At 71.8% G+C, this 56810-nt stretch carries 54 protein-coding genes and 1 riboswitch (1 of these 55 running past the window's edge); of the genes, 21 read left to right on the top strand and 33 right to left on the bottom strand.

Translation table 11 applies throughout. From position 1 onward, the window contains the following. Positions 1–122 precede the first annotated feature (122 nt). Genes ABZ622_RS06025 through rsmH form a run of 10 tightly spaced genes read right to left on the bottom strand, consistent with a single transcriptional unit; the run spans position 123 to position 12804 of the window. Positions 123–917: an FtsQ-type POTRA domain-containing protein gene (locus tag ABZ622_RS06025; protein WP_360540815.1), complete on the bottom strand. Its 795-nt coding sequence runs from the start codon at positions 915–917 to the stop codon at positions 123–125. Positions 918–967: 50 nt separating this feature from the next. Next, positions 968–2062, bottom strand: a complete 1095-nt coding sequence (murG, locus tag ABZ622_RS06030; RefSeq protein ID WP_124718176.1) for an undecaprenyldiphospho-muramoylpentapeptide beta-N-acetylglucosaminyltransferase — start codon at positions 2060–2062, stop codon at positions 968–970. Positions 2063–2068: 6 nt separating this feature from the next. Continuing rightward, positions 2069–3529: a putative lipid II flippase FtsW gene (gene ftsW / locus ABZ622_RS06035; RefSeq protein WP_360540817.1), complete on the bottom strand. Its 1461-nt coding sequence runs from the start codon at positions 3527–3529 to the stop codon at positions 2069–2071. Between the two features lie 43 nt (positions 3530–3572). Beyond that, positions 3573–5006: a UDP-N-acetylmuramoyl-L-alanine--D-glutamate ligase gene (gene murD, locus ABZ622_RS06040; RefSeq protein ID WP_360540820.1), complete on the bottom strand. Its 1434-nt coding sequence runs from the start codon at positions 5004–5006 to the stop codon at positions 3573–3575. Beyond that, the gene (gene mraY / locus ABZ622_RS06045; RefSeq protein WP_360540822.1) at positions 4988–6058 is read right to left on the bottom strand and encodes a phospho-N-acetylmuramoyl-pentapeptide-transferase; all 1071 of its coding nucleotides are present in this window, start codon (positions 6056–6058) and stop codon (positions 4988–4990) included. The genes murD and mraY overlap by 19 nt, the downstream gene beginning before the upstream one ends. Beyond that, on the bottom strand, positions 6055–7461 hold the full coding sequence (murF, locus tag ABZ622_RS06050) for a UDP-N-acetylmuramoyl-tripeptide--D-alanyl-D-alanine ligase (RefSeq protein WP_360540824.1): 1407 nt from the start codon (positions 7459–7461) through the stop codon (positions 6055–6057). The genes mraY and murF overlap by 4 nt, the downstream gene beginning before the upstream one ends. A 4-nt stretch (positions 7462–7465) precedes the next feature. Continuing rightward, positions 7466–9193 (bottom strand): UDP-N-acetylmuramoyl-L-alanyl-D-glutamate--2,6-diaminopimelate ligase, encoded by a 1728-nt coding sequence (locus ABZ622_RS06055; protein WP_360540826.1) that lies wholly within the window; start codon positions 9191–9193, stop codon positions 7466–7468. Between the two features lie 18 nt (positions 9194–9211). Next, positions 9212–11191 carry a penicillin-binding protein 2 gene (locus ABZ622_RS06060; protein WP_360540828.1) on the bottom strand — a complete coding sequence of 660 codons (1980 nt, stop codon included), beginning with the start codon at positions 11189–11191 and terminating at the stop codon, positions 9212–9214. Between the two features lie 4 nt (positions 11192–11195). Next, positions 11196–11783, bottom strand: a complete 588-nt coding sequence (locus tag ABZ622_RS06065) for a septum formation initiator (protein WP_360540830.1) — start codon at positions 11781–11783, stop codon at positions 11196–11198. A gap of 55 nt (positions 11784–11838) precedes the next feature. After that, positions 11839–12804, bottom strand: a complete 966-nt coding sequence (gene rsmH, locus ABZ622_RS06070) for a 16S rRNA (cytosine(1402)-N(4))-methyltransferase RsmH (RefSeq protein WP_360540832.1) — start codon at positions 12802–12804, stop codon at positions 11839–11841. A 380-nt stretch (positions 12805–13184) separates the two neighbouring features. On the opposite strand from rsmH, the gene ABZ622_RS06075 reads away from it, so the two are divergent. From ABZ622_RS06075 to ABZ622_RS06090, 4 genes are all read left to right on the top strand, one after another. Further along, the gene (locus ABZ622_RS06075) at positions 13185–13748 is read left to right on the top strand and encodes a carbonic anhydrase (RefSeq protein ID WP_360540834.1); all 564 of its coding nucleotides are present in this window, start codon (positions 13185–13187) and stop codon (positions 13746–13748) included. Positions 13749–13992: 244 nt separating this feature from the next. After that, positions 13993–15039 carry a MoxR family ATPase gene (locus ABZ622_RS06080; protein WP_360540836.1) on the top strand — a complete coding sequence of 349 codons (1047 nt, stop codon included), beginning with the start codon at positions 13993–13995 and terminating at the stop codon, positions 15037–15039. Beyond that, entirely contained in the window at positions 15039–16415 is a 1377-nt protein-coding gene (locus ABZ622_RS06085; protein ID WP_360540838.1) for a DUF58 domain-containing protein, read from the top strand. The genes ABZ622_RS06080 and ABZ622_RS06085 overlap by 1 nt, the downstream gene beginning before the upstream one ends. Beyond that, complete coding sequence (locus ABZ622_RS06090; RefSeq protein ID WP_360540840.1) at positions 16412–18922, top strand: DUF3488 and transglutaminase-like domain-containing protein; 2511 nt, start codon at positions 16412–16414, stop codon at positions 18920–18922. The genes ABZ622_RS06085 and ABZ622_RS06090 overlap by 4 nt, the downstream gene beginning before the upstream one ends. Before the next feature lie 370 nt (positions 18923–19292). On the opposite strand, the gene ABZ622_RS06095 is transcribed toward ABZ622_RS06090, so the two are convergent. From ABZ622_RS06095 to ABZ622_RS06105, 3 genes are all read right to left on the bottom strand, one after another. Beyond that, positions 19293–19685: a DUF3040 domain-containing protein gene (locus ABZ622_RS06095; protein ID WP_266916436.1), complete on the bottom strand. Its 393-nt coding sequence runs from the start codon at positions 19683–19685 to the stop codon at positions 19293–19295. A gap of 291 nt (positions 19686–19976) precedes the next feature. Further along, positions 19977–20735 (bottom strand): methyltransferase, encoded by a 759-nt coding sequence (locus ABZ622_RS06100; RefSeq protein ID WP_266916434.1) that lies wholly within the window; start codon positions 20733–20735, stop codon positions 19977–19979. 102 nt (positions 20736–20837) lie between these two features. Further along, complete coding sequence (locus ABZ622_RS06105) at positions 20838–21365, bottom strand: SAV_6107 family HEPN domain-containing protein (RefSeq protein WP_360540843.1); 528 nt, start codon at positions 21363–21365, stop codon at positions 20838–20840. Positions 21366–21532: 167 nt separating this feature from the next. Here ABZ622_RS06105 and ABZ622_RS06110 point away from each other — a divergent pair, with 167 nt between their 5' ends. The 5 genes from ABZ622_RS06110 (at position 21533) to ABZ622_RS06130 (ending at position 27638) form a co-directional block, all read left to right on the top strand. Next, complete coding sequence (locus ABZ622_RS06110) at positions 21533–22351, top strand: ATP-binding cassette domain-containing protein (RefSeq protein ID WP_360540845.1); 819 nt, start codon at positions 21533–21535, stop codon at positions 22349–22351. Further along, positions 22323–24410: a YhgE/Pip domain-containing protein gene (locus tag ABZ622_RS06115; RefSeq protein WP_360540847.1), complete on the top strand. Its 2088-nt coding sequence runs from the start codon at positions 22323–22325 to the stop codon at positions 24408–24410. Before ABZ622_RS06110 ends, ABZ622_RS06115 begins: the two co-directional genes overlap by 29 nt. 29 nt (positions 24411–24439) lie before the next feature. Then, positions 24440–25051 carry a TetR/AcrR family transcriptional regulator gene (locus tag ABZ622_RS06120; RefSeq protein WP_360540849.1) on the top strand — a complete coding sequence of 204 codons (612 nt, stop codon included), beginning with the start codon at positions 24440–24442 and terminating at the stop codon, positions 25049–25051. 421 nt (positions 25052–25472) lie between these two features. Then, positions 25473–26090 carry a DUF4126 domain-containing protein gene (locus ABZ622_RS06125; RefSeq protein ID WP_360540851.1) on the top strand — a complete coding sequence of 206 codons (618 nt, stop codon included), beginning with the start codon at positions 25473–25475 and terminating at the stop codon, positions 26088–26090. A gap of 30 nt (positions 26091–26120) precedes the next feature. After that, positions 26121–27638: an NAD(P)/FAD-dependent oxidoreductase gene (locus ABZ622_RS06130; protein WP_360540853.1), complete on the top strand. Its 1518-nt coding sequence runs from the start codon at positions 26121–26123 to the stop codon at positions 27636–27638. Positions 27639–27787: 149 nt separating this feature from the next. Here the strand turns inward: ABZ622_RS06130 and ABZ622_RS06135 are convergent, their stop codons facing one another. The 7 genes from ABZ622_RS06135 to ABZ622_RS06165 all read right to left on the bottom strand — a co-directional run bounded on the left by ABZ622_RS06135 (position 27788) and on the right by ABZ622_RS06165 (position 34317). Next, complete coding sequence (locus ABZ622_RS06135) at positions 27788–28723, bottom strand: hypothetical protein (protein ID WP_360540855.1); 936 nt, start codon at positions 28721–28723, stop codon at positions 27788–27790. Between the two features lie 49 nt (positions 28724–28772). Beyond that, on the bottom strand, positions 28773–29690 hold the full coding sequence (metF, locus tag ABZ622_RS06140; protein ID WP_360540857.1) for a methylenetetrahydrofolate reductase [NAD(P)H]: 918 nt from the start codon (positions 29688–29690) through the stop codon (positions 28773–28775). Positions 29691–29835: 145 nt separating this feature from the next. After that, a complete protein-coding gene (thiE, locus tag ABZ622_RS06145) occupies positions 29836–30489 on the bottom strand; it encodes a thiamine phosphate synthase (protein WP_360540859.1) in 654 nt (217 codons plus the stop codon). Between the two features lie 102 nt (positions 30490–30591). Beyond that, a complete protein-coding gene (locus ABZ622_RS06150) occupies positions 30592–30957 on the bottom strand; it encodes an Rv2175c family DNA-binding protein (RefSeq protein ID WP_124718155.1) in 366 nt (121 codons plus the stop codon). A 43-nt stretch (positions 30958–31000) separates the two neighbouring features. After that, the gene (locus ABZ622_RS06155; protein WP_360540862.1) at positions 31001–32749 is read right to left on the bottom strand and encodes a peptide-N4-asparagine amidase; all 1749 of its coding nucleotides are present in this window, start codon (positions 32747–32749) and stop codon (positions 31001–31003) included. Between the two features lie 154 nt (positions 32750–32903). After that, positions 32904–34088, bottom strand: a complete 1185-nt coding sequence (locus tag ABZ622_RS06160; protein ID WP_360541032.1) for an FAD-dependent oxidoreductase — start codon at positions 34086–34088, stop codon at positions 32904–32906. 100 nt (positions 34089–34188) lie between these two features. Then, a complete protein-coding gene (locus ABZ622_RS06165) occupies positions 34189–34317 on the bottom strand; it encodes a hypothetical protein (RefSeq protein WP_360540864.1) in 129 nt (42 codons plus the stop codon). A 51-nt stretch (positions 34318–34368) separates the two neighbouring features. Further along, positions 34369–34481: riboswitch (TPP riboswitch) on the top strand. Between ABZ622_RS06165 and thiO the strand changes: the two genes are divergently transcribed. From thiO to ABZ622_RS06195, 6 genes are all read left to right on the top strand, one after another. Beyond that, positions 34479–35663, top strand: coding sequence for a glycine oxidase ThiO (thiO, locus tag ABZ622_RS06170; RefSeq protein ID WP_360540866.1), 1185 nt, complete (start codon positions 34479–34481; stop codon positions 35661–35663). (Overlaps the previous riboswitch by 3 nt.) Beyond that, entirely contained in the window at positions 35660–35896 is a 237-nt protein-coding gene (thiS, locus tag ABZ622_RS06175; RefSeq protein ID WP_360540868.1) for a sulfur carrier protein ThiS, read from the top strand. The genes thiO and thiS overlap by 4 nt, the downstream gene beginning before the upstream one ends. A gap of 2 nt (positions 35897–35898) precedes the next feature. Beyond that, positions 35899–36693 (top strand): thiazole synthase, encoded by a 795-nt coding sequence (locus tag ABZ622_RS06180; RefSeq protein WP_360540870.1) that lies wholly within the window; start codon positions 35899–35901, stop codon positions 36691–36693. Between the two features lie 112 nt (positions 36694–36805). After that, complete coding sequence (pknB, locus tag ABZ622_RS06185) at positions 36806–38710, top strand: Stk1 family PASTA domain-containing Ser/Thr kinase (protein ID WP_360540872.1); 1905 nt, start codon at positions 36806–36808, stop codon at positions 38708–38710. 6 nt (positions 38711–38716) lie between these two features. Beyond that, positions 38717–39571, top strand: a complete 855-nt coding sequence (locus ABZ622_RS06190; protein WP_360540874.1) for a deoxyribonuclease IV — start codon at positions 38717–38719, stop codon at positions 39569–39571. A gap of 80 nt (positions 39572–39651) precedes the next feature. Then, positions 39652–40227, top strand: a complete 576-nt coding sequence (locus tag ABZ622_RS06195; RefSeq protein ID WP_360540876.1) for a DUF4396 domain-containing protein — start codon at positions 39652–39654, stop codon at positions 40225–40227. Positions 40228–40271: 44 nt separating this feature from the next. Here ABZ622_RS06195 and ABZ622_RS06200 read toward each other — a convergent pair whose 3' ends face one another. Then, complete coding sequence (locus ABZ622_RS06200; protein ID WP_266916407.1) at positions 40272–40904, bottom strand: sulfite oxidase-like oxidoreductase; 633 nt, start codon at positions 40902–40904, stop codon at positions 40272–40274. 153 nt (positions 40905–41057) lie between these two features. On the opposite strand from ABZ622_RS06200, the gene bfr reads away from it, so the two are divergent. Further along, positions 41058–41537: a bacterioferritin gene (gene bfr, locus ABZ622_RS06205; protein WP_124718145.1), complete on the top strand. Its 480-nt coding sequence runs from the start codon at positions 41058–41060 to the stop codon at positions 41535–41537. A 75-nt stretch (positions 41538–41612) separates the two neighbouring features. Here bfr and ABZ622_RS06210 read toward each other — a convergent pair whose 3' ends face one another. After that, positions 41613–41915 (bottom strand): (2Fe-2S)-binding protein, encoded by a 303-nt coding sequence (locus ABZ622_RS06210; RefSeq protein ID WP_360540879.1) that lies wholly within the window; start codon positions 41913–41915, stop codon positions 41613–41615. A gap of 171 nt (positions 41916–42086) precedes the next feature. Next, positions 42087–43433, bottom strand: coding sequence for a class II 3-deoxy-7-phosphoheptulonate synthase (locus ABZ622_RS06215; protein WP_266916405.1), 1347 nt, complete (start codon positions 43431–43433; stop codon positions 42087–42089). Between the two features lie 103 nt (positions 43434–43536). On the opposite strand from ABZ622_RS06215, the gene ABZ622_RS06220 reads away from it, so the two are divergent. Beyond that, positions 43537–43593: a trp operon leader peptide gene (locus ABZ622_RS06220; protein ID WP_107408160.1), complete on the top strand. Its 57-nt coding sequence runs from the start codon at positions 43537–43539 to the stop codon at positions 43591–43593. A 92-nt stretch (positions 43594–43685) separates the two neighbouring features. Next, complete coding sequence (locus tag ABZ622_RS06225; protein WP_360540881.1) at positions 43686–45572, top strand: anthranilate synthase family protein; 1887 nt, start codon at positions 43686–43688, stop codon at positions 45570–45572. A gap of 93 nt (positions 45573–45665) precedes the next feature. Here ABZ622_RS06225 and ABZ622_RS06230 read toward each other — a convergent pair whose 3' ends face one another. The 4 genes from ABZ622_RS06230 to ABZ622_RS06245 form a co-directional block, all read right to left on the bottom strand. Next, on the bottom strand, positions 45666–46670 hold the full coding sequence (locus tag ABZ622_RS06230) for a 2-hydroxyacid dehydrogenase (protein ID WP_360540883.1): 1005 nt from the start codon (positions 46668–46670) through the stop codon (positions 45666–45668). Positions 46671–46796: 126 nt separating this feature from the next. Beyond that, positions 46797–47489: a response regulator transcription factor gene (locus tag ABZ622_RS06235; RefSeq protein ID WP_360540885.1), complete on the bottom strand. Its 693-nt coding sequence runs from the start codon at positions 47487–47489 to the stop codon at positions 46797–46799. Further along, positions 47486–48709: a DUF5931 domain-containing protein gene (locus ABZ622_RS06240; protein ID WP_360540887.1), complete on the bottom strand. Its 1224-nt coding sequence runs from the start codon at positions 48707–48709 to the stop codon at positions 47486–47488. Before ABZ622_RS06240 ends, ABZ622_RS06235 begins: the two co-directional genes overlap by 4 nt. 51 nt (positions 48710–48760) lie before the next feature. Beyond that, the gene (locus ABZ622_RS06245; RefSeq protein WP_266916396.1) at positions 48761–49504 is read right to left on the bottom strand and encodes a lysophospholipid acyltransferase family protein; all 744 of its coding nucleotides are present in this window, start codon (positions 49502–49504) and stop codon (positions 48761–48763) included. Between the two features lie 238 nt (positions 49505–49742). Here ABZ622_RS06245 and ABZ622_RS06250 point away from each other — a divergent pair, with 238 nt between their 5' ends. Both ABZ622_RS06250 and ABZ622_RS06255 read left to right on the top strand, forming a co-directional pair. Beyond that, positions 49743–50522 carry an alpha/beta fold hydrolase gene (locus ABZ622_RS06250; RefSeq protein ID WP_360540889.1) on the top strand — a complete coding sequence of 260 codons (780 nt, stop codon included), beginning with the start codon at positions 49743–49745 and terminating at the stop codon, positions 50520–50522. Beyond that, the gene (locus tag ABZ622_RS06255) at positions 50515–51195 is read left to right on the top strand and encodes a hypothetical protein (RefSeq protein ID WP_360540891.1); all 681 of its coding nucleotides are present in this window, start codon (positions 50515–50517) and stop codon (positions 51193–51195) included. The genes ABZ622_RS06250 and ABZ622_RS06255 overlap by 8 nt, the downstream gene beginning before the upstream one ends. Positions 51196–51379: 184 nt before the next feature. Here ABZ622_RS06255 and ABZ622_RS06260 read toward each other — a convergent pair whose 3' ends face one another. The 6 genes from ABZ622_RS06260 to ABZ622_RS06285 form a co-directional block, all read right to left on the bottom strand. Then, complete coding sequence (locus ABZ622_RS06260) at positions 51380–52138, bottom strand: endonuclease/exonuclease/phosphatase family protein (RefSeq protein ID WP_360540893.1); 759 nt, start codon at positions 52136–52138, stop codon at positions 51380–51382. A 78-nt stretch (positions 52139–52216) separates the two neighbouring features. Further along, the gene (locus ABZ622_RS06265; RefSeq protein ID WP_124718135.1) at positions 52217–53158 is read right to left on the bottom strand and encodes an ROK family glucokinase; all 942 of its coding nucleotides are present in this window, start codon (positions 53156–53158) and stop codon (positions 52217–52219) included. 74 nt (positions 53159–53232) lie between these two features. After that, on the bottom strand, positions 53233–53691 hold the full coding sequence (locus ABZ622_RS06270; RefSeq protein ID WP_360540895.1) for a DUF5304 domain-containing protein: 459 nt from the start codon (positions 53689–53691) through the stop codon (positions 53233–53235). 83 nt (positions 53692–53774) lie between these two features. After that, positions 53775–55061, bottom strand: a complete 1287-nt coding sequence (locus ABZ622_RS06275) for an ArsA-related P-loop ATPase (protein WP_360540897.1) — start codon at positions 55059–55061, stop codon at positions 53775–53777. A 5-nt stretch (positions 55062–55066) separates the two neighbouring features. Further along, a complete protein-coding gene (locus ABZ622_RS06280; protein ID WP_360540899.1) occupies positions 55067–55516 on the bottom strand; it encodes an SRPBCC family protein in 450 nt (149 codons plus the stop codon). A 107-nt stretch (positions 55517–55623) separates the two neighbouring features. Further along, positions 55624–56418: a metallophosphoesterase gene (locus ABZ622_RS06285; RefSeq protein ID WP_360540901.1), complete on the bottom strand. Its 795-nt coding sequence runs from the start codon at positions 56416–56418 to the stop codon at positions 55624–55626. A gap of 280 nt (positions 56419–56698) precedes the next feature. Between ABZ622_RS06285 and ABZ622_RS06290 the strand changes: the two genes are divergently transcribed. Further along, positions 56699–56810, top strand: the beginning of a protein-coding gene (locus ABZ622_RS06290) for an AMP-dependent synthetase/ligase (protein WP_360540903.1). Its footprint extends 1685 nt past the window's final position; the window shows 112 of its 1797 coding nt (coding positions 1–112); it begins with the start codon at positions 56699–56701; the stop codon falls past the right edge of the window.

The following is a 56810-nucleotide window of genomic DNA, read 5'->3' on the forward strand; positions in this document are numbered from 1 at the left end:
GGACACTAAGTCGACAAGCGGCGCACGTTCAACGAACACGCCGAACCTCCCGTTTTTCTTTTCACCCTATGTGATCACCCGTAGCGCTGACCAACCAGGGTGCTGGCCAGGCCAAATGTGCGTCAACTGCCCGACACGGAAGGGGCGGTGGGTGCACTCACGTCGAAGTGTCCCGCTTTGGGAGCGGCTTTCATGAGAGCGGTGAGAACTCTCGCCTTCACCGGACCCCCTTCGCCGCTGCCCCAGATCACCGTGCGCCCCCGGGTGAGTTGCAGGGAGATCGAATCGTACGAGGTGACCCGTACGACCTCGGTGTCCTTGGCGACGCCGCCCGGAAGTCCGCCCGCGACCCGGACCGCTTCCCGCACCAGCCGGGCACTGCCGAATCGACGCAGACTCGCGGACTGATCAGGTTTCAGTTCCAGCAGAGGTACGCGACCGGGCGATTTGTCCACCGTTGCGAAACGAACGCCTTTCGCGTCCACTTCAATGAACTTTGCGCCCTTTTTGACCAACAGGACCGGCTGTCGTTCGGTCACCTTAAGTCCGATTCCGTGCGGCCATGACCGTACGACATCCACAGAGTCGATACGAGGCAACTTCTGGCGCAATCGGTCGGCGATGGCGTCGGTGTCGACGGAGATCAGCGGGGCCCCGATCGGAACCGCCGCGGCGGCCTCCACCTCGGCCGGTGTCAGTACGTCGACACCGGTGGTCCTGACCTGTTCGGCACGGAGCCAGGAGGAGCCGTAGAGCGCCCAGACGGCGCCGGCGGCGAGCAGCAGCGCGAGCACGCCGGTCACGATCAGCGTTCTGCGACTGGGCAGTCGGCGCCCTTCGGGGCGCGGACGCGGCGGGCGGGCCGGGGAGTCCTCCTGCTGCGCCCTGCCGCGCTGGGCGGTCGTCGGTCCGGCCACGCTCGCTCCTTATGCCGGGTCCGGGAGCACCGCCCCCGGACCCGTCCGTCTCACGCGCCTCGGCGTGCGGCAATCGCCTCGTACACCATGCCGACGAGCAGGTCGTCGGCGTCCCGGCGGCCGAACTCGGCGGCGGCGCGGGACATCTCGTACAGCCGGTGCGGATCCGCGAGCACCGGGAGGACGTTGCCCTGCACCCACTCGGGGGTGAGCGCCGCGTCGTCCACCAGCAGTCCGCCGCCGGCGTTGACCACCGGCTGGGCGTTGAGCCGCTGTTCGCCGTTGCCGATGGGCAACGGGACGTAGGCGGCGGGGAGCCCGACGGCGGAGAGTTCGGCGACGGTCATCGCTCCGGCGCGGCAGAGCATCATGTCGGCCGCGGCGTACGCGAGATCCATCCGGTCCACGTACGGTACCGGGATGTAGGGCGGCATCCCGGGCATGTTGTCGACGCGCGGCAATTCGTTCTTCGGGCCGACCACATGGAGGATCTGGATTCCGGAGCGCTGGAGCAGCGGCGCGACGCGCTGGACCACCTCGTTGAGGTGGCGGGCGCCCTGCGAGCCGCCGGAGACCAGCAGCGTCGGCAGGTTGGGGTCGAGGCCGAAGGCGGCACGCGCCTCGGGGCGGACCCGGGCCCGGTCCAGGGTGGCGATGGTGCGGCGCAGCGGGATGCCGATGTAGCGGGCGCCGCGCAGCTTGCTGTCGGGGGTGGAGACGGCGACGCCGTGGGCGTACCGCGAACCGATCTTGTTGGCCAGGCCGGGACGGGCGTTGGCCTCGTGGACGACGATCGGCACCCCGGCCCGCTTGGCGGCGAGGTAGCCGGGCAGGGCCACGTAGCCGCCGAAGCCGACGACGCAGTCCGCCTTGGTGCGTTCCAGGATCTGCTCGGCGGCCTTGATGGTGCCGCGCAGCCGTCCCGGGACGGTGATCAGTTCCGGGGTGGGCTTGCGCGGCAGCGGCACGGCCGGGATCAGGGCGAGTTCGTACCCCCGCTCGGGTACGAGCCTGGTCTCGAGTCCGCGCTCCGTGCCGAGGGCAGTGATTCCCACGGTCGGGTCCTGCCTGCGCAGGGCGTCCGCGAGGGCAAGCGCGGGCTCGATGTGGCCGGCGGTCCCCCCACCGGCGAGTACGACATGCACCGAAATTCACCGCTCTCCGGACGGACGCTTCTTGACGCGCCGTCTCATCGTCTTCCATCTCACCCCGGGCCTCCGCATGGCCAGGGCAGCCTTCGCCGCGGGATCCTCTCGCGCGAACGCGATCAGCAGCCCGACGGCGAACATGGTCGGCAGCAGGGCCGATCCTCCGTAGGAGAACAGCGGGAGCGGGACTCCGGCGATCGGCAGCAGGCCGAGCACCGCACCGATGTTGATCACGGCCTGCACCGTGATCCAGGTGGTCACACCTCCCGCGGCGTACCTCACGAAGGGGTCCTCCGTGCGTCCGGCCACGCGGATACCCGCATAGCCTAGAGCCGCGAAGAGGGCGAGTACCGACAGCGTCCCCGCCAACCCCAGTTCCTCCCCGGTGATGGCGAAGATGAAGTCGGTGTGCGGTTCAGGTAGTTGGCCCCATTTTTCCACACTCGCACCGAGCCCGGAACCGAACCATCCGCCGGACGCCAGAGCATAGATGCCGTGCACCGCCTGCCAGCAGGAGTCCCCCGGTCCGGGCTCGCTGGCGCCGATGCAGGCGAGCCTGGACATCCGGTTCGGGCTGGTCTTGATCAGTACGAAGGCGATCAGTGCGGCGAAGCCGAGCACCCCGCCGAAGAGCCGGGTGGGCGCCCCCGCCAGCCAGAGCAGTCCGAACAGGATCGCGGTGAGAATGATCGCAGTTCCCATGTCGCCGCCGAGCATGATCAGCCCGAGGAGCATGAAGGCGACCGGGACCAGCGGGACGAGCAGGTGCTTCCACTGGGTCAGCAGCCGTTTGTCCTGTTTGCGGGCGAGCAGGTCCGCGCCCCACAGGATCAGGGCGAGCTTGCCGAACTCGCTGGGCTGGAGCTGGAAGGGCCCGCCCAGGTAGAGCCAGTTCCGGTTGCCGTTGACCGACATCCCTATCCCCGGCACCTGGACCAGCACCATCAGGAAGACGGTGCCCATGAGCAGCGGATAGGCGAGCGCCCGGTGCAGTTTGGCGGGCATCCGGGCGGCGAGCGCCATCAGTCCGGCGCCGATGACGGCGGCCAGGAACTGTTTACGGAAGAAGTAGGTGCCCGGTTTGTCGAGTTCCAGGGCCTTGATCATTGACGCGGAGTAGACCATCACCAGGCCGAGCACGGTGATCAGCAGCCCGGCGCCCAGGATCAGGTAGTACGCGGTCAGCGGGCGGTCCCAGGCCCGGCGCACCCGCTCGTACGTCCCCCGCATACCCCCGCGGGGCGAGCGGGGCGTACGGGGGCCGCCGGTGGAGCGGCCCTTGGAGCGGGGCACCGAGGGGCGCCGGGAGCCGGTGACCGAGCGGGCCCTGAGGACGGGGCCGAGCGCCGCCGGGGCGCCCGCTGCCGCTCCCGCGAGCAGTGGTGGGGCGAGTGCCCGGCTGATCGCCGCGGTGGCCCGTGAGCGGCCCCCGCGGGGCCCGGCAGAGCTCTCTTCGGCCGGCATCTTCGCTGTCCCCTCCACTGCTCGTGCGCGGAGGCCGGGCCCGTCAGGCGCTCTCGGCGGCGAGTGCGCGGACCGCGTCCGCGAACGCCTCGCCCCGCTTGTTGTAATTGACGAACATGTCCATCGAGGCGCAGGCCGGGGCCATCAGTACGGTGTCTCCCGGCCGGGCGAGCCGTGCCGCCTCGCGGACCGCCTCGGACATCGCCCCAGTGTCGGTCCGGTCGAGGTCGACCACCGGGACCTCGGGGGCGTGTCGCGTGAGGGCTTCCCGGATCAGTTCCCGGTCCCGGCCGATCAGTACGACGCCCCGCAGCCGCCCGGCCGCCCCGGTCACCAGCTCGTCGAAGGCGGCCCCCTTCGCGAGACCGCCGGCGATCCAGACGATCGGGTCGTAGGCCGCCAGCGACGCCTCTGCGGCATGGGTGTTGGTGGCCTTGGAGTCGTCGACGTACGCGACCCCGGCGACGTTCGCGACGCGCTCGATGCGGTGCGGGTCGGGGCGGAAGGCCCGCAGCCCGTCGCGTACGGCCGCGGGCTCGACGCCGAAGGCACGGGCCAGGGCCGCGGCCGCGAGGGCGTTGGCGACGTTGTGCGGGGCGGGCGGGTCGATGTCCTTGACCTCGGCCAGCTCCTGGGCCTGCTTCTGCCGGTTCGCCACGAAGGCGCGGTCGACGAGGATGCCGTCGACGACGCCCAGCTGGGACGGGCCCGGCGTGTTCAGGGTGAAGCCGATGGCCCGGCAGCCCTCCTCGACATCGGCCTCGCGGACCAGGTCCTCGGTCGCCGGGTCGGCCGCGTTGTAGACGCAGGCGACCTGGTTGCCCTCGTAGATCCGGCCCTTGTCCGCGACGTACGCCGCCATGGAGCCGTGCCAGTCGAGGTGGTCGGGGGCCAGGTTGAGGACGGCGGCGGAGTGGGCGCGCAGCGAGGGCGCCCAGTGCAACTGGTAGCTGGACAGCTCGACGGCGAGTACGTCGTACTCCTCGTCGCCGAGGACCGCGTCCAGGAGGGAGACGCCGATGTTGCCGACGGCGGCGGTGCGCAGCCCCGCCGCCTGAAGGATCGAGGCGAGCATCCGTACGGTCGTGGTCTTGCCGTTGGTGCCGGTGACCGCGAGCCAGGGGGCCGCGCCGGGGCCCCGCAGCCGCCAGGCGAGTTCGACGTCGCCCCAGACGGGGACGCCCGCCTCGGCGGCTGCGGTGAAGAGCGGCTTGTCGGGCTGCCAGCCCGGGGTGGTGACGATGAGCTCGGTGGACTCGGGCAGGGTCGCCCCGTCGCCGAGGCGCACGGCGATGCCCTGCGCCTCCAGCTCCGCGGCCTGCGTGCGGGAACGCTCGTCGCTCCCGTCGTTGACCACGGTGACGACGGCCCCGAGGCCGTGCAGCACCTTGGCCGCCGGGATTCCGGAGACTCCGAGTCCCGCGACGGTGACGTGCTTGCCCCGCCAGTCCTGGTTGCTCACTTCTCGGCTGCCCATCCCGCGTAGAAGAGTCCGAGTCCGACGATCACGCACATGCCCTGGATGATCCAGAAGCGGACCACGACAAGGACTTCGGACCACCCCTTGAGTTCGAAGTGGTGCTGGAGCGGTGCCATCCGGAAGACCCGCTTGCCGGTCATCTTGAAGGATCCGACCTGGATGACCACGGACATGGTGATCATCACGAAGAGGCCGCCGAGGATGGCCATCAGGAACTCGGTGCGGGAGCAGATCGCCAGACCGGCGAGGGCGCCGCCGAGGGCGAGCGAACCGGTGTCGCCCATGAAGATCTTGGCGGGCGAGGTGTTCCACCACAGGAAGCCGAAGCAGGCGCCCATCAACGCCGAGGCGACGACCGCGAGGTCGAGTGGGTCGCGTACCTGGAAACAGGCGTTGGGATTGGTCAGGGTGTCCGCGTTGACGCAGGACTCCTGGAACTGCCACAGCCCGATGAAGGTGTACGCGCCGAAGACCATCACCGAGGCACCGGTGGCCAGGCCGTCCAGACCGTCCGTCAGGTTCACGCCGTTGGACATGGCCAGGATCATGAACAGCGCCCAGACGACGAACAGCACCGGGCCGATCGACCAGCCGAAGTCCGCGACGAACGACAGCCGGTCGGAGGCCGGGGTGTTGCCGTGCTTGTCCGCGAACTGGAGCGAGAGTACCGCGAAGGCGATGCCCACGATCAGCTGGCCCGTCATCTTCGCCTTGGCCCGCAGGCCCAGCGAACGCTGCTTGACGATCTTGATGTAGTCGTCGAGGAAGCCCACGAGGCCCATTCCGGCCATCAGGAAGAGCACCAGCACGCCGGAGAATCGCATCTCCTCGCCGGTGATCAGCTTCGCCGCGATGTACGCGATGATCGTCGCCAGGATGAAGGCAATGCCGCCCATGGTGGGCGTGCCCTTCTTGGACCCGTGGGTCCGCGGGCCGTCGTCCCGGATGAACTGCCCGTATCCCTTGCGGGCGAGCAGCTTGATCAGCAGCGGAGTTCCGACCAGGGTCAGAAAGAGCCCGATGGCCCCCGCGAAGAGGATCTGCCTCATCGGCCGGTGACCTCGCCCTCGGACGCGTTCTCCAGCAGTGCCATGGCGACCTGCTCCAGGCCGACCGACCGGGACGCCTTCACCAGCACGACGTCTCCCGGGCGCAGTTCACTGCGCAACAGGTCGACCGCGGCCTGTGCGTCGGACACGTGCACCGACTCCTCACCCCACGAACCCTCGTTGTATGCGCCCAGTTGCAGCCAGGAGGCTTCTCTGCCCCCGACCGCGACGAGCTTGCTGACGTTGAGCCGGACGGCGAGCCGCCCGACCGCGTCGTGCTCGGCGAGCGAGGCGTCGCCGAGCTCGGCCATCTGGCCGAGCACCGCCCACGTACGCCGGCCCTTCCCCATGGCGGCCAGCGCGCGCAGCGCGGCTTTCATGGATTCGGGGTTCGCGTTGTAGGCGTCATTGACGAACGTCACGCCGTCCGGACGCTCGGTGACCTCCATGCGCCAGCGGGAGAGGGTGCCCGCCTCGGAGAGCCCTTCGGCGATCTCGTCTGCGGACAGGCCCAACTCATGGGCGACGGCGGCCGCGGCGAGCGCGTTCGACACGTGGTGCTCACCGTACAGGCGCATGGTCACGTCGCTGCACCCGGTGGGTGTGTGGAGCCGGAAAGCGGGGCGTCCGTCGTCGGTGAGACGGACCTTCTCGCCCCGTACGTCCGCATCCGCGGCTTCGCCGAAGAACAGCACCCGGGCCTTCGTGCGGGAGGACATGGCGCGTACGAGCGGGTCGTCGGCGTTGAGTACGGCGGTGCCGTCCTCGGGCAGCGACTCGACCATCTCGCCCTTGGCGACGGCGATCTGCTCGCGGCCGCCGAACTCGCCGATGTGGGCGGTGCCGACGTTGAGGACGAGGCCGACGCGGGGCGGGACGAGTTCGGTGAGGTAGCGGATGTCGCCGATGTAGCGTGCGCCCATTTCGAGGACGAGGTGGCGGGTGTCCTCGGTGGCGCGCAGTGCGGTGAGCGGCAGGCCGATCTCGTTGTTGAGGTTGCCCGCCGGGTAGACGGTGGGCCCCTTGCGTTCGAGCAGCTGGGCGATGAGGTCCTTGGTGGAAGTCTTGCCGGCCGATCCGGTGAGGGCGACGACGGTGGTGCCGAGGCGGCCCACGACAGCGCGGGCGAGCGCGCCGAGTGCGGCCACGACGTCGTCGACGACGATCGCCGGAACACCGACGGGGCGGGCGGCCAGCACGGCTGCCGCGCCCGCCTCGACGGCGCGCTGCGCGTAGTCGTGGCCGTCGACCCGCTCACCGGCGAAGGCGACGAACAGGCTGCCCTGCGTCACCTCCCGGGAGTCGATGACGACCGGCCCGCTGACGGTTGCTGCCGGATCGGGTATGTCGTGCGACTGCCCGCCGACGATTTCGGCGATCTCGGCGAGGGAAAGGGCGATCACTTGGTCATCCCTGACTGTTGTTCTCGTGGGTGTGGGCGCGGTGGCCGGCGCTCTCGGTGCGCTCGTGCCCCAGGGACCGCTCGATGGCCGCGCGCAGGACCACGCGGTCGTCGAAGGGGCGTACCACGCCGTGGATGTCCTGGCCCTGCTCGTGGCCCTTGCCGGCGATCAGCACGGTGTCACCGGGCTCGGCTCGGGCGACGGCGGCGGCGATGGCGGCGGCCCGGTCGGCGTCGACCAGGACGTCGCCCCGCTCGTGGACGGGCACTTCTGCGGCGCCCGCGAGCATGGCGGCGAGGATTCCGAGGGGGTCCTCGGAACGGGGGTTGTCGGAGGTCAGTACGGCGGTGTCGGCGAGGCGGGCGGCCGCCGCGCCCATCGGGCCGCGTTTGGTGGTGTCGCGGTCGCCGCCGCAGCCGAGGACGATGTGCACCCGGCCCTCGGTGACCGTCCGCAGGGAGCGCAGCACGGATTCGACGGCGTCGGTCTTGTGCGCGTAGTCGACGACCGCGAGGTAGGGCTGTCCGGCGTCGACGCGCTCCAGCCGGCCGGGGACGCCGGGGACGGCCGCGACGCCGTCGGCGGCGGTCTGCGGGTCGATGCCCGCGACGGCGAGCGTGACGATCGCGGCGAGGGTGTTGGCGACGTTGAACGGGCCGGGCAACGGGGCCCTGGCCGCGATCCGCTCGTCCTTGGGGCCGACGACGGTGAAGGTCGAGCCGAGCGGCCCGAGTTCGATGTCCTCGGCGCGCCAGTCGGCGTCCGGGTGGCCCTCGGCGGAGAAGGTGACGACCGGGACGGACGCCTCGGTGATCAGCCTGCGGCCGTACTCGTCGTCGTGGTTGACGACGCCCTGCCGGCTGCGGGCCGGGGTGAAGAGCTGTGCCTTGGCCTGGAAGTAGTCCTCCATCCCGGAGTGGAACTCCATGTGTTCCGGGCTGAGGTTGTTGAAGACCGCGACGTCGAAGACGCAGCCGTCGACCCGGCCGAGCACCAGGGCGTGGCTGGAGACCTCCATGGTCACCGAGTCGACGCCGCGTTCGCGCATGACGGCGAACAGGGCCTGCAGATCGGTGGCTTCGGGGGTGGTGCGCTCGGACTTGATGCGCTCGTCGCCGATCCGCATCTCCACCGTGCCGATGAGCCCGGTGGCGCGCCCGGCGCCGCGGAAGCCGCCCTCGATCAGATAGGCGGTGGTGGTCTTGCCGGACGTTCCGGTGATGCCGATCTGGAGGAGGTCGGCGCCGGGCCGTCCGTAGATCTCCGCGGCGAGCTCGCCCATCCGGCCGCGCGGATCCTCGGTGACCAGCACCGGAAGCCCGGTGGCGGCGGCGCGCTCGGCGCCCGCCGGGTCGGTGAGGATCGCCGTCGCGCCGAGACCGGCCGCCTGGGCGGCGAAGTCGGCGCCGTGGAAGCGGGCGCCCGGCAGGGCCGCGTAGACGTCGCCGGGGCGTACCGCCCGGGAGTCGTGGGTGATGCCGGTGACCTCGCCGGGTCCCGGCGGCTCGACGCCCAGCCGGGCTGCCAGTTCGCCGAGCGCGGTCGGCCCGATCCGGTCCGGGCGGGGCGCTCCCGGGTAGTTCACAGGGGCGGCCTTCTGGGTGGTTTGGGACTGATCAGCGTGGGGCACGGCGGTGAGCGTACCGGGCGCACCCGGCCTCTCGCGAAGTGAGGGGCCGGGGTTCTGGTGGTTCCCGTTCCGGTTCCCGGGATCGGGCGTGATGGTTGTCACTGGATGGTTTCCCCGAGTTCACTCGCCGGGCTTGAAGGACACCGGCAGCCGGGCTGGCCCGCTGCCGGACGGTGGGGTCTGGAGAGTCTTGAGCGCGAACTCCATGACCTGCTTGTAGATCGGTCCGCAGATCTGGCCGCCGAAGTAGCTGCCCGTGGTCGGGTTCTGGATCGCGCAGTAGACGGTGATCTGCGGTTTGTCGGCGGGCGCGAAGCCCGCGAAGGAGGCGGTGTAGCCGTGGTAGCCGCCGCGCACCGGGTCGACCCGGTTGGCCGTACCGGTCTTGCCCGCCACCCGGTAGCCCGGGATCTTGGCCTTCGTGCCGGTGCCCTCCTCGTCGCCGACCACCGATTCCAGCATCGTGGCGAGCGCCTTGGCGGTCTTCGCGCTGACCACCCTGGTCCGCTCGGGCGGTGCGGTGGCCTCGTACCGCCCGTCGGCGCCCTTGGTGCCGCGTACCAGCGTGGGTGCGACGCGGACCCCGTCGTTGGCGATCGTCGAGTAGATGGAGGCGGCCTGCATGGCGTTGAGCGAGAGGCCCTGGCCGAACGGGATCGTGTACTGCTGCGAGGTCGACCAGTCCTCGGGCTCGGCGAGGATGCCGGGGGTCTCGCCCGGGTAGTCGAGACCGGTCGGCGAACCGATCCCGAACTTGCGCAGGTAGGAGTGGAGGACCTTGTTGGCCTCGGCCTGCGTCCTGCCCAGCTCGCCGGTGGCCAGGATGGTGCCGATGTTGCTGGACTTGGCGAGTACGCCGTTGAGCGTCAGGTACCAGGTGGGGTGGTCGATGTCGTCCTTGAAGAGCCGGTCGCCGCGGTGCAGCCGGTTGGGGACGGTGACATGGGTGCCCGGGGTGGCCGCGCCCTCCTCCAGCACGGCGGCCATGGACATGACTTTGCTGGTGGAGCCGGGCTCGTAGACGTCCTGGAGGGCCGCGTTGCCCAGCGACGCCGCGTCGGCCTGCGAGAGGTCGTTGGGGTCGAAGCCGGGAGCGTTGGCCATGGCGAGGACCTCGCCGGTCCTGGTGTTCTGGACGACCACGTAACCGCGGTCGGCCTTGGACTTCTTCACCTGGTCGCTGATGGCCTGCTGGGCGGCCCACTGGATGTCGCGGTCGATGGTCAGCTCGATGTCGGCGCCGGGGACGGCCGGGACCTCCTTGGTACCCGCGGTGGGCACCCGGCGGCCGCCCGCCTGGGCGTACCTGATCTTGCCGTCCTCGCCCGCGAGCTCCTTGTCCAGCTGCGATTCGAGGCCGCCCGCGCCCTTGCCGTCGGCATTGACGTAACCCAGTATCCCGGCGGCGAGGCCCCCGTTGGGGTAGACCCGTTTGGTGGTCGCCTCCTGGAAGACGCCGGCCAGCACATTGGCTCCGGCGCCGCCGCTCGCCCGGTCCTTGCCGGCCTTCTCGGCGAAGACGGACTTGAGGTCCTTGATCTGGTTCCAGACCTGCGGGGTCTGCCGACGGGCCAGGACGACGTAGCGGCCCTTCCCGGACAGCTTCCGGGTCAGCTCGGTGGCGTCGGTGCCGAGGATCGGGGCGAGGAGCGCCGCCGCCTGCCGGGGCGCGTCGGGGGCCTTACTGAACCCGGGCGTGAACATCGAGGGGTCGGCGGTGATGTTGTACGCGTCGACGCTGGTGGCCAGGGCGATCCCGCTGCGGTCGGTGATCTCGCCGCGCTCGGCGGCGATCGTGTAGCTGAGGTAGCGGTTCTCCTTGGCCTTGGCGGAGTATGCGGCGGCGTCGACGGCCTGGACCTGGAGCAGCCGGACGACGAACGCCAGCATGACGAGCGTCAGGGCGAGGCTGACCAGGCGGAGCCGGGGGCGCGGGCTGCCCAGCCGCAGCGGGCTCGCGCTCCGGTTGCGGGGCGGGCGGGGGCGCGGTGCCGGGGTGGAGCGGCGGGCGGCGGGCCGGGGGCGCCCCTGGCCGCCTGCGGCGCTGCGCGGGCGTGCGGGGCCGGGGACCCGGCGGCGCGGTGGTTCCTTGGGCGGCACTGTGTCACCTGCCGGGGCTCGTCGGGGTCTGTTCTGCCGGGGTACGCGTCCCGGCGGCCGGGATCGCGGCGGTGCTGGTCGCGGAGGTGCTGGGCGCGGCGGCGCCCGAAGGCGTGGCCGACGGTGACGGGGCGGGCGGGGCCGGGGCGCCGGCGGCGGTGGACGCGGACACGGGGGGCGCCACCGGCGCACTGCTCTTGGGCTGCGGCGGCGGGACGGGCTCGGCGGTGGTCTCGGCAGGTACGCCGCGGACCGTGCCGTCCGGGTTCAGGAAGGCGGGGCTGCCGCCGGGCACCATGCCCAGCTCGCGGGCGCGCCGCTCCAGGGCGTCCGGCTTGGAGAAGTTGTCGACGTCGCGCTGGAGGGCCTGCTGCTCGTCGGTGAGCTCGGTGGTCCGCTTCTTCAGCTCGCTCAGTCTGAACGACCCCTCGTTGAGGGCCGAGTTGAGCACCAGGAGCGTGATCAGGCCGCCGCCGAGCAGCACCACGACCAGCAGGACGAAGGGCGTACGGGCCGCGTTGCTGGGCCCGGACGGCAGCAGCCGGGCGAGCCGCGCGGCGCGCCCTTTCAGCTGCCCGGCGGGTCTGCTCACCGCGCCGCCCCGCACATCGCCGGTTTCCGGGTCCGGGTACCGGGAGGCCGGGCGCTCATCGTTCCTCCTCGCGGATCCGCAGGGCGCCGCGCAGCCGGGCGGGGGCGGCCCGCCGGTTCTCGGCGACCTCCTCCTCGGTGGGCAGTTCCGCGCCGCGGGTCAGCAGCTTCAGCCGGGGCTGGTAGCGCTCGGGGACGACCGGCAGTCCGGGCGGCGCCGTGGTGGCGGCGCCCGCCGCGAACACCTGCTTGACCAGCCGGTCCTCCAGCGAGTGGTACGAGAGAACGGCGATCCGGCCGCCGACCGCGAGGCTCTGCACGGCCGCCGGAATGGCCCGTTCCAGGACGCTGAGCTCGCCGTTGACCTCGATGCGCAGCGCCTGGAAGGTCCGCTTGGCGGGGTTGCCGCCGGTGCGCTTGGCCGCCTGGGGCAGCGAGTCACGGATCAGCTCGACGAGCCGGGCGCTGTTGCTGAACGGCTCCTTCTCGCGCTCGCGCACGATGGCGGAGACGATCCGCTTGGCCTGCTTCTCCTCGCCGTACGCCCGCAGGATCCGCACCAGCTCGCCCGGCGGATAGGTGTTGAGCACCTCGGCCGCGCCGATGCCGGTCGTCTGGTCCATGCGCATGTCGAGCGGGGCGTCCTGGGCGTACGCGAACCCGCGGCCGGCCTCGTCCAGCTGCATGGAGGAGACGCCGAGGTCGAACAGGACGCCCTGGACCTTGGGGATGCCGAGCCTGGCGAGCACCTCGGGCAGTTCGTCGTAGACGGCGTGCACCAGGGTGGCCCGGTCGCCGTACGGGGCGAGCCGCTCGCCGGAGAGCCGCAGCGCCTCCTTGTCCCGGTCCAGGCCGATCAGCCGTACGGAGGGGAAGGCGGAGAGCAGCGCCTCGCTGTGACCGCCGAGGCCGAGGGTGCAGTCGACGACCACGGGCGCCTGCGGTCCCGGCGCCTCAAGAGCCGGGGCCAACAGGTCCAGGCATCGCTGGAGCATCACCGGGACGTGTCGGGTCTGGCTCATGCGCCCTCTCAGGCTCAGGTCCCGTGTGGCCGCACGTACGGCCTGGTCCCCGCCCGCTCAGAAGGGGAGGCGGGCCGGCGCCGGGGAAGGGGCGTCGGCCGACCGCGAGCGGGAGAGGGCCGGGCCCGTACGTACGCCGCACACACAGGGGAAATCTACGGAATGTGCAGGGTGTCGGTAACTTCCCGTCACTTTAGTCCACCCTGCCATTCGATCGATTCCCGATCAATCAACCCGGCAGCGCGTCGCCGGGCCCCCTGTGCACCCGCCCGGACGAACGGTTGCGAGGCTTGTGGGTTACCTCACAACAAGCCTCGTTGACGTTCTTTGTCCCTTCTCACAGCACGACGGGGGCAGGTGCGGGAGCTAACGTCGTATCCATGTCGACTTCCGCGCACTCCCCCGTCCGGTCTTCCTCGAACGATGCCGACCAGGCCCGTGACGGGGGCACGGTCACCGACCGTCTCGTCGAGGCGAACGTCCGGTACGCCTCCGCATTCGAAGACCCGGGCATGGACGCCAAGCCGGTGCTGCGCGTCGCCGTGGTCGCCTGCATGGACGCCCGGCTCGACCTGCACAAGGCGCTCGGCCTGGCCCTGGGCGACTGCCACACCATCCGCAACGCGGGCGGCGTGGTCACCGACGACGTGATCCGTTCGCTGTCGATCAGCCAGCGGGCCCTCGGCACCCGCAGCGTGATACTGATCCACCACACCAACTGCGGCATGGAGTCGATCACCGAGGAGTTCCGGCAGGAGCTGGAGATGGAGGTCGGCCAGCGGCCGGCCTGGGCGGTGGAGGCCTACAAGGACGCCGACCAGGACGTCCGGCAGTCGATGCAGCGGGTCCGCACCTCGCCGTTCCTGCTGCACACCGACGACGTCCGCGGCTTCGTCTTCGACGTGACCAGCGGCCTGCTGCGGGAGATCCTTCCCGTCTCCTGACCTCCCGGGCACCACCCGCCAGGCACCGAAAACCTCATCGAAACCGGCATTTCGCCCCCAGTTGTCCGCAGGCGAGTGACACGAAGCGGTAACGGCAACGAGAATGCGCGTGTGGCATCCCGACGGACGTGTCCGAAGGGGTGTCCGTGTTTCGGGGTGGGCCGGACCGCTGCGTGCGCGCCGGCCCGTGAATGGGGTACCCCACTGCTCCTGGAGAGCGTGGGGCAGGGCCGAGGAGGGCCGGGTGACGACCTATGACGATCGAGCGAGCCTCACAGATCTGACCACGACCGCGGAGCGGGTGCGCAGGTCGGTGGAGAGTGTGATCGAGGGCAAGCCTGAGGTCGTACGGCTTTCGCTGACCGTACTGCTGGCGGAGGGGCACCTCCTCATCGAGGATGTCCCCGGGGTCGGCAAGACGATGCTGGCCAAGGCGCTGGCACGGTCCATCGACTGTTCGGTGCGGCGCATTCAGTTCACGCCGGACCTGCTGCCTTCGGACATCACCGGTGTGTCCATCTTCGACCAGCAGCGGCGCGACTTCGAGTTCAAACCGGGCGCGATCTTCGCCCAGATCGTGATCGGCGACGAGATCAACCGGGCCTCGCCGAAGACCCAGTCGGCGCTGCTGGAGTCCATGGAGGAGCGTCAGGTCACCATCGACGGGCACAGCTACGAGCTGCCCGATCCGTTCATGGTGGTGGCCACCCAGAACCCGGTGGAGATGGAGGGCACCTATCCGCTGCCCGAGGCCCAGCGCGACCGGTTCATGGCGCGGGTCTCGATCGGCTATCCGAGTGCGGACGCCGAGCTGCGGATGCTCGATGTGCACGGCGGCCTCCCGCCGCTCGACGACCTCCAGCCGGTGGCGCACGCCCACGACATCGTGAAGCTGATCGACGCGGTGCGCACGGTCCATGTGGCCGACGCCGTGCGGCGGTACGCGGTGGAACTCGTCGCGGCCACCCGCAGTCATCCCGATCTCCGGCTCGGCGCCTCGCCGCGGGCCACCCTGCATCTGCTGCGCGCGGCGAAGGCCTCCGCGGCGCTGAGCGGCCGGGACTACTGCCTGCCGGACGATGTTCAGGCGCTGGCGGTCGCGGTGCTCGCGCACCGCCTGCTGCCGACGGCGCAGGCCCAGCTGAACCGCCGTACCGCCGAGCAGGTCGTGCAGGAGATCCTCCAGCAGACACCGGTCCCGACCGCGGACGGCGGAGCCCAGGTGCAGCCGCAGCATCAGCCGGGCCGGGTGCCGTACGGCCGGCAGCAGCCCGGCGCACGGCGGGTGTGATGACCGCCGGGGGGCCGGCCGCGATGGAAGACGGCGGCGAGAAGGGCGCTCTGCGGGCCGCGCTGAGCGGGCTGACCACGCGTGGGCGGTCCTTTCTGGCGGCCGGTGTCGCCGCGGCGGTCTGCGCCTATGTGCTCGGGCAGGCGGATCTGCTGCGGGTCGGGCTGCTGCTCGCCGCGCTGCCGCTGGTCTGTGTGGTGGTGCTCGTCCGCACCCGTTACCGGGTCGCGGGCACCCGGCGGCTCTCGCCGTCCCGGGTCCCGGCGGGCTCGGAGGCGCGGGTCCATCTGCGGATGGAGAACGTGTCGCGGATGCCCACCGGGCTGCTGATGCTCCAGGACCGGGTGCCCTATGTGCTCGGGCCGCGGCCCCGGTTCGTGCTGGACCGGGTGGAGGCGGGCGGCCGTCGCGAGGTGTCCTACCGGGTGCGCTCGGATCTGCGCGGGCGCTATCCGCTCGGGCCGTTGCAGCTGCGGCTGAGCGATCCGTTCGGGATGTGCGAGCTGACCCGTTCGTTCAGTGCGTACGACACCCTCGTCGTCATTCCGCGGACCGAGCCGCTGCCGCCGGTGCGGCTGTCCGGAGAGGCGTCGGGGTACGGCGAGGGACGGCAGCGTTCGCTGGCGCTGGCCGGTGACGACGACGTGATCCCCCGCGGCTACCGGCACGGCGACGATCTGCGCCGGGTGCACTGGCGCTCCACCGCGCGCTACGGCGAGCTGATGGTGCGCCGCGAGGAGCAGCCGCAGCGGGCCAGGTGCACGGTCCTGCTGGACACCCGGCAGATCGCCTACCAGGGGGCGGGGCCCGACTCCGCCTTCGAGTGGGCGGTGGCCGGGGCGGCGTCCGCGCTGGTGCACATGCTGGAGCGCGGCTTCGCCGTCCGGCTGCTGACCGACGACGGGACCGCGGTGCCCGGCGAGGGCGCGGGCGGTTTCGCCGGATCGACGCAGGAGTCCGCCGACTCGGCGGGTCTGATGATGGACACGCTGGCCGTGGTCGACCACTCCGACGGCAGTGGTCTGTCGCGCGCGTACGACGTGATGCGCGGCGGCAACGAGGGGCTGCTGATCGCGTTCTTCGGTGATCTGGACGAGGAGCAGGCGGCGGTGGCGGCGCGGATGCGGCAGCGCAGCGGCGGCGCCGTCGCGTTCGTGCTGTCCAGCCCGGACTGGGTGCAGGGCGACGTCCCGCCCGCGGGGGCGGAGGGGGCGTCCGAGCGGCGGCTGCGACTGCTGCGGGAATCGGGGTGGACGGCGGTGGCGGTCTCGCCCGGGGCCGGGCTCGCCCAGTACTGGCAGCAGGCGGGGCAGCAGGGCGTGGCGGCACAGTCCGCCGCGGCGGGCACGACGGGTTTCACCGGGGGATGGTCATGAGCGGTCGTGGTCGGCTGGCGCTGTGCGCCTTTGCGGCGACGCTGATGGCGGCGGCCTCGATGCTGCCGCTGGTCGAGCCGGCCGGGTGGATCCTGCAGGCGGCGTTCCTGCTGGCGGTCCAGAGCGGCATGGGCGCGCTGGTCCGCCGGGCGCCCGTGCCCCGTGCGCTGGTCGTCGCGGCGCAGGCGCTGGTCACGCTGGTCCTGCTGACGGTGGTGTTCGCCAGGCAGCAGGCGATGGCCGGTCTGCTGCCCGGCCCGGAGGCCGTCCAGCGGCTGTCGCATCTGCTGGTGTCGGGCGCCGAGGACGTCGGCAGGTATGCCGCCCCGGCTCCCGTGACGGACGGCATCCGGCTGATGCTGATCGGCGGTGTGCTGCTGGTCGGCCTGGTGGTGGACGCCCTCGCGGTGACGTTCCGCAGCGCGGCCCCGGCCGGCCTGCCGCTCCTCGCGCTCTACTCGGTGGCCGCGGGGCTGTCCGGGGGCGGGGCGGACTGGCTCTGGTTCCTGCTGGCGGCCGGTGGCTATCTGCTGCTCCTGCTGGCGGAGGGCCGGGACCGGCTCTCCCAGTGGGGGCGGGTCTTCAGCGGCGCGGCCAGCAGGTCCCCGGGAGGCCCGGCGCTCGGGGCGGCGCTCTCGGGCAGCCGGCTGCCGACGGCCCCGGTCCGTACCGGGCGCCGCATCGGTGCGCTGGCGCTGGGCGTCGCGCTGGTCGTCCCGGCGGCGCTGCCGGCACTCGAAGGCGGAATGCTGTTCGGCACGGGCACCGGCAGCGCCGGCAAGGGCGGCGGCACCATCTCCGCGGTGAACCCTCTGGTCTCGTTGCAGGACAATCTGAACCAGCCGGAGAACCGGCAGGTGATGTCCTACCGCACCAATTCCGGCGCCCCGCAGGACTTCTATCTGCGGATCCTGGCCCTGGACCAGTTCAACGGGAGCGAGTGGCGGCCCTCGACCCGCCGGCTGAAGGACGTGCCCAAGCGGCTCCCGGCCCCGGAGGGCCTCGGCCCGGACGTGGCGGTCACCGAGGTCACGTCCAACATCTCCGCGTCCCGCTCCTACCAGCAGACCTATCTGCCGCTCCCCTACCCGGCGACCGAGGTCGGCATCGACGGGCGCTGGCGGTACGAACCGGAGGGGCGGACCCTCGTGGGCGACCGCGGGGAGACGACCCGCGGCGCGCAGTACCGGGTCTCCAGTCTGGTGGTCGAGCCGACCGCCGAGCAGCTCGCCTCGACGGGCCCCGCGCCGGCCGGGCTGCGGCGCGAGTACACCCGCGTTCCCGGCTCGCTGCCGAAGGTCGTCGAGGAGACCGCGAACGAGGTGACCCGGGGCGCCGCCAACGATTACGAGCGGGCGGTGAAGCTGCAGAACTACTTCGCCTCGGACGGCGGCTTCAGCTACAACACCTCGGTGAACTCGGGCACCGGCAGTGCTGCGATCACCCGGTTCCTGAAGGAGAGGCAGGGCTTCTGCGTCCATTTCTCCTTCACGATGGCCGCGATGGCCCGGACGCTGGGCATCCCGGCCCGGGTCGCGGTGGGCTTCACCCCGGGCACCGGGCAGCCGGACGGTTCGGTCTCGGTGGGGCTGCGCGATGCGCACGCCTGGCCCGAGCTGTACTTCGAGGGCGTCGGGTGGACCCGATTCGAGCCGACCCCGACGCGGGGCACCACGCCGCCGTACACCCAGCAGAATGTCCCCACGGGCGACACGGACGTCCCGGCCCTGCCCGAGAAGGGCGCCTCGGCGGCTCCGTCGACCGCGCCGTCCGTCCCGGACAGCTGCCCGGCGCAGATGCGCAAGCAGGGCGAGTGCGGCAGCACGGCGGCGGCGGGCGTGAAGCCGCCGACCGACTCGGGGACACCGACGGGCACCGTCGTCGGTGTGATCCTGCTCGCCGTGGTGCTCCTCGCGCTGCCCCTGCTGCCGCTGCTCTGGCGACTGCGGGCACGCAGGCGCAGGCTGGGTCTCTCCGCCGGGCGTACGCCGGTGCGTGGCCGGAACGCAGCGCCGGCTGCGGGGCAGGGCACCACCGTCGGCGACCGGGGCCGGGGCATCGAGCCCGGCCCGCCGGAGTACGCCACGGCCCGGACGCTGGCGGCCTGGCAGGAGATCACCGACACCGCCTGGGACCACGGCATCGAACCGGACGACTCCCGGACCCCGCGCAGGGCGGCGGACCGGGTGGTGCGGCTGGGTCGGCTCGGACCCGACGCGGCCGACGCGGTGCACCGGGTGGCCGGAGCGGTGGAACAGGTGCTCTACGCCCCGGAGCCCCGGGTGAGCACCGGCCTCGCCGAGGACGTGGTGACGGTACGGGCCGGTCTGCGGGCGTCCGTCGGCCGCTTCGCCCGGATCCGGGCGGTCGTGGCTCCGCGCTCCGCCGTTCGGGTGGTCTGGGCGGCCGCGGACCGCTGGGCGGCGTTCACCGGCAGGTGCACGGCGCTGTGGGGCCGCGAGCGGTGGGCGGGATGGCTGCGGCGTCCGTCGCGCCAGCAGGGATGACCGGGGGCGTGGTCTGCGGCAGGCCGCGGACCACGCTCCGTCGCGGCTCCGGCAGCTGACCCGCGAAGCCCGGCCGACGGTCGGCGACCGACGGTCGGCGGCTGGGCTGCACGTCGGCGGCGCAGCCCGGTCAGCGGCTGGCGGCCGACGTCCGGGCTGCACGTCGGCGGCGGCGGTCCGGCCGCCCACGTACGGCCCCCGCCCGCCGAAGTCTCCGCCCGCTCGAAACCCCAGCCCCTGCGGCTCCGGCTCCGGCTCCGGCTCCGGCAAAGCGGGCGGCCCGGCATGCGTCCGCAGTGACCGGACCCGGGCATACGTGAGGGGCGGCCGCGTCGGCGCGGCCGCCCCTCACCCAAGTGTGTCCGAGGGCCTACTGGCCCTGCTCGTCGCGGCGGCGCTGCCACCGCTGCTCGATCCGGTTCATCACGGTCCGGCGTTGCCTGGGACGGCTGCGCTCGCCACCGCGTCCGGCTGCCGGATGCTCGCCCGGTTTGGGCGCCTTGCGCCAACCAGTGACCGCCAGGACCGCACAGCCCAGCATGACGAGAAAACCCACCACGCTGATCCAGATCTGCTGCGCGACCATTCCGGCCATGAGGAGCGCGATACCCACCAGGAAGCCTGCGACCGCCTGGTAGACCCGTCGCCGGGTGTACGTACGCAGCCCGCTTCCCTCGAGCGCTGTCGCGAACTTGGGATCTTCGGCGTACAGCGCTCGCTCCATTTGCTCGAGCATTCGCTGCTCGTGCTCCGAGAGCGGCACGGAGTCCTCCTCGTCGTCGGCCGCGGGGGGCGGCCGGTATGCGGCCCTTCCAGGATAGGCAGGGAATCGCCCCCGTGAAACCCGCCTTCTTGCCCATCAGCCAGTCCGGGCCGCCACAACGGCTCAGCTGCTGAGGCGTTGATTCCCCAACCTCCGATCCGTCATGCCGGATGGTGTCCCCCGATCATACGGGGCGAAGCCCCCGATCGGGGGGCCCGGTGCGTACTCCGTCTGCTGCTGCGTCGCTGATCAGCAGCGCTACGGCCGAGCTACCACCGGACCGGACCGCGCTCAGGCGCGCTTGGTGCCCAGAACGTGCAGCTGCGTCGCGACCGAGTGGAAGGCCGGCAGTTCGGCCGCGGCGGACTCCAGCTTGAGCAGGGCCTCGACCGCACCGGGCTCCGTGTCCACCAGCACTCCCGGCACGAGGTCCGCGAAGATCCGTACGCCGTGGACCGCGCCGACCTCGACATCGGCACCGGAGACCAGCTCGGTGAGCTGCTCCGCGGTGTAGCGCCGGGGCACCGGGTCGCCCTCGCCCCAGCGGCCCGCCGGGTCGTCGAGCGCCTGCCGGGCCTCGGTGAAGTGTCCGGCGAGCGCCCGGGCCAGGACGGCACCGCCGAGCCCGGCGGCGAGCAGGCTGAGCGCACCGGACGGCCGGAGCGCCGCCACGGCATTGCGTACGCCTTCGGCCGGGTCGTCCACGTACTCCAGGACGCCGTGGCACAGCACCGCGTCGTACCCACCGCGCTCGACCACCTCGAACAGGCCGTGGATGTCGCCCTGGACACCGCGGACCCGGTCGGCGACCCCGGCCTCGGCCGCGCGGCGCTCCAGCGCGAAGAGCGCGTTGGGGCTGGGATCGACGACGGTGACGCGGTGACCGAGGCGGGCGACCGGCACCGCGAAGTTGCCGGTGCCGCCGCCGGTGTCCAGGACATCCAGGGCGTCCCTACCGGTCGCCTTCACCCGGTGGTCGAGGGCGTCCTTGAGGACCTCCCAGACCACGGCGGTACGGAGGGAGGCGCGGGGGCGCAGCTGGTCCGACACGGCAGATGACTCCTCGGCACGGTGCCGCCTCTGACGGCGGAGCGTGAACAGTGCAGGTGGTACGAGCGCTTCCCACCCTATTGCCTCACACCGCCGCTGCCGTCATCCCGCGTCGGGCCGCTCCCTCCTGGCCTGCGGGAGGACCGGCTGGAGCACCAGCAGCCGCTCGACCAGACGCAGGAACATCGCCGCGTCACGCAGCAGGTCGTCGGCGTCCCGCCGGCTGGCGGCACCCGGTATCCCGGCTTCCGCGCGGGCCCGGCGGCGGGCGCCGGAGGCGAAGAGCGCGCTCCACTCGGTCAGCTCGGGGGCCATTTCGGGCAGGACCTCCCAGGCGCTGCGGATGCGCTCCCGGCGTCGCCCGGACGTCTCCGGGCGGGCCCGCGCGGCGAGCACCGCCGCCGCGGTGCGCAGCGCTGCGAGGTGGGCGGTGGCGTACCGCTCGTTCGGCACATCGAGAGCGGCGGCCTCGTCGAGGCCCGTGCGGGCCTTGGCGAGCAGATCGAGGGCGGCGGGCGGCGCCGTGGTGCGGCGCAGAACGGGGTGGACATCGATTGCCGGGCCGGTCAGTGAGGGGGCAGGGCCGTCTGCGCGGCGCCGGGGTGCGGCTGCTGCGGACGAGTGGGCCATGACGAAACCTCCTGTCTCGTGTAACGGCTCCGTGGCCGTATGTATCCATCGTGGGGGCCACCACTGACAATCGGCCTCGCCCCCGCCCCGACCTGCCCTTTTGCTTCGTTCGCAAGTTCGGGCTACATTTTTGAACTGACCGGTCAGTTCAAAACAGGGGAGGGGCCGTGGACAGCCCGCACGGGGCATCCGTCACCGCCGAGGACTTCGGCCTCAAGGGGCCGCGCGGCTGGGCCTTTCGAGGCCTGGGGGTCGATGCCGGACCCGGCTCGCTGGTGGCCATCGAGGGCCCGTCCGGCTCGGGCCGCACCTGCCTGCTGCTCGCCCTCACCGGCCGGATGCGCCCCACCGAGGGCCAGGCCAAGATCGGCGGGCTACGCCTGCCGCGCAAGATGGCCGCCGTACGCCGCATCGCCGCGCTGGGCCCCGTCCCGGGAGTCAGCGAGCTCGACCCGGCCTTCACCGTCGCCGAGCACCTGCGCGAGCGGGCCCTGCTGCAGCGCCGCTTCGACGGTTCGCTGCGCGCCCTGCTGCGTCCGCGTGCCGAGCGGATCGCCACCGCCCAGGGGCGGATCGACGCGGCGCTGGACGCCGCCGGACTCGACCCGGCCACCTTGCCCAAGGGCGAGCGGACCTCCGTACGGGACCTGGAGCGGCTGGAGGCACTGCGGCTCTCCATCGCCCTCGCGCTGATCGGCGGCCCCCGGCTGCTCGCGGTGGACGACACCGATCTCAAGCTCTCCGACGCCGAACGCGCCGAGGCCTGGGAGCTGCTGCGGTCCGTCGCGGCCGGTGGCACCACCGTGCTCGCCGTCTGCAGCCAGGCGCCCGAGGACGCGATCACCCTGCGCACGGACACCGCCGCCGGGGACACCGCTGCCGGGGGCGACCCGACCGGGGAAGACACGACCGGGGCAGACAGGACCGGGGAAGACACGACCGAGGAAGGAACGGCCGATGCGTTCGCCGAGACTGGCCGCGCTTGAGCTCAAGCGTTTCGGCAGGGGAAAGCTGCCGCGCGCCGCACTCGTCGCACTGCTGCTCCTGCCGCTGCTCTACGGCGCGCTGTACCTGTGGTCCTTCTGGGACCCGTACGGCCGCCTCGACAAGATCCCCGTCGCGCTGGTCAACAACGACAAGGGCGCCACCGCCTCCGGCAAGCACGTCGCGGCCGGCGACGAGATCACCGGCAAGCTCCTCGACTCCAAGGTCTTCGACTGGCACGAGGTGAGTTCCGCCGAGGCCGACAAGGGCGTCGAGGACGGCACGTACTACCTCTCGCTCACCATGCCGTCGGACTTCAGCAAGCGGATCGCGTCCAGTTCCGGCAACTCCCCCGAGACCGGCGCCCTCCAGGTGCGGACCAACGACGCCAACAACTACATCGTCGGGCAGATCTCCCGGACGGTCTTCTCCGAGGTGCGCACCGCCGCGTCGACCAACGCCTCGCGCGGCTTCTACGACCGGATCTTCATCAACTTCTCCGACCTCCACGACGCGACGGCGAAGGCCGCCAAGGGCGCCGACGACCTCAAGGGCGGCATCGGCAAGGCCAAGAAGGGCTCGGAGGATCTCGCGGACGGGCTGACGGACGCCAAGGCCGGCAGCGGCCGGCTGGCCGGCGGGATCATCAAGCTGAACAAGGGCGCGGGCGACCTCGAAACCGGCTCCCGGCAGGTGGCCGACGGCACCCAGCAGCTCGCCGACAAGGTGAACGGGGTGGCGGCCGACGTCCGCCCGTTCCTGAAGGACAACGGCAAGTCGATCGGCGACACCGCCCGGCTGGTCTCCGACTCCTCGAAGACCGTGCGCGACAACCTGGACCTGCTGGTGAAGGCGGCACCCACCGCCGCCACCGCCGCCCACACCGCCTCCGACGATCTCACCGAGATCCACCGCACCAGTTGCGTGGACCAGCAGCCCGACGACCCCGGCATCTGCCCGCCGCTGAAGCGCGCCACGACCGCGGCGGCCGATGTCGCGAAGGTCGCCGACGACGTGAACGTACTGGTCACGAACCAGAACGGGGACCTGAAGAAGCTGAGCAAGCAGCTGACCACGCTCCAGCGGCAGGCCGACGACCTGGCCGAGCACGCGCCGCGTCTGGACGAGGACCTGAAGTCCGCCGTCAAGAAGGTCAACGCGCTCAACACCGGCGCCCACAAGGTCGCCAAGGGCGCCGACGACCTGCACACCGGCCTCGCCACGGCCAAGACCGGCTCCGCCGACCTGGATTCCGGCGTGAGCGACCTCAAGAAGGGCGCGACGAACCTGGACGGCGGGCTGATCCGGCTCGGCGACGGTTCGGCCACCCTCGCCGAGGGGCTCAACGACGGCGTCGGCAAGATCCCCGACTACGACAAGAAGGACCGCGACGCCCGTACCGGGGTCATGGCCGACCCGGTGCAGCTGGCCTCCCAGTCGCTGCACGCGGCCCCCAACTACGGCACCGGCTTCGCGCCGTACTTCATCCCGCTCTCCCTCTGGGTCGGCGCGATGGTGGCCTACATGCTGATCCAGCCGCTCAACCGGCGCGCGCTCGCCGCCGGGGCCTCCGCCTGGCGGATCGCCTTCGCGGGCTGGCTGCCGGTGGCCGCGATCGGTCTGCTCCAGGTGGCCGCCCTGATGTCCGTACTGCACTGGGGGCTCGGTCTGCAGATGGCCCGCGCCGCCGGAACGGTCGGCTTCCTGGCGCTGGTGACCTGCTGCTTCGCGGCGATCGTGCAGTGGCTGAACGCCCGGTTCGGAGCCGCGGGACGGATCCTCGTACTGGCGGTGCTGATGCTCCAGCTGACCTCGGCCGGGGGAACGTATCCCGTCCAGACCAGCCCCGGGTTCTTCAACGCGATCCACCCCTACCTGCCGATGAGTTACATCGTCGACGGGCTGCGCCGGCTGATCACGGGCGGCGGCCTGGGCCCGGTCTGGCAGGGCAGCGCGGTGCTGCTGGCCTTCACAGCAGGGGCGCTCGCCCTGACCGCGGTCGCCGCACGCCGCAAGCAGGTGTGGACCCTGGACCGGCTCCACCCGGAGCTGAGCCTGTGAGCACGCCGGAACCTGTGAGAATCGGGGGCATGGAAAGCAGCAGCACCACGCGTCGGCGGGCCACCCGGCAGAAGCTCTACGAGGCGGCCGTGACCCTCATCGCCGAGAAGGGCTTCTCGGCGACCACGGTGGACGAGATCGCCGAGCGAGCCGGGGTCGCCAAGGGCACGGTCTACTACAACTTCAAGAGCAAGACCGAGCTCTTCGAGGAGCTGCTGCGCCACGGCGTCGGCCTGCTGTCGGCCTCGCTGCGCTCCGCAGCCGAGGAGACCGAGGAGCGCGGCGGCACCAAGGTCGAGGCCCTGGACGGGATGATCCGGGCCGGTCTGGTCTTCATCGACCGCTATCCGGCCTTCACCCAGCTGTACGTCGCGGAGCTGTGGCGCACCAACCGGGCCTGGCAGGGCACCCTCCTGGTGGTGCGTCAGGAGGCCGTCGCGGTGGTCGAGGGGGTACTGCGCGAGGGCGTGGGCAACGGTGAGCTGAGCGAGGAGATCGACATCCCGCTGACGGCGGCCGCGCTGGTCGGCATGGTGCTGGTGGCGGCACTGGACTGGCAGGCGTTCCAGCCGGAGCGTTCGATCGACGATGTGCACTCGGCGCTGTCACTGCTCCTGCACGGGCGGGTCAGCGGGCGCTGACCGGCCCGGCCGGGCGGTGCGGCGCGTGGCGACACCGGCGCGTGGCGATACCGGCGCACGCAGCACGGAAGACGCCGGTCCGGCGAGGCTCGATCCCCCCGAGCCTCCGCCGGACCGGCGTCTTCCGTGCTGCCGGAGAGCCTTCCCCCGTAGCCTCGTTCTCCCCCGTGGCCCCGGGCCCTCCGTCGTACTCCCCCGTGCTTCCCCCGTTTTCCCTCGTGCCGGAGGGAGCGCCGCAACCGTTCCGCCGCCCCGTGCCGGCGGTGCCGGAGCCGCGCCCCTCTCCGTGCGTTCCACTCTCCCGTCCGCGCAGGTGGGAGCCCATCCGCACGCCTACTCATCTCCTCACCTGAGTACGGATACTCAGGGCTGCGCACCGAACCCCTCCCGGGCGTTACGCCATCTGGTTACCATCACGTCCGTGTCCGTACTCCCTCTGGTGTTCACAAGCGGCTGGGCGAGCGGGATCAACGCCTACGCGGTGGTCCTGCTGCTTGGTGTCTTCGGCGCGACCGGTCTGACCGACGAGGTGCCCGCGTCGCTGCAACGCACCGACGTCCTCGTGGTGGCCTGCGTGCTCTTCCTGTGCGAGGTGGTGGCGGACAAGATCCCGTACATGGACTCGGTCTGGGACACGGTGCACACCGTCATCAGGCCGCTGGCCGGTGCCGTCGTGGCCGCGTTGCTGGCCGGCGAGAGCGGTTCGCTGCCGGAGCTCGCGGCGGCGGCGATCGGCGGGTCCACGGCGCTGATGAGCCATCTGGTGAAGGCGGGCACCAGAATGGCGGTGAACTCCTCCCCCGAGCCGTTCAGCAATATCGCGGTGAGCATCGCGGAGGATCTGGGCGTCGCCGGGATCGTCACGTTCGCGATATTCCATCCGGTGGCGGCCGCGGTCATCGCGGGGACGCTGTTGCTGCTGGGCATCGTCATAGTGGCCTTCCTGGCCTCCAGAATCCGCCGGTATCTGCGCCGCAGGGCCCAGCGGCGCGAGGAGAAACGCCTGGCGGGAGCGGGTTCGCACCGGCCGCCGGGGTGACTGTCGGTGGTGGCCGTTAAGGTCACTGCCATGGCACGTATTGCGGTGATCGGCGCCGGGATGGGCGCGATGGCGGCGGCGGCCCGGCTCGCCGTGGCAGGCCACCGGGTGGCGGTGTACGAGCGGTCGGAGACCTTCGGCGGTTCGGTCGGCCGGTACGCCCGTGAGGGCTTCGTCTTCGACACCGGTCCGGCGCTGCTGCATCTGCCCGCCGTCTACCGCGACTTGTTCGTGAAGACCGGCAAGGAGCCGCTGGAGCGGTGCGTCACGATGACGCAGGTCGATCCGGCGAGCCGCCATCTGTTCTCCGACGGCACGGCGGTCTCGCTGCCGAACGCCTCGCGGGCCGGGGTCGTCTCCGCGCTCGACGGCGCGCTCGGTGGCGGTGCCGGCGCGGCCTGGGGCGGGTTCCTGGACCGGGCGCGCGATGCCTGGGACCGGTCCCGCCGGCCGCTCCTGGAGGAGCCGTTGCGCTCCGACCGGCAGGTGCTCGGCCGCGATCCGTATCCGGCGCTCCGGCAGCGCCGTCTGCTGCTCTCCGCCCGGCAGGCGGGCACGGTCGCGGAGATCGGCGCGTGGGAGCTGACGGACCCCCGGCTGGCCGCGCTCCTCGACGGGTACGCCCTGTCGTACGGCCTCGACCCGCTGCGCGCACCGGCGGCGGCGGCCCTGCTGCCGTACATGGAGGAGACGTTCGGCAGCTGGTACGTCTCCGGTGGGATGCGGGCCCTGGCGCAGGCGGTGTACGAGCGGTGCCTGGCCCGGAAGGTGGAGTTCGTCTTCGGCGCCGAGGTGGCCCGGATCGTCGAGAAGGACGGCCGGGCGGCGGGCGTAGAGCTGGTGGACGGGACGGTCGCGGAGGCCGGTCATGTGGTGCTGGGGGCCCGGCCGTGGCCGGATCTGGTGCCGGGTCAGGAGCTGTGGCAGGACGACGACGTGGCGCAGCGGCCGGGCCCCGGGCGCCAGGTGGTGCCGGGCCGGTTCATGGTTCTGCTCTCGTTGCGCGGCGCCCGGCCCTCGGACACCGTGCACCGGACGGTGGTGCACCCGGCCGACGGTGCGGCGGAGCGCGCGGCGGTGTTCGGCGGACGGCTCGCCGAGCGTCCCACGGTGACGGTGCTGCGCCCCGACGACCCGTCGACCCGTCCCGACGACGGCCACGAGGCGGTGACGCTGACGGCGACGGTCGCCCCGCACGGCGCGGTGGACTGGACGGACCCGGCGGTGCGCGAGCGGTGCGCCGACTCGCTGATCGAGGCGGCGGCCGCGGCCGTGCCCGGGATACGGGAGCGGCTGCTCCGCACCGAGGTGCGGACGCCGGCCGAGACGGCCGCCGAGATCGGCGCCGAGGGCGGTTCGGTGCCCGCGCCCGCGCTGGCCGGGGCGGGCGGCGCGTATCTGCGTCCGGGCAATCGCACCCGGCTGCCGGGGCTCTACGCCGCGGGCGGCTGGTCGCACCCGGGCGGCGGGCTCGCGCACGCGGGCATGTCCGGAGCGCTGGTCGCCGGGCTGATCGTGGAGGGCGACGGCTTCCGCGGCTCCCAGTGAGCTCCGCGGCTCAGTGACTCCCGCGATTCACCGTGGTCCCCCGGCTCGTGGTGACCTCCACGGCCCGCAGTGGCCCACCCGGCTCGCGGTGACGTCCGCGGCCCCCGGTGGCTCCCGCGGCTGTCGGTGATCCGGGGAGCCGGCCGTCGTCAGTAGCGGTACTGCTGCTCGTCGTAGCCGTTGCCGTTGTTGTAGCCGTTCGGGTGCGGGGCGGGCTGTGCGGGCGGCTCCGGCGGTGCGACCGGGTACTGCTCGCCCTCACGCTGCTGCGGCACCCAGACGCCGCCCGGCGGGGTGTCGGGGGCGTACTGCTGGGCGTACGGATCGGCGGGGTACTCCTGCCGGCCGCCGAAGCTGTCGTAGCCGTTGCCGTAGCTGTCGTACGCGTCGTACTGCGGGGCGCCGCCGGTGGTGCCGGTCCCGATGTACGGGTCGGAGTAGGCGGCGTACTGCTGCCGGTCGGTCCCGTAGTCGTACTGCCCGGCGAGCGGGTCCTGACCGGCGTAGGTGTCGTGCCCGGTGTAGGTCTCCTGGCCCGGCGAACCGTACGGGGCGGGGTCGGTGTACGGCTCGTAGGCGGCGTACTGGGGCTGGGGCTGCTCCTGGGGGCCCTGCTCCTGCTGGGACCGCTGGTGGTCGGAGTAGACGCCGTACTGCCCGGTGTCGTCCGGCATCGGCTCCGGTTCGTAGACCGCCGCGGCCGGAGCCCCGGGGGCGGCGGGCTGCGGGGCGTTCTCGTCGTGCGCCATCTCCAGGTCCGACACCTGGAGGGTGGGCCCGCGGTCCTCCCGCTCGCCGCCGCCGCGACGACGACGACGGCTCTCACCGGGGTTGCCCCCTATGGCCCAGCCGGTGGAGAACCCGCGCCGGAAGGAGAGCGTGACGTACGTCTGGCCGGTCGCGAAGGCGATCGTGCCGAGGACGATGACGAACACCGACGGCATCAGCACGCCGACGACCACGATGCCGAAGCCCGCGAAGGCGAGCAGACGCCATCTCAGGCGCGCCTTGTACTGCAGGAGCACCTCGCCGAGCAGCCACAGCGCGACGATTCCGAACGCGATGTAGAGGACCGTCCAGCCCATGCCCGCCCCCTCCTACGGCCACCCCCCGGGTCGCGGCGGGTACGGCCGGTCACGACTGCTTGTGCAGTCCGAGATTTTCGTAGATTTCGAGCGTCGCCGTCGAGTTGTTGAGCGTGATGAAGTGCAGTCCGGGCACACCCTCGGATCGCAGCCTCGCGCAGAACTGCGTTGCGAAGTCGATGCCAATGGAGCGTACAGCGGCGGGATCGTCCTTGGCGGCGAGGATGCGTTCTTTCAGGGACGAGGGGAAAGACGCGTTGCTGAGCTGCGCAAATCTGTCCAGCTGTTTGACGCTGGTCAGCGGCATGACTTCGGGAATGATCGGGGTTTCGCAACCCGCAGCGACCACTCGGTCACGCATGCGCAGATAGTCCTCCGGATTGAAGAACATCTGGGTGATCGCATAGTCGGCACCGGCGCGGCACTTGTCCACGAAATGCCGGATGTCGGTGTCCCAGTCGGCCGATCGCGGGTGCATCTCGGGAAATGCCGCGACGCCGACGCAGAAATCGCCGGATTCCTTGATGAGCCGGACGAGATCGGCCGCGTACCGCACGCCCTGCGGGTGCTCGATCCATTCGCCCATCGGGTCGCCCGGCGGGTCTCCGCGCACGGCGAGGATGTTCCGGATCCCGGCGTCCGCGTACTGCCCGACCATGTTGCGCAGCTCGGCGACGGAGTGATTGACCGCCGTGAGGTGGGCGACCGGGGTGAGGGTGGAATCGGCCGCGATCTGCTCGGTGGCCTTGACCGTCCCGGCCCGGGTGGAGCCACCGGCCCCGTAGGTCACGGAGACGAAGCTCGGCCGCACCGCCTCGACCCGGCGCAGCGCGTTCCAGAGGTTCCGCTCGCCCTTCTCGGTCTTGGGCGCCCAGAACTCGAACGAGTACGAGGTCTTGCCGGTCGCGAGGAGCTCACGCACCGTGCGTGCGTGATCTGTCCTGGTGGATGGTGTGCCAAGGGCCATACCGGCAGGTTAACCAGAGCGCGACGACGGATGGACCGGACCAGCGCGAATTGCCCGAATTGACTGGTTGTTTGTCCATCCCTCGGACAGTCGGCCGGATATCGCCTCCCGGCGGCCGGAGACCGCTTCCGGCCGGTCGGCCGGATCACGCCGCGGCGCGCTCCCGGATCCTCCGGGCCAGACCGGCGGTGGCGGCCGCCGGGTCGGCGGCCTCGGTGATCGCCCGGACGACGACCACCCGGCGGGCCCCGGCGTCCAGCACCTCGTCCAGATTGCCGGCGTCGATCCCGCCGATGGCGAACCAGGGGCGTGGCTGGTCGAGCGAGGCCGCGTACCGCACCAGGTCCAGGCCCGGGGCGTGCCGGCCGGGCTTGGTCGGGGTGGGCCAGCAGGGGCCGGTGCAGAAGTAGTCCACGCCGGGCTGGGCGACGGCCGCGTCGACCTCGGAGCGGGCGTGGGTGGAGCGGCCGATCACCACGTCCCGGCCGATGACGGCGCGGGCGGCGGGCACCGGCAGGTCGCCCTGGCCGAGGTGCAGCACATCGGTGCCGATGGCATGGGCGACGTCGGCCCGGTCGTTCACCGCGAGGAGCCTGCCGTGGCGCCGGCACGCCTCGGCGAGGACGGCCAGGTGGTCGAGCTCCTCGGCCGCCTCCATGCCCTTGTCGCGGAGCTGGACGATGTCCACCCCGGCGGCGAGGACGGCGTCGAGGAACTCGGGGAGGTCGCCCTGGCGCCTGCGGGCGTCCGTGCACAGATAGAGCCGGGCGTCGGACAGCAGCGCGCGAGGCGTGGACATGGTGCGGTTCCCCCCTGGGAGAGCGTGGAGCGGTTGTCGCCGGTCGGTGCGGGCGCGGGCCGCGCGCTCCCGCGCGGCCCGCCCCTCACATACGGCCGGCCGTCAGACGGCGAGCGCCTGGGCGCGGCGCTTCACCTCCGTGCCGCGATTCTCGCTCAGTGCCTGGGCAGGGGTACCGGGCAGGGTCGGGTCGGGGGTGAAGAGCCACTCAAGCATCTCTTCGTCGTTGTAGCCGTCGTCCCTCAGGAGCGTCAGGGTGCCGGAGAGGCCCTTGACCACCTTGTCGCCGTCGATGAAGGCGGCAGGCACCTGGAGCGTCCGGTTCTCACCACGTCGTACGGCGATCAGCTGGCCCTCCTTGACCAGCTGCCGCACGCGCGTCACCTGGACATCGAGCATTTCGGCGATGTCGGGCAGGTGCAGCCAGGCGGGGACGAGAGCATCGATCTTTGCGTCAATCTCGGTCACAGGGACAAGCCTGCCATCCCGCGCTGACAGCCGATACCCGGACTCAGCCCTTCAGGGCCTCGCGGACCACGTCGGCGAGGCGGCAGTGGCTCTGCCGGTCGCCGGTGACCCAGCCGTGCGCGGTCGTCAGGGACCGCGCGTAGCAGGCCCCGGTGTCGGTGGTGCCCCGGTACGTCTCGGACGAGGCGCCGTCCGCGGCCCGGACCACGCCGTTCTCGCGGGCGAGGCTGCCGGTCGAGTCCACGGTGTCGTCCGTGACCGCGTCCGTGCGCCACCGGTGCGCGTGGCCCGTCCTGGATGTGTCGAGAAGCACTCGGCGCTGGGTGACGGCGCCCTTCAGCTCGTAGTTGTTGTAGTCGCCGTAGAGCGGGATGTCCATGTCGACGTCGATGGGGTAGGACCAGGCGTGCCGCCGGGCCTCGGTGCGTGTGCCGGTCCTCGTCGTCACGGTGGTGGCGCCGCGGTCGCGCTGGTGCATCGTCTGCTGCCGGCCGGTCCTGGAGACGGTGTCCTCGTTGGTGTACGAGAAGTTCTGCTCGACGGTGGTGGTGACCCGGCCCTTCGAGGTCCGGACGTAGCCCGAGATCTTCCAGGAGCGCCCGGTCGACACGGCGACATGGGTGGAGCCGTCGCCGCGCGGGGTCTGGACGGTCTTCACCACCGGCCGGTCGGTGAGGGTGTCGACGGTGACCCGGCCGCTGGTCCGGGCCGCGTGCGCGTCCGTGCGGAGGAAGAGCGAACCGTCGACGATCCAGCTGTCGGCCGCGCGGTACGGGGTGATGCTGATCGCGTGCGGCCTGCCGTCGGCCAGTTCACCGGCGAACGGGGTGAGGTCGATGTCGTACGCCTCGGTCCTGAACTGGTCGATGGCCGGGACCGGCCGCCACAGGGTCGGCACGATGCCGCCGGAGTAGACCACGGGGTACGGCTGGGCGAGGCCCGCGGGCCGCCCGTCCACGGCGATCTGCACCTCACGGTAGGGTCCGCCGCCGCAGAGGTGGTCCGGGGCGGTGGCGGCGAGGCCGTCGGGGACCGCGTCGAACCACTGCTCGTCGCAGCCGCCGCCCCGGGCGTACACCTGGAGCCGGGCGGCGGTCAGATTGCGCGGGAAGGTGACGTCGGTGCTGGTGGAGCCGCCCTTGCCGACGGTCATCCAGGGGGCGCCGGTGGACCCGGTGTCGCCGAGGGGGACGATCCGGTCGGCCGTGCTCGCGGCCGGGTGGCGCTTGTCGGCCCGGTAGTACGTGATCGTCAGCTTGACCTTGTAGACACCGGTGTACGTGTCGTTGACAACGTTGCCGAGTTCCAGCTGGAGCTTCTGCGGTTCCTTCAGGAGCGGCGCGAAGTCGGTGATGTCCTTGGCGACGTGCCAGCTGATGCCGTCGTCGTCGGGTTCGGCGGTGCTGGTGCGGAAGATCTCCGCGCCGCCGACGAACACCGCGGCGAGACGGTCGTACTGACGCCCCTTCACGCTGGCCGACCAGTCGAGAACGACCTTGTTCCAGGGGCCCTGGCACTTGTCGGGCGGGGTGAGCGTGGTGGCGTACGGCGGCCCGCCGAGGGTGTTGCCGAAGTCGTGCTCGACGGCCGTGACCGCGCAGTGCTCGGTGTCCGGCCGGGAGACCGGTGGCAGCGCGTCGACCGGGTCCTGGTAGTCGACGGCCGGGTTGGAGCCGGGCTTCGGGGCGCTGCCCGCGTTGGCCGGAACGGCGAGGACGCCGCCGGCCAGGGCTGTCGCGGCCGAGACCACGGAGATCCGGCGCAGGGCGCGGACCCATCTGTGTCGGAACATGTACGTCCTTCGGGAACGAGTCGGTGGTCCGGGAGCCGGGTCGGTGCCGATCCGGGAACGGGTCGGTGACCCAAAAGATGTACAGTGCACCAATTCTGGCCGCCGTCCAAGGGGTTGCCCGCATTCCGGACACCCTTGTACGACCTGCGGCACGCTACTGACGGATCGCCGACTTCAGCGGTACGGCCGGGTCGGCGGCCCGTTCCGGATCGAGCCGCGCCCCCGCCTCGATGAGCTTGCGCCCCTGCGCCAGGTCGCGCGGCCGGCCGACGGCGAGCACCGCGACCAGGACGTCGCCCCGCAGCCAGCACACCGACCAGGCGGGTCCGGCCGGATCGCCGCGCCACAGCAGGGTGTCGGCGCTCCCGTGGTGGCCCGCGTACTGCACGAACCGGTCGAACTGCTCGGACCAGAAGTACGGCACGGGGTCGTACGTCACCGGCTCCGGGGCCTCGTCGGCCGCCGCGCCGATGATGTTGGCGGCGGCGGTGCGCGGGCCCTGGAGCGCGTTGTCCCAGTGGTGGACGAGCAGGCGTTCGCCGTACCGGGCGGACGGGAACGAGGCGCAGTCGCCCACCGCGTACACATCGGGCGCCGAGGTGCGCAGCGCCCCGTCGGCGGTCACCGATCCGTCGGAGCCGAGCGCGATGCCGGAGCCGGCCAGCCAGCCGGTGGCGGGGCGGGCGCCGATTCCGACGACGACCGCTCCGGCCGGGACGGTACGCCCGTCCGCGAGGACCACCCGGCCCGGCTCGATGCGGTCGACGCGGGCCCCGGTGAGGAGTTCGGCGCCGATCTCCGCGTACCAGGCGGCCATCGGAGCGGCGACCTCCGCAGGCATCGCGCCCGCCAGGGGCCGGTCGGCCGCCTCGACGACGGTGACCGCACAGCCGGCGGCGCGGGCCGCGGTGGCGAACTCGGCACCGATCCAGCCCGCGCCGACGACCACGACGCCGTGCTGCTCGTCGAGGACCGGCCGCAGCCGTGCCGCGTCGTCGAGGGTGCGCAGCAGATGGACGCCGGGAACGCCCTCGGTGCCGGGCAGCACGATCGGTTCGGCACCGGTCGCGATCACCAGGGCGTCGTAGGGAACGGGCCCTTCCGGGGTGTCCAGTTCGTGCGCGTCCGGCCGGACACCGGTCACCTCACGGCCCAGGTGCAGATCGATCTCCAGCGCCTCGAAGTCGATGTCGAAGGCGGAGTCCTCGGCCTTGCCGAGCAGCACCGCCTTGGACAGCGGGGGCCGGTCGTAGGGCTGGTGCGGTTCCGCGCCGATCAGGGTGACGGGGCCGGTGAAGCCCTGCTCCCGCAGGGCCACCGCGGTCTGCACCCCGGCCATGCCCGCACCGACGACGACGACGCGGCGTCCTGCCCACCGGCCCGGCTGCTCTGACTGCTGCTGATCGCTCACCCGTACACCATAAGCACCTGATTTACCGTCAGGAAAGGGCGAGTTCCCCGACCGTGCTCGTCCCGCCGCCCTCCTGCGGCTCCCGCTCCCACCGCCCGTCCGGCCCGATCCGGCCGTTCTCCCGGTGCGGACGGGTGCCGTCGGGCGGACGGGCCACGGCGACAGCTCCCTTACCGGTCCGGTGGGGCGGGGTTTAGGGTGGCCGACGTAAGACACTCGCGGGAGCCCGGACGCACCGGGCTGAGAGGGAGGCTGGGCGGCCTCCGACCGTACGAACCTGATCCGGGTCATGCCGGCGAAGGGAGGGGCTGGAAGCCCATGCGTTCTTCTCGGAACGGAAACGGATCCGATGTCCTCGTCATCGGGGGCGGGATCATCGGCCTGGTGACGGCCTGGCGGGCCGCGCAGCGCGGACTGCGCACGGCGGTCGCCGACCCCGAACCGGGCGGCGGCGCCGCCCGGGTGGCGGCCGGCATGCTGGCCGCCGTCACCGAACTCCACTACGGCGAGCAGCTGCTGCTGGGCCTCAATGTCGCCTCGGCGGCCCGCTATCCGGCCTTCGTGGCCGAGCTGGAGGCGGCGAGCGGTCAGGAGACCGGCTTTCGCGCCTGCGGCACCCTGGCCGTCGCGCTGGACTCCGACGACCGTGCCCACCTGCGGGATCTGCACGCCCTCCAGCAGCGTTCGGGCCTCGGATCGGAGTGGCTCACCGGCCGTGAGTGCCGACGGCTGGAGCCGATGCTCGCGCCGGGTGTCCGGGGCGGTCTGCGGGTCGACGGCGACCACCAGATCGATCCCCGCCGGCTGGCCGCCGCCCTGCTGACCGCCTGCGAGCGGGCCGGGGTGTTCTTCCACCGCGGCTGGGTGGAGCGCCTGTGCGTGGTGGGCGGCCGGGCCGCCGGGGCGGTGCTCGCCGGGGGTACGGAGCTGGCGGCCGACCAGGTCGTGCTCGCCGCGGGGAGCCTCAGCGGGCGGCTGCCCGGGCTGCCGGACGAGGTCGTGCCACCGGTCCGGCCGGTGAAGGGCCAGGTGGTGCGGCTGACCGTGCCCGCCGGGTACGCGCCGTTCCTGAGCCGGACGGTCCGGGCCGTGGTCCGCGGCGGCCACCTCTATCTCGTACCGCGCGAGAACGGCGAGCTGGTCGTCGGCGCCACCAGCGAGGAGATGGGCTGGGACACCACGGTCACCGCGGGCGGCGTCTACGAGCTGCTGCGGGACGCCCACGAACTGGTCCCCGGCATCACCGAGCTGCCGCTCACCGAGACCCTGGCCGGCCTGCGCCCCGCCTCCCCCGACAACGCCCCGCTGCTGGGCCCCACCGCCCTGCCCGGCCTCCACCTCGCCACCGGCCACCACCGCAACGGGGTGCTGCTCACCCCCATCACCGGTGACGTCATGGCCGAGTTCCTCACCGGCGGCGAGCCGCCCGAGCCGGCCCGCCCCTTCACCCCGCACCGTTTCTCCTCCGCCGCCGCCTCCGTACGTCAGGAGCAGCCCGCATGACCGAGTCCGCACCGCCCCCCGGAGCCGTCGCCCTCTCCGTGTCCGTGAACGGCGAGGCCCGTCCCGTCGCCGCGGGCACCACCCTGGCGGCGCTCGTCACCACGCTCACCACCGCGCACTCCGGTGTCGCGGCCGCCGTCAACGAGACCGTCGTACCGCGCGGCCGGTGGTCCACCGCCGTACTCGCCGACGGTGACCGCGTCGAGGTCCTGACCGCGGTCCAGGGAGGCTGACCATGTCCGACGACCTCTTCGCCCTCGGCGACACCACGTTCGGCTCCCGGCTGATCATGGGTACGGGCGGGGCGGCCGGCCTCGACGTGCTGGAGCGCTCGCTGACCGCCTCCGGCACCGAGCTGACCACCGTCGCGATGCGCCGCCTCGATCCGACCGTCCAGGGCTCGGTGCTCTCCGTCCTGAAGCGGCTCTCCATCCGCGTGCTGCCGAACACGGCGGGGTGTTTCACCGCAGGTGAGGCCGTGCTGACCGCCCGGCTGGCCCGCGAGGCGCTCGGCACCGACTGGATCAAGCTGGAGGTGGTGGCCGACGAGCGGACCCTGCTGCCCGATCCGATCGAGCTGCTGGACGCCGCGGAGATCCTGGTGGACGACGGCTTCACCGTGCTGCCATACACCAATGACGATCCGGTGCTGGCGCGCCGACTCCAGGACGTGGGGTGCGCGGCGGTGATGCCGCTCGGCTCCCCCATCGGCTCCGGGCTGGGCATCCGCAATCCGCACAACTTCCGGCTGATCGTCGAGCAGGCCCGGGTGCCGGTGATCCTGGACGCGGGCGCCGGGACGGCCTCCGACGCGGCGCTCGCGATGGAGCTGGGGTGCGCGGCGGTGATGCTGGCGTCCGCGGTGACCCGGGCCCAGGAGCCCGAGCTGATGGCGGCGGCGATGCGCCATGCGGTGGAGGGCGGGCGGCTGGCCTACCGGGCCGGCCGGATTCCGCGCCGCCACTTCGCCGAGGCGTCGTCGCCGGTGGAGGGGCGGGCGGTGCTGGACCCGGAGCGCCCGGCCTTCTGAGCCGCCGATACGGCGGTGGAACGCGTGTTCCTGTCACGGCTCGGCTTCAGTACGGCCCCGGGACCGCCCCGGCCCGTGGGTCGTGTCCGTGGCGGCTCGTAGACTCGCCTGCGTGGATACGACCCTCCAGGACCCTCTTGTCGGGCAGCTGCTCGACGGCCGCTACCGCGTCGATGCCCGCATCGCCGTGGGCGGCATGGCCACGGTCTACCGGGCCGTGGACACCCGGCTGGACCGGGTGCTCGCCCTCAAGGTGATGCACCCGGCGCTGGCGACCGACGCCTCGTTCGTCGAGCGCTTCATCCGCGAGGCCAAGTCGGTGGCCCGGCTCGCGCACCCCAATGTGGTCGCGGTCTTCGACCAGGGCGCCCAGGGGCAGTACGTCTACCTGGCGATGGAGTACGTCGCGGGCTGCACGCTGCGCGACGTGCTGCGCGATCGCGGCGCCCTCCAGCCGAGGGCCGCGCTGGACATCCTGGAGCCGGTCCTCGCCGCGCTCGGCGCCGCGCACCGGGCGGGCTTCGTGCACCGCGACATGAAGCCGGAGAACGTCCTGATAGGGGACGACGGCCGGGTCAAGGTCGCCGACTTCGGCCTCGTACGCGCGGTGGGCACCGTCACCAACACCACCGGGTCCGTCCTGGGCACGGTCTCCTATCTCGCCCCCGAGCAGATAGAGAACGGCACGGCGGACACCCGCACCGATGTGTACGCCTGCGGCGTCGTCCTGTACGAGATGCTGACCGGCTCCAAGCCGCACGGCGGTGAAACCCCCGCCCAGGTCCTCTACCAGCACCTCAACGAGCCCGTTCCGGCACCGTCGGCCGCCGTCCCGGGGCTCCCGGCCGGGCTGGACGACCTGGTGGCGAGCGCCACCGCCCGCGACCCCGAGGCCCGCCCGTTCGACGCGGTGGCGCTGCTCGCCGAGACCCGTGAGGCCCGCTCCGGCCTCACCGACGCCCAGCTGGACGCCGTGCCGCCGCAGGCCACCGCCGAGGTGCGCGACGCCGCCGAGGACCGCACCAGCGTGATCCCGCGGCTGCTCCCGGCCGGCCAGGGCGTCTCGCACCACACCAGCCGGCTGGAGGTGCCCCCGCCGGCCACGCCGCAGGACCGGCGCCGCCGCGGGCCGCGGCGCTCGGTCGTCGCCGTGGTCGTCGCCGTGCTGCTGGCACTGGGGATCGGCACCGGTGTCTGGTACATCAACTCCGGGCAGTTCACCCAGGTACCCCTGCTGCTCGGCCAGACCGAGAAGGACGCCCGGCAGCGGCTCTCGAAGGCCGGTCTGGAGCTCAAGGGCGTCGACCGGGCGTACAGCGACACCGTGGAGCGCGGCAAGGTCATCAGCAGCGATCCGGGGTCCGGCGACCGTGTCAGGGGCAACGACGCGGTGAAGCTCGTCGTCTCGCGCGGACCCGAGATCGTGAAGGTGCCCGACGTCCAGGACCTCTCGCTCGCCGACGCCAGGCGTGAGCTGAAGAAGGCCGGTCTGGTGCCGGGCATGGTCACCAAGGAGTTCAGCGAGGAGACGGCCCGGGGCGACGTGATCCGTACGGACCCCGCTGCGGGCACCGAGCGCCACCCGGACTCGGCGGTCGCCCTCCATGTCAGCAAGGGAGCCCCGGTGGACGTCCCGGACGTCACCGGGCTGTCCGTCGCGGACGCCACCGCCGCGCTGGCGGACGAGGGGCTCAAGGCCAAGGTGCTGCCCGGCCGGGTCGAATCCCCCGAGGACGCGGGCGACATCGCCCGGCAGTCGCCGGGCGAGGGCACCGAGGCCGCCGAGGGCGACACCATCGAGCTCACGGTCTCCGACGGGCCGCGGATGATCGACGTCCCCGACGTCACCGGCAAGGATGTCGACGAAGCCACGAGCGAGCTGAAGGACGCGGGCTTCGAGGTCAAGGTCGACCGCCCGTTCCTGTCCTTCAGCGACACCATCGCGAGCCAGTCCGTCGACGGCGGCGAGCAGGCCCCCGAGGGCAGCACCATCACCATCAAGACCAAGGGACTCTAGATCCATATGCGCAACCCAGTCGGCGGCCATATTCCGGTGGCCGGCGGCCTCGCCAAGGTCGGCCTCCCCTACGCCCGCGAGATGGGGGCGGAGGCCGTCCAGGTCTTCGTCGCCAACCCGCGCGGCTGGGCGACCCCGGTCGGCAATCCGGCGCAGGACGAGCGGTTCCGCGCCGAGTGCGCCGCCTCGTCCGTACCGGTGTACGTCCACGCCCCGTATCTGATCAACTTCGGGTCGCACACCGGGGCGACCGTGGAGAAGTCCGTGGACTCGCTGCGCCACTCGCTGCGCCGGGCCCGCGAGATCGGCGCCCTGGGCGTCGTGGTGCACACCGGGTCGGCGACCGGCGGCCGGCCGCGCGAGCAGGCCCTCGCGCAGGTACGCACGCACATGCGGCCGCTGCTGGACGAGCTGACGCACAACGACGATCCGTATCTGCTGCTGGAGTCGACCGCCGGACAGGGGTTCTCGCTCTGCTCGCGGACCTGGGACTTCGGCCCCTACTTCGACGCGCTCGACTCCCATCCCAAGCTCGGCATCTGCCTCGACACCTGCCACATCTACGCGGCGGGCCACGACCTGACCGGCCCGGTGGGCATGCGGCAGACCCTGGACCAGCTGGTGGCGACGGTCGGCGAGGGCCGGCTGAAACTGATCCATGCCAATGACTCCAAGGACGTGGTGGGAGCCCACAAGGACCGGCACGAGAACATCGGCGCCGGGCACATCGGCGAGGAGCCGTTCCGTGAGCTCTTCTCGCACCCGGCCACCGAGGGCGTACCGCTGATCATCGAGACGCCGGGCGGCAAGGAAGGCCACGCGGCGGATGTGGCACGGCTGAAGGGGCTGCGCGACCACTGATTCCCCATTGAGGAATACCCCATGGGGGTATACGGTTCCTGTCATCGACAGGAACCGCTACTCGGCATTGGGTGATCGCCATGCAGCACGACACACACCACGGGCAGCACGCGGACCACATGCACCACGCCGGCCACGCGGACCATGCGGACCGCTCAGATCACCCGGACAGCTCAAGCCACTCGGACCACGCCGGCCACGCCGCCCATCACCCCGGCGGGGCGAGCTGGTCCATGGCCGCCCGGGCCACGCTGCACTGCCTCACCGGATGCGCCATCGGCGAGATCCTCGGCATGGTGATCGGCACGGCGCTCGGCTGGGACAACATGGCGACGATGGTCCTCGCGATCGTCCTGGCCTTCTTCTTCGGCTACTCGCTGACCCTGCGCTCCATCCTGAAGGCCGGCGTCGGCTTCCGTACGGCGCTGAGGGTCGCCTTCGCCGCCGACACCCTGTCCATCGCGGTGATGGAGCTGATCGACAACGGCGTGATCGCGCTGTGGCCGGGCGCCATGGACGCCACGCTCGCCGACACGCTGTTCTGGGGCGCGCTCGCGATCTCACTCGCCGTTGCCTTCGTCGTCACCACGCCGGTCAACAAGTGGATGATCGGCCGGGGCAAGGGGCATGCGGTGGTGCACCAGTACCACCACTGAGAAACGGGGCGGGACACACCGGCCCGGCCCGGGAACCGCCGGGGTCAGAGCTCGGGGCCGTCCCCGGGCTCTTCCTGGTAGGAGTACCGCTGCTCGCTCCACGGGTCACCGATGTTGTGGTAACCGCGCTCCTCCCAGAAGCCCCGGCGGTCGGCCGTCATGTACTCGACGCCCCGGACCCACTTGGGCCCCTTCCAGGCGTAGAGGTGCGGCACGACGAGGCGGAGCGGGAATCCGTGCTCGGCGGTGAGCAGTTCCCCGCCCTTGTGGGTGGCGAAAAGCGTTCGGTCCGAGGCGAAGTCGGAGAGCCGCAGATTCGAGCTGAATCCGTACTCGGCCCAGACCATCACATGGGTGACGTTCGGCGCGGGCGGCGCGAGTTCCAGGACCGTACGGGCGAGGACTCCGCCCCATTCGGCACCGATCATGCTGAATTTGGTGACGCAGTGCAGGTCGGCGACGACCGAGGAGAACGGCAGTACCGAGAATTCCTGATGGTTCCAGCAGTGCTTCTCGCCATCCGCGGTGGCCCCGAAGACCCGGAACTCCCAGCGGTCCGGCTTGAACTTCGGCACGGGCCCGTAGTGGGTAACCGGCCAACCGCGCTGGAGTCGCTGGCCCGGCGGAAGCTCGGACTGCTCTGACGCGCGTTGTTCCCGGCTTTCCGGCTGACCCATGTCTCCATGGTGACAGACAGCCAGGGGTGGTCCTGACCAGGACGGGGGCGATTCGGACAACTCACAGTAAGTCTGCACTTACTGGACGGCCATCGGGTGCGATGCGAAGATTCGGCCAACTTGCCAGTTCACCGGTTGGAAGGAGCCTCTGCGATGCAGGGCGACCCCGAGGTCCTTGAGTTCCTGAACGAGCAGCTGACCGCAGAATTGACTGCCATCAATCAGTACTTCCTGCATGCGAAGATGCAGGACAACTTCGGCTGGACGAAACTCGCGAAGTACACCCGCTCCGAGTCGTTCGACGAGATGAAGCACGCCGAGATCCTCACGGACCGGATCCTCTTCCTCGACGGACTGCCCAACTACCAGCGGCTGTTCCATGTGCGGGTGGGCCAGACGGTCACCGAGATGTTCCAGGCGGACCGCCAGGTCGAGGTGGAGGCGATCGACCGTCTCAAGCGCGGGATCGAGCTGATGCGCGGCAAGGGCGACATCACGTCCGCGAACATCTTCGAGTCGATCCTGGCGGACGAGGAGCACCACATCGACTACCTCGACACCCAGCTGGAACTGGTCGAGAAGCTCGGTGAGCCGCTGTACATCGCCCAGCTGATCGAGCAGCCGGACAGCTGAGGGCCGCGCCGCGGACGGAAACCCCCGTGCGGAACTCCTGGGCGGAAACTCCGGGGCGGGAACCCCCGGACCGGATCAGGCCGCGTCGGGAAGCGCAATTCCCGGCGCCGCGCCGGGGGCGATGCCCGGTTCGGTTCCGGGGCCGGATCCGGCGCCCGTGACGGTGTCGTCGGCGGCGCCGGGCATCCGCTTCCGGTCGAGCAGTTCGCGGCGCGGGCAGGCGCCGCGGCCGAGCATCGCCTGGATGGCCCGGACACAGCCGCCGCAGTCCGTGCCCGCCTTGCAGGCGGAGGCTATCTGCCGGGGCGTACAGGCCCCGGCGTCCGCATGTTCCTTGACCTGCTTCTCCGTGATGCCGAAGCATGAGCAGACGTACACGCGGTTCACCTCCCGGCGGGATCGGGTCGTTCGCTGCCACCCCGTTTATCGGTGAGGCTAACCTAACCTTACCCGGCACCCAGGGGCGTTAAAAGCCTCCGGACGCCCTGTGGGGCACGGATCACATCGATCCGTGCCCCACAGTCGTACGTCCGCTGCCTGCGGTGATGCCTACTGGTCCCGGTACATCTCGGCGACCAGGAACGCCAGGTCGAGGGACTGGCTGCGGTTGAGCCGCGGGTCGCAGGCCGTCTCGTAACGCTGGTGCAGATCGTCCACGAAGATCTCGTGTCCGCCGCCCACACACTCGGTGACGTCGTCACCGGTGAGCTCGACGTGGATGCCGCCCGGGTGCGTGCCGAGGCCCTTGTGCACCTCGAAGAAGCCCTTGACCTCGTCCAGGACGTCGTCGAAGCGGCGCGTCTTGTGGCCGGAGGCGGCCTCGAAGGTGTTGCCGTGCATCGGGTCGGTCACCCACGCCACGGTGGCGCCGGAGGCGGTGACCTTCTCGACCAGGGCCGGGAGCTTGTCACGGACCTTGTCGGCGCCCATCCGGACGATGAAGGTCAGCCGGCCGGGCTCGCGCTCGGGGTCGAGGCGGTCGACGTAGCCGAGCGCCTCGTCGACCGTGGTGGTCGGGCCGAGCTTGATGCCGATGGGGTTGCGGATCTTCGAGGCGAACTCGATGTGCGCACCGTCCATCTGGCGGGTGCGCTCACCGATCCAGACCATGTGGCCGGAGGTGTCGTACAGCTCGCCGGTGCGCGAATCGGTGCGGGTCAGCGCCGACTCGTAGTCCAGCAGCAGGCCCTCGTGCGAGGAGTAGAACTCGACCGCCTTGAACTCGGCCGGGTCCGTGCCGCACGCCTTCATGAAGTTCAGCGCGTTGTCGATCTCGCGGGCGAGCGCCTCGTAGCGCTGACCGGACGGGGACGACTTCACGAAGTCCTGGTTCCAGGCGTGCACCTGGCGCAGGTCGGCGTAACCGCCGGTGGTGAAGGCGCGGACCAGGTTCAGCGTGGAAGCGGATGCGTGGTACATCTGCTTCAGCCGCTCGGGGTCCGGGACGCGCTCCTTCTCGGTGAAGGCGAAGCCGTTGACGGAGTCGCCGCGGTAGGTCGGCAGGGTGACGCCGTCACGGGTCTCGGTCGGCTTGGAGCGCGGCTTGGAGTACTGCCCGGCGATCCGGCCCACCTTGACCACGGGCACGGAGGCCGCGTACGTGAGGACGGCGCTCATCTGGAGCAGCGTCTTCAGCTTGGCCCGGATGTGGTCGGCCGACACGGCGTCGAAGGCCTCGGCGCAGTCACCGCCCTGCAGCAGGAACGCCTCGCCCTTGGCGACGGCTCCCATGCGGGCGCGCAGCTGGTCGCACTCGCCCGCGAACACGAGGGGCGGATACGACGTGAGGTCCGCGAGTACATCGCGCAGAGCCTCGGCATCGGGGTACTCGGGCTGCTGCGCCGCGGGAAGGTCTCGCCAGGTGTGGCCACCGGCGACGGAGGTATTGGCGTTCACGGTCACATCCCCAACATTACGGGGTTCGGCGGTGGGTCCATCCACAGGCTCAACAGATGAGACACGCGCTCGGACGAGACCGGCGTCCGCTAGGGTTCGGAACATGTTCGCGCAGACAAACCAGAACTGGTGGTGGACCGCTCATCCGGCGGCCCACTGACAATCGCGCGCGACAGACCACGCGAAGGCCGCCCGAGGGGCGGCCTTCTCCGCGTTTTCGGGAGCCGTTCCTCCATCCGGAAGGAACAACCCATGGACCACCGCACCGATGCCGTCGTCGACCGGCTCCTGAGTGACGGCTGCCCGCCGTTCGCGCTGCTGCGCAGGCGCACCCCCGGCCATGACCAGGACACCGTCGAGGTGCTGATCGGCCGGGTGCGGGAAGCGGACCGGCTCGCCGGCCTTCCGGTCGGTGAACTTCCCTCGCTCGCCCTGGTGCCGTTCCGGCAGATCGCCGAGCGCGGCTTCGATGTGCGCGACGACGGGACTCCGCTGTCCGTACTGGTCGCCGAGGAGACGTACGAGCTGCCGCTCGCCGAGGTGCTGGACCGGCTGCCGGTGCGGGAGGTGCGGGTCGAGGGCGGCGCCTTCGACGTGCCGGACGAGGAGTACGCCGGGATCGTCCGGCGGGTCGTCGAGGACGAGATCGGGCAGGGCGAGGGCGCGAACTTCGTCGTCCGGCGGACCTTCGAGGGCGGGATCCCGGGCTTCGGGCGGGCCGACGCGCTGGCGCTCTTCCGGCGGCTGCTGGCCGGTGAGCGGGGCGCGTACTGGACCTTCGTCGTGCACACCGGGGACAGGACGCTGGTCGGTGCCAGCCCGGAGGTCCATGTGCGGATGTCCGGCGGGACGGTCGTGATGAACCCGATCAGCGGGACGTACCGCTACCCCGCCGAGGGTCCGACCGCGGAGGGCCTGCTGGCCTTCCTCGCCGACCGCAAGGAGACCGAGGAGCTCTCCATGGTGGTCGACGAGGAGCTCAAGATGATGTGCACCGTCGGCGACATGGGCGGGGTGGTGGTCGGGCCGCGGCTCAAGGAGATGGCCCATCTCGCCCATACGGAGTACGAGCTGCGCGGGCGTTCCTCGCTGGATGTGCGGGAGGTGCTGAAGGAGACCATGTTCGCGGCCACGGTCACCGGCTCCCCGGTGCAGAACGCCTGCCGGGTCATCGAGCGGTACGAGCCCGGCGGGCGCGGCTACTACGCGGGGGCCCTGGCGCTGCTGCGGCAGGAGCCGGGCGGGGCGCAGACCCTGGATTCGCCGATCCTGATCCGTACCGCCGACATCTCGGCCGACGGCCGGCTGCGGGTGCCGGTCGGGGCGACCCTGGTACGTCACTCCGATCCGGACGGCGAGGTCGCCGAGACCCATGCGAAGGCGGCCGGGGTGCTCGCCGCGCTCGGGGTGCGGCCCGGCCGGCCGGTGGACGAGGCGGCCCGGCCGCAACTGGCGGGCGACCCGAGGGTGCGGGCGGCGCTGGACGCCCGGCGGGACGGGCTCGCGCCGTTCTGGCTGCGGATGCAGGAGCGTACCCACGAGCTGTCCGGCCGGGCGCTGGTGATCGACGGGGAGGACACCTTCACCGCGATGCTGGCGCATCTGCTGCGCTCCTCGGGTCTCGATGTGTCGGTGCACCGCTACGACGAGCCGGGGCTGCGCGAGCTGGTGCGGGCGCACACCGGTCCGGTCGTGCTGGGTCCCGGGCCGGGGAATCCGGGCGACACCGCCGATCCGAAGATGCGGCTGATGCGCGGGCTGGCCGCCGAGCTGGTCCGGGATCACCGGCACGGTCTGCTGGGGGTCTGCCTCGGCCATGAACTGATCGCGGCGGAGCTGGGGCTGGACATCGTCCGCAAGACCGTGCCGTACCAGGGCGCGCAGACCCGGATCGAGCTGTTCGGGCGGCCGGAGACGGTCGGTTTCTACAACAGCTTCACCGCGCGCTGCGACGGTCCGGTGGTCGACGAGCTCGCGGCGCACGGCGTCGAGGTGAGCCTGGACGGGGCGACCGGCGAGCTGCACGCGCTGCGCGGGCCGGGCTTCGCCTCGGTGCAGTTCCACCCGGAGTCGGTGCTGACGCTGCGCGGTGCGGCGATCGTGGCGGAGCTGCTGGCGGGGCTGCCGGTGGCCGGCTGAAGGGGCGGCGGACGGGGTCCCGGAGACGGTCCGGGCCCCCTGAGACCATCGGGTGGCCTCCGGTCCGCCCGGCCGGAGGCGCCCGACGGCCGCTCAGGCCGCCGGGAGTGCCGGGACCAGGACGTTGTCGCTGCGGCGGCCGGCCAGGTAGTCGGCGACGTTGCGCACCGTGGCGTCGATGATCTGGCCCACCGCGTCCTCGGTGTAGTAGGCCTGGTGCGAGGTGACGACGACGTTCGGGAAGGTGACGAGCCGGGCCAGGGTGTCGTCGTCGACGCCCTCCAGCGACTTGTCCAGGAAGAACAGCCCGGCCTCCGCCTCGTACACGTCGAGTCCCACGCCCAGGAAGCGGCCCGCACGCAACTCGGTGACCAGCGCCGTGGTGTCGATGAGTCCGCCGCGGCTGGAGTTGACCAGGATCGCGTCGTCCTTCATCCGGGCCAGGGCTTCCGCGCCGATGATGTGGTGGGTCGCGGGGAGCAGCGGTACGTGCAGGCTGATCAGGTCGGACTCGGCGAGCAGCTGTTCCTTCTCCACGTACTTCATGCCGAGTGCGGCGCAGGCGGGGTTCTCCGCTACGTCCCAGCCGAGCAGTTCCATCCCGAAGCCGTGGGCGATTCGGGTGAAGGCCTCGCCGATCTTGCCGGTGCCGATCACGCCTGCCGTGCGGCCGCGCATGTCCCGGCCGAGGAGTCCGTCGAGCCGGAAGTCGAAGTCGCGGGTGCGGCTCGCGGCCCGGATGATCCGGCGGTTGACGGCCATCGCGAGGGTCCAGGCGAATTCGGCGACGGAGTACGGCGAGTAGTAGGAGACCCGGGCGACCCGCAGGGCGAGGCGTTCGGCGACGTCCAGGTCGATGTTGTTGAAGCCGGTGGAGCGCTGGGCGATCATCTGGGTGCCCCCGGCCGCGAGGGTCTGCAGGACGCTGCCGCCCAGGTCGGCGTTGACGCTGGTGGAGATGATCTCGTATCCCGCCGCGATGGGGGCGGTGTCCTTGTTCAGGAAGACGTCCAGGCAGCGGACCTCGTGCTGTCCGGCGAAGGCCTTCTCGATCAGCGGCTTCTCGTCGGACTGCACACCGAAGGCCAGGATTTCCACGACTTCTCCCGTTCGTCGCGCGGATCGGCGGACCAGCGAGCGGACCGGCGGATCAGCGGGCAAGGGCCGGTCATCGCGAATATACGGCCCATGCCCCTGCCGCGCCGCCCGGCCGGGGCCGCCGGCTCAGGCGTCGTCGAGACCGCGCTCGATCGCGTACCGCACCAGCTCCACCCGGTTGTGCAGCTGGAGCTTGCCCAGGGTGTTCTGCACGTGGTTCTGCACGGTGCGGTGCGAGATGACCAGCCGCTCGGCGATCTGCTTGTACGAGAGGCCCTTGGCCACCAGCCGCAGCACCTCGGTCTCGCGCTCGGTGAGCTGCGGGGCCTTGGGCTCGTCGGACGCGGCGGGTGCGGGATCGGAGGCGAGCCTGCGGTACTCGCCGAGGACCAGTCCGGCCAGGCCCGGTGTGAAGACGGGGTCGCCGACGGCGGTGGAGCGCACGGCCTCGGTGAGCTCCTGCGTACTGGCCGACTTGAGCAGATAGCCGGTGGCGCCGGACTTGACCGCTTCCAGGACGTCGGCGTGCTCACCGCTGGCGGAGAGCACCAGCACCCGCAGCCCGGGGTGGGAGCCGACGAGCTCCTTGCAGACCTGGACGCCGGGCATGCCGGGCAGATTCAGGTCGAGCACCAGGACGTCGGGGGTGACTGCCTTGGCCCTGCGGACGGCCTGCGGTCCGTCGCCCGCGGTCGCCACCACGTCGAAGCCCGATTCGGAAAGGTCGCGGGCGACGGCGTCGCGCCACATCGGATGGTCGTCGACCACCATGACCCTGATGGCCCGCTCCTGCGCGACCCCGGTGTTCTCCGTGCTCATCTCGCTGATCCTGCCTTCCCCCGTGGAACCTTCGGAACCTTCAACTCGACCTCGGTGCCCTGGCCGGGCACCGAGATCAGCTCGGCCGTGCCACCCAGGTCACGCAGCCGCCCCCGGATCGACAGGGCCACCCCCATCCGCCCTTCCCCCTCGGCCTGGGCGAGCCGCCCGTCCGGGATTCCGGGGCCGTCGTCCCGGACCGTCACGATCACCTCGTCCGGCCAGTCCTCGACGAGGATCCAGGCCTGGGCATTCTCCCCCGCGTGGACCCTCACATTGTCCAGGGCGGCACTGACAGCGGCCGCCAGCTCCGTCGCGGCCGCGGCGGCCAGCAGTACCGGAGCGCCCGGCTCCGCGAAGCTGACCCGGGATCCGGCGTGCGGGGCGAGCAGGGCGCGCAGATCGCGGTCGGCCGGTTCGGCCGGTTCGTCGTCGACCTCGACGCTGCGGACCACCGCGCCCTCGGCGGCGTCCTCGGAGACCCGGGTGGTGGGCACAAGACCGCTGGAGACCAGGGTGCGCAGGGCGACCTCCTGTTCCCCGGCCATCCGGCCCAGTTCGGCCGCCTCCCCGCCGAGCGCGGTGCCCCGGCGCTGCACCATCGCCAGAACCTGGAGCACGCTGTCGTGGATGTCCCGGGCCAGCCGTTCCCGCTCACGGGTGGCGGCCTCGATCTCCAGGGCGCGGGCCAGGGTGCGCTCACTGGCCCTGGCCACCTCGATGACGTACCCGATGGCGATGGAGGCGACCCAGACCAGCAGCACGTTGTGGAAGGTGTCCCGGCTGGGATGGCCGCGCTCGACGATGTTGACGACGGCGACGAAGCTCGACGCGAAGGCCGCCCAGCGCCAGCCGCCCTTGATCGCGAAGGCCAGCACGGAGCCCGCGGTCCAGATGGACGGCAGCGTCGGGCCGTCCATCTGCTGGGCCTCGAAGTCGGCGAGCGGGGTGAGGAGTATGCCGGTGAGCGCGATGGTCAGATCGGCGCCGAGGAAGCGTTTGGTGCAGGCGGTGGCGTTCGAAACCTTCGGGAGGGTGGCGAGCGTCCAGACCACCAGCACCGCCAGGAAGGCGACGGCCACCCACGGCCGGTCGTACTTCTCCCGGCCGAAGACGGCGAGCAGTACCGCGTACAGCATCGTCAGGATGCGATACGCGGTCAGCGCACTCCACAGCGGCTGCTCGACCGACATCCGTACGACCCGCTCGCGCCTGGCCACTTCCCCCACCCCCTGGACGGAACGGACGCGTTCACGCGCCGTGCCGTTCCTTCACCCCTGTGTCGCGGACCCGGTGTCCTTGTGCTTCTCCGCCTCGGCGTGACGCTTGGCCTCGTCCGCGATCTGCCGCTTGGCCGCCGTCGCGTAGATGTCGACGTACTCCTGGCCGGAGAGCTTCATGATCTCGTACATCACCTCGTCGGTGACCGAGCGCAGGATGAAGCGGTCCCCATCCATGCCGTGGTAGCGGCTGAAGTCGAGCGGCTTGCCGATCCTGATCCCCGGGCGCATCAGCTTGGGCATCACCTGGCCGGGCGGCTGGATCTTCTCCGTGTCGATCATCGCGACGGGGATGACGGGCGCCCCGGTGGCCAGCGCCACCCTGGCCAGCCCGCCGGGCTTGCCCCGGTAGAGACGGCCGTCGGGCGAGCGGGTGCCCTCCGGGTAGATGCCGAAGAGGCCGCCGCTCTCGATGACCTCGATGCCCGCCTTGATGGCCGACTCACCGGCGCCGCGGGCGCCCGAGCGGTCCACCGGGAGCTGGCCGACGCCCTTGAAGAAGGCGGCGGTCAGCTTGCCCTTCACGCCAGGTGCGGTGAAGTACTCGGACTTGGCGATGAAGGTGACCTTGCGGTCCAGGACGGCCGGCAGAAAGAAGGAGTCGGAGAACGACAGGTGATTGCTCGCGAGGATCGCCGGTCCCTGCGCGGGGATGTTCTCCAGGCCCTCCACCCATGGCCGGAAGGCGAGCTTCAGTGAGCCGCCGATGGAGAACTTCATTGCGCCGTAGATCAACTCGGGTGCCTCCTGTGTGCTGTCCGACAGACCTTAACCCGTGGGGCGCCCGCGCTCCCGCCCGGCACGGAGCCGCTGCGGCGGCCGGAGCCGGTGACGGCCCCGGTCGGTGTCGGCGACGGCCCCGGTCGGTGTCGGCGACGGCCCTGGTCGGTGTCGGTCCGGTCGCGTACGGTGAAGTAATCCTCTGCACTCCCCCCTTTCGCTCCCCTGCGAGCCCCACGAACAGGAGACTCCGGTGCCGGTCCTTCCTGGAGCCGAGCCGTTCCGCCACGAGGGCGGAGAGGTCGGCGTCCTCCTCTGTCACGGATTTACCGGTTCCCCGCAGTCGCTGCGCCCCTGGGCCGACCATCTGGCGGAGCGCGGGCTCACCGTCTCGCTGCCCCTGCTGCCGGGGCACGGCACCCGCTGGGAGGACATGCAGCTCACCGGCTGGCAGGACTGGTACGCGGAGGTGGACCGGGAGCTGCGCGCCCTGCTGGAGCGGTGCAGCCAGGTCTTCGTCTTCGGGCTGTCCATGGGCGGCGCCCTGACGCTGCGGCTGGCGGCGAAGCACGGGGACGCGATCAGTGGCCTGGTGCTGGTCAACCCGGCGAACAAGGTGCACGGCCTGTCGGCGTACGCGCTGCCGGTCGCCCGCCATCTGGTGCGGACGACGAAGGGGCTGGCGAGCGACATCGCCCTGGCGGGCTCCGCCGAGGTGGGGTACGACCGGGTGCCGCTGCACGCGGCGCATTCGCTGCGGAAGTTCTTCCGTCTGGTCGACGCCGAGCTGCCCCAGGTCACCCAGCCGCTGGTGCTGCTGCACAGCCCGCAGGACCATGTGGTGCCGCCGGCCGATTCGGCCCGCATCCTCAGCCGGGTGTCGTCGACGGACGTCGAGGAGATCCTGCTGGAACAGAGCTACCACGTCGCGACGTTGGACCATGATGCGGAGCGGATCTTCGACGAGAGCTACCGGTTCATCGGCCGCCTCGCCCCGAGCGTCGGAAAGAAGGGGAGCACGTCAGGTGGCTGAGCACGACGCGGAGCGCGCGGGCAGCGAGGAGGAGCGCGAGCCTCTTCCTGCGGAGGGAGCGGCCGTGCCCGACGACGGCACGGGCCCGCAGGACGGCGCCGCACAGCAGGCGGCACCGGGCGCCGACGGCGCCCGGCCGGAGCCGTCGGTCGACGAGGACGCCGCGTGGCAGGCGATCGTCGCCGGGTACGGCGAGGAGCCGCCGGACCCGCCGGGCGCCAAGCCGTTCAGGTCGATCGAGGATCTCGCGCTGCCGGAGGACGACGGGTCCGACGTCCTGGATCCGGACAAGGGGCTCGGGAAGAAGTCCGTGAAGCCGCCGGAGAAGCCGCTCGGCAGCTCGGTCGTCTTCGCGCCCGGAGTCATCGGTCCGCGTGACTACGAGGTCCCGGAGCCGAAGGACGGCGACCTCGACGACAGCGACGAGGGGCACTTCGTCCCCCCGGAGCCGCCGCCGCTGCCAGAGGCCGACGTCACGGCGAAGTTCGCCTGGCTCGCGGTCGTCGGCGGTCCGGTGCTGATGCTGATCGCGGTGCTGCTGCGGTGGGACATGACCTGGTGGCTGACGACGGTCTGCGTCGGCGGTTTCCTGGGCGGTTTCGTCACGCTGGTGGCGCGGATGAACGATGACGACGAGGACGGCGACGACCCCGGGCGCGGGGCGGTGGTCTGAGACCGGGGCGGAGTAACGGCCTCACCCGCGATTGTCAGCGGGGGAAGGAGCGGCGCCCGGGGCCTTCGAATCCAAGGCGGAGGAGGGAGTGATGGCGGAGCCATCGCGACTGACGACAACGCCGGAGGCGGAGGTCCCGGGCGCCGCGACGCCGCTGACAATCGCGGGTGAGGCCGTGAAGGTGTCAGGGCAGCAGCGCGGGCACCCGTAGCGCCGCCAGCACCGGCAGGTGGTCGGTGGCCGCCCGCAGGTCCGCCTCAGTGACCCCGGGCAGCCCGGCGGGGACACCGCAGCCGAGCACCTCGATCCCCTCCGTCGCGAAGATCGCGTCGATGCGCCGTCGCGGGTGGTCCGGCGAGTAGGTGTGCTCCTCGCCCCACGGCCGGACCGTCCAGCAGTCCTGGAGCCGCCCGGCCAGCCGCCGGAACGCGCTCCCGGTCGGTACATCGTTGAGGTCGCCGGCCGCGATCGCGTGCTCGACGCCCATGCCGTCCAGCCGCTCCAGCAGCATCTCGGTCTGGGCCAGGCGTTCGTCCCGTTGCAGGCTCAGATGGAAGCTCAGCAGGCCGATCCGGGTGCCCGCGATCCGTACCACCGAGGTGGCGAAGCCCCTGCGGTGCAGCCCGGGGGTGAGCGGCAGCAGCACGTCCTGCGTCCGCTCCACGGTGGCCCGCAGCGAGCAGAGCAGCAGCGGCCCGGCCGCCGTGGCACCGCCGCCGAGCACGACCAGGTCGGTACGGGCGGCGAGCCAGGCCGCGCGCTTGCGCCAGCGGAAGAACCGCGGTGCTTCCTGGAGGAGGACGAGGTCGGGGTCGCAGGCGGTGATGACGCGGGCCAGCGCCTCGCGGTCGTCGCGCATCGACCGGATGTTGTAGCTGAGCACTCTGATGACGGCCGAACCATCCGGCTCGGTACGGGAGTCGGGCAGTGGCGTCAGGACCATGTGCCTCACGATACGACGGACGCCCGCCGCTGCCACAAGGGCGCGACGGGCGTCCGGGTTCGGTACGGTCCGGCCGGCTCAGCCCTGGCGTGCCAGGTCGGCCGCGCCCACCAGGCCCGCCTTGCCGCCCAGTTGGGCCGCGAGGACCTGGGCGTGCGGGCGCCATTCGCCGCCGATCAGCCAGCGCCGGAACGACTTGCGGATCGGGTCGAGCACCAGCTCGCCCTCGTCCGACACGCCGCCGCCGACGATGAACGCGGACGGGTCGAAGAGCGAGGCGAGGTCGGCCAGTCCGGCGCCGGCCCAGCGGGCCAGCTCGCGGAACGAGTCGACCGACACCGGGTCGCCCTGCCGGGCGGCCTGGCTGATGTGCTTGCCCTCGATGCCGTCCACCGTGCCGTCGCCGAGCGACAGCAGGATCGTGGCGTTCTCCGGGGTGGCGTTGGCGCGCTGCTTGGCGTACCGGACGAGTGCGCGTCCGGACGCGTACTGCTCCCAGCAGCCCTGGCTGCCGCAGCCGCAGAGCAGACCGTCCGGGACGACCCGGATGTGGCCGAACTCGGCGGCCACGCCGAAGCGTCCGCGGCGCAGCTTGTTGCCGATGATGATGCCGCCGCCGAGGCCGGTGCCGAGCGTGATGCAGATGACGTCGTCGTGGCCCTGGCCGGCACCGAAGCGGTACTCGCCCCAGGCGGCGGCGTTGGCGTCGTTCTCGACGACGACGGGAAGGCCGACGCGCTGTTCGACCTTGTCCTTCAGCGGCTCGTGCCGCCAGTTGATGTTCGGCGCGAAGAGCACGGTGGCGCGCTTGTCGTCGACGTATCCGGCGGCGCCGATGCCGACGGCCTCGATCTGATGGCCCTCGCTCGCACCGGACACGGCCGAGGCGATCGCGTCGACGATGCCTTCGGCTGTCGGCGGGGTCGGCACCTTGTGCGTCGAGAGGATCCGGCCCTCTTCGTCGACCACTCCAGCCGCGATCTTCGTGCCGCCGATATCGACGCCGATGGTGAGTCCCATGAATCCCTCAGTTCCGGTCGAGCCCCGCTGAGGCCAACCGTACCCGAGCCGGGGGCCCGGCCCATCGGTGCCGGTCAGTCCAGGTCGATGTGTTCGCCCGCGGCGGGGCCCTCGTCACGGGGATCGGAGGGGTCGTCGGCCTTCTTCTCGGTGCCGGCGGGGTCGCCGGCGTCCTGGGTCCAGCGGCGTTCCTGGCCCTCGACGGCGGAGCGGTAGGCGGCGAGGAGTTCGCCGCCGGCCGCGGCGATGTGCTCGAAGACGTCCGGGTTGCGCTCGATGACGGGCTCGACCGCGGACTTCGCCTGCTTGATGATCTGCTGCACGGTGCCCTGGGCCGCCGCGCCGAACAGCGGCGACTGGAGGGACGAGAACTTGTCGGCCACGGCGTCGACCAGCTTGCGCAGTTCCTCGGCGGCGGAGCCGGGCGGCGGGCCGTACTGGGCCCGGCGGCGGGCCTTCTCCGCTTCGAGGTCCTCGGCGCAGGCCTTCGCCCACGCGTCGTCGTCGACGGGACGATCGGTGGCATCGCTCATGGCGGACTCCTGCGACGTGGTGTGCCGGCGGCCCGGCATACGGGGCACGTACTACCGACGTTACCCGAAGCGCGACGCGCCGTTCAGCCCGTCCTCGGCCACAGGCCGGGGTCCGGGGTGAACCGGACCCGGAGCACCCCGTCGGTGAGGGCGGCGCCGGAGACGGTGCAGCGGCGCAGTCCGGACTCCAGCGGGACGATCCGGTGGAACGGGCCGACGGTGAGCAGCAGTTCGTCGCCGCGGCGGACCAGCTGGAGGTCCTTCTTGGCGGCGCCGGGCAGCGGCAGGCACCAGACCAGGACCGGGTCGCCGTCGCCGGACGGCGGGCCGGTGGTCACGATCCGGGCGCCGGGCAGCAGCCCGTCCAGGCCTTCCGGGGTACCGGGGCTCTCCACCCACCAGGGGGCGTCGGCCCGGCCGGGGCCCCGCCCGTCCAGTCCCCCGGCGAGTCCGTCGTCCCCGCGGGGGCCGTCGGCCGCGGTGTCGAGGCGGGCGAGGTCGTCGAGGCCGCGCGGGTCGCGGCCGAGGTGGGGCACCTGGCACAGCGCGGCGTGGGGCGCCCACTCCTCGTACCAGTGGTCGACGGTCTTCTCCTGCTGTGCGGCGAGCTCCGCGAACCAGGGGTCGGCCGAGTGCCTGGGCAGCACCCGGTTCACCGCGAGGGCGTCGACCCGCAGTCCGTGCAGGGCGAGGCCGGTGCGGGCGGTGCGCAGGGTGTCCTCGGCGGCGGGGCCGGGCTCCGCGACCAGCCGGACCGTGGTGTCGCGGGCCTCGATCAGGGCCTGCACGGCGGCCAGCTCGGCGTCCCTGCGGGCGGCCGCCTCGTACAGCCACTGGGCGGGCATGGGCACGCCGGCGAGCTGGGCGAGCATCGGGCGCAGGGCGCGGGCGGCCTGGCGTTCCGGGGGGAGCAGCCTGCGCAGATAGCGGCGCAGTTGTTCGGGGAGTGCGAGCAGGGCGAGTGCTTCGCGCAGGGGCGGCAGGTCGACGACGAGGAGGTCGTGGCCGGCCCGCGACCAGTCGCCCTCGGCGGCGCGGCGCAGGGCGTGCAGCAGGGCGAGCTGGGTGCTGCCGGGGAGTTCGGTCAGCTCCTCGCCGTCCAGCCGGTTCCCGCCGAGCAGGTCGAGTACGACGGAGGCCTGGTCCTGGAGGGCGAGGAGTTCGCCGCGGAAGTGCTCGCCGGAGTCGATGCGGGCGGACCACAGCCCGTCGGTGACCTCGGTGGGCTCGGTGTCCTCGGGGAAGCCGGGTATGCCGTCGGCGGTCAGCAGCAGGGTGCGCCGGCCCCGGCGGGCGGCGGCCAGCGCGGTCGCCGCCGCGACGGTGGTACGGCCGGCGCCGCCGGGGCCGGTGACGAGGACCGTACGCATCCGGGTCAGCCCTTCGGGACGGACTCGACGCGCTTCTTCAGTCCGGCCAGGGCCCGGTCGATGATGACCTTCTCGGCCTTGCGCTTGATCATGCCGAGCATCGGGATCTTGACGTCGACGGTGAGCCGGTAGGTGACCTCGGTGCGGTCGCCGTCGCCGAGCGGGGCCAGTGCGTAGGAGCCGTCGATGGCGCGCAGCATCTGGGACTTGACGAGGGTCCAGCTGACCTCGTAGTCGCCGATCCAGGTGTAGGCGAGGGTGTGGTCGTCCTTGATCGCTCCGGCGTCGAGGACGAGCCGGACCTTCTCGGCGCGGCCGTGGTCGTCCTCGGCGAGGACCTCGGCCTCCTTGACCTCTCCGGTCCACTCCGGGTAGCGGGCGAAGTCGGCGATCACTCCCATGACGTCGGCCGGTGCCGCCTCGATCGTGATGCTCGAGCTGGTGTGTTCAGCCATCGCCGTGGCTCCTCCAGTGCGGTGTACCGGTGCGTCGGCAGATGCCTGCCGTCAGAAGGCTATCGCGTGTGCGCGGCGCCTCGTTCCAGGGTCCGGTGCCGGTGTGGTCACCACTCCAGGGACCAGGGCCTGCCGGTGGACGCGAAGTGTCCGACGTTCACACATTCGGTGGCAACGATCCGCATCCGTCGCACCAGCGGCTGGTGGACGTGGCCGAACAGGGCGTACCGGGGGCGGGTCCGGCGGATGGCGTCCAGCAGGGCCCGGCTGCCGCGCTCGAAGCGGCGCGCCACCGTGTCGTACGTCAGCTCCGGCACATCGGGCGGGATGTGGGTGCAGAGCACGTCGACCGGGCCGAGCGCCTCGATCTTCGCCGCGTACTCCTCGTCGCCGATCTCGTACGGGGTGTTCATAGGGGTCTTCAGCCCGCCGCCGACGAAGCCGAAGACGCGGCCGCCGATCTCGGCCCGTTCGCCGTCCAGGACGGTGGTGCCGGGATGCGCGTACTCGGACCACAGGCCGGGGATGTCGACGTTGCCGTAGGTGGCGTACGTCGGGGTGGGGAAGGCCGCGAAGAGCTCGGCGTACTGCTTGCGCACCGCCGAGACGATCGCCGCGTTGCGGTCCCGGCCCGCCCACAGGCCGCGGCCGAACTCGCGGGCCTCCTCGAAGCGGCGCGCGGTGCGCAGCGCGACGATCCGGTCGGCGTTCTCCACTCCGAAGAGATCGGGGAAGATGCCGCGCGAGTGGTCGGCGTAGTCGAGGAAGAGCACCAGGTCACCGAGGCAGACCAGCGCGTCGGCGCCGTCCCCGGCGCGGGCCAGCGCCTCGGTGTTGCCGTGCACGTCGCTGACCACATGGATACGCGTGCGCTGTCTGGCGCTGTCCGGTCCGGCTCGCATGACGATCACCCTAGGACGCTCCCGGTCACCTGGGTAGAGGCCGCCGGACCTGCGAAAATCTTCGCCCGGTCATACGGGTGGACTACTGTGCGCCCAAGGATCACCGCGATGTGTGACGCGTAAGACATCTGGCCGGAACCCCCTATCGGGAACCGAGTACTGGTGGGTAACGTCCGGGCAGTCCAGTCGTGCTCACCCCACTGAGCACCTGCCAATCCTGGACCGCAGCCGGTGCGTCACACAGAGCCGTGGCACCGGAGCCCGATGAGGAGCAGCAGTCTTGCGCGAGTTCAGCCTTCCGGCCCTGTACGAGGTCCCTTCGGACGGCAACCTGACGGATCTCATCCGCCGCAATGCCGCTCAGCATCCCGATGTCGCGGTGATGAGCCGCA

This window comes from Streptomyces sp. NPDC007164 (genome assembly GCF_040634135.1).
Taxonomy (GTDB): Bacteria; Actinomycetota; Actinomycetes; order Streptomycetales; family Streptomycetaceae; genus Streptomyces; species Streptomyces sanglieri.

Excerpts from the sequence above, each read along its gene's own strand:
- ftsW (WP_360540817.1), bottom strand. The coding sequence starts at position 3,529 with ATGCCGGCCGAAGAGAGCTCTGCCGGGCCCCGCGGGGGCCGCTCACGG.
- ABZ622_RS06235 (WP_360540885.1), bottom strand. The coding sequence starts at position 47,489 with ATGAGCACGGAGAACACCGGGGTCGCGCAGGAGCGGGCCATCAGGGTC.
- ABZ622_RS06155 (WP_360540862.1), bottom strand. The coding sequence starts at position 32,749 with ATGTTCCGACACAGATGGGTCCGCGCCCTGCGCCGGATCTCCGTGGTC.
- ABZ622_RS06075 (WP_360540834.1), top strand. The coding sequence starts at position 13,185 with ATGTCGACTTCCGCGCACTCCCCCGTCCGGTCTTCCTCGAACGATGCC.
- mraY (WP_360540822.1), bottom strand. The coding sequence starts at position 6,058 with ATGAGGCAGATCCTCTTCGCGGGGGCCATCGGGCTCTTTCTGACCCTG.
- ABZ622_RS06115 (WP_360540847.1), top strand. The coding sequence starts at position 22,323 with ATGCGTTCGCCGAGACTGGCCGCGCTTGAGCTCAAGCGTTTCGGCAGG.
- thiS (WP_360540868.1), top strand. The coding sequence starts at position 35,660 with ATGACCGAGTCCGCACCGCCCCCCGGAGCCGTCGCCCTCTCCGTGTCC.
- ABZ622_RS06280 (WP_360540899.1), bottom strand. The coding sequence starts at position 55,516 with ATGGCTGAACACACCAGCTCGAGCATCACGATCGAGGCGGCACCGGCC.
- metF (WP_360540857.1), bottom strand. The coding sequence starts at position 29,690 with ATGGCCCTTGGCACACCATCCACCAGGACAGATCACGCACGCACGGTG.
- ABZ622_RS06085 (WP_360540838.1), top strand. The coding sequence starts at position 15,039 with ATGACCGCCGGGGGGCCGGCCGCGATGGAAGACGGCGGCGAGAAGGGC.
- ABZ622_RS06270 (WP_360540895.1), bottom strand. The coding sequence starts at position 53,691 with ATGAGCGATGCCACCGATCGTCCCGTCGACGACGACGCGTGGGCGAAG.
- ABZ622_RS06160 (WP_360541032.1), bottom strand. The coding sequence starts at position 34,088 with ATGGCCGGGGTGCAGACCGCGGTGGCCCTGCGGGAGCAGGGCTTCACC.
- ABZ622_RS06130 (WP_360540853.1), top strand. The coding sequence starts at position 26,121 with ATGGCACGTATTGCGGTGATCGGCGCCGGGATGGGCGCGATGGCGGCG.
- thiE (WP_360540859.1), bottom strand. The coding sequence starts at position 30,489 with ATGTCCACGCCTCGCGCGCTGCTGTCCGACGCCCGGCTCTATCTGTGC.
- ABZ622_RS06285 (WP_360540901.1), bottom strand. The coding sequence starts at position 56,418 with ATGCGAGCCGGACCGGACAGCGCCAGACAGCGCACGCGTATCCATGTG.
- ABZ622_RS06275 (WP_360540897.1), bottom strand. The coding sequence starts at position 55,061 with ATGCGTACGGTCCTCGTCACCGGCCCCGGCGGCGCCGGCCGTACCACC.
- ABZ622_RS06265 (WP_124718135.1), bottom strand. The coding sequence starts at position 53,158 with ATGGGACTCACCATCGGCGTCGATATCGGCGGCACGAAGATCGCGGCT.
- ABZ622_RS06180 (WP_360540870.1), top strand. The coding sequence starts at position 35,899 with ATGTCCGACGACCTCTTCGCCCTCGGCGACACCACGTTCGGCTCCCGG.
- ABZ622_RS06105 (WP_360540843.1), bottom strand. The coding sequence starts at position 21,365 with ATGGCCCACTCGTCCGCAGCAGCCGCACCCCGGCGCCGCGCAGACGGC.
- ABZ622_RS06200 (WP_266916407.1), bottom strand. The coding sequence starts at position 40,904 with ATGGGTCAGCCGGAAAGCCGGGAACAACGCGCGTCAGAGCAGTCCGAG.
- rsmH (WP_360540832.1), bottom strand. The coding sequence starts at position 12,804 with ATGAGCCAGACCCGACACGTCCCGGTGATGCTCCAGCGATGCCTGGAC.
- ABZ622_RS06225 (WP_360540881.1), top strand. The coding sequence starts at position 43,686 with ATGGACCACCGCACCGATGCCGTCGTCGACCGGCTCCTGAGTGACGGC.
- bfr (WP_124718145.1), top strand. The coding sequence starts at position 41,058 with ATGCAGGGCGACCCCGAGGTCCTTGAGTTCCTGAACGAGCAGCTGACC.
- ABZ622_RS06135 (WP_360540855.1), bottom strand. The coding sequence starts at position 28,723 with ATGGGCTGGACGGTCCTCTACATCGCGTTCGGAATCGTCGCGCTGTGG.
- ABZ622_RS06190 (WP_360540874.1), top strand. The coding sequence starts at position 38,717 with ATGCGCAACCCAGTCGGCGGCCATATTCCGGTGGCCGGCGGCCTCGCC.
- thiO (WP_360540866.1), top strand. The coding sequence starts at position 34,479 with ATGCGTTCTTCTCGGAACGGAAACGGATCCGATGTCCTCGTCATCGGG.
- ABZ622_RS06090 (WP_360540840.1), top strand. The coding sequence starts at position 16,412 with ATGAGCGGTCGTGGTCGGCTGGCGCTGTGCGCCTTTGCGGCGACGCTG.
- ABZ622_RS06195 (WP_360540876.1), top strand. The coding sequence starts at position 39,652 with ATGCAGCACGACACACACCACGGGCAGCACGCGGACCACATGCACCAC.
- ABZ622_RS06260 (WP_360540893.1), bottom strand. The coding sequence starts at position 52,138 with ATGGTCCTGACGCCACTGCCCGACTCCCGTACCGAGCCGGATGGTTCG.
- murD (WP_360540820.1), bottom strand. The coding sequence starts at position 5,006 with ATGGGCAGCCGAGAAGTGAGCAACCAGGACTGGCGGGGCAAGCACGTC.
- ABZ622_RS06120 (WP_360540849.1), top strand. The coding sequence starts at position 24,440 with ATGGAAAGCAGCAGCACCACGCGTCGGCGGGCCACCCGGCAGAAGCTC.